Raw genomic sequence first — 57,671 nt, forward strand, 5'->3', positions numbered from 1 at the left:
CTGAAGTCATCTTCGGGCAGGGCCGGCAGCTCTTTGGCGCAGTAGTCACTGCCCATTTTGGTCAATGCGCCACACATGCCTTCCAGCCGCTCGTCGACAGCCTGCAGGTGGTCGAGCATCTGGCCGATGGCACGCGCCACCGGGTCAGGCATGTCGCCACTGACGCCGTAGGCATCGAAGCCGATCTTTTCGGCCATGGCCTTGCGCCTGGCCTCGACTTCGCTGTCTTCGCTCTTGACGATGATCCGCCCCGGAATGCCGACCGCCGTGGCACCTGCCGGCACCGCCTTGGTCACCACTGCATTGGAGCCGATCTTGGCCCCGGCACCGACGGTGAACGGGCCGAGCACTTTGGCCCCTGCCCCCACCACTACGCCGTTTTCCAGGGTCGGGTGACGCTTGCCCTTGTTCCAGCTGGTGCCACCCAGGGTCACGCCTTGGTAAAGAGTGACGTCGTCGCCGATCTCGGCGGTTTCGCCGATGACGATACCCATGCCGTGATCGATGAAGAAGCGCCTGCCGATGGTCGCACCGGGATGGATCTCGATACCGGTCATCCAGCGGCCAAAATTCGACACCAGGCGAGCCAGCCATTTGAAATCGCGCTTCCACAAGGCATTGCCCAGGCGATGCAGCCAGATGGCATGCATGCCCGGGTAGCAGGTCAGCACCTCGAAGGCATTGCGTGCCGCCGGGTCCCGATGGAAAACGCTCTGGATATCTTCACGCAGACGTTCGAACATCTGTCAGTCCTTCCTTTTATGCGGCTCGCCCCGTGCGACCTTCTGGGTCTCGGTGAGGATACCGCGCAAAATGCTCATTTCCGGACGTTCCACCGAGCTGCGCCCATACAGCCGGCGCAGGCGCGCCATCAGGTGCTTGGGCTTTTCGGGGTCAAGGAAGCCGATGTCCACCAGGGTTTTTTCCAGGTGTTCATAGAACAGCTCCATTTCGTCCATGGTCGCCAGCTCGCTGGCGTCGACCTTTTCGACTCTCTGCGCCGTGCCTTCAACCGCCAGCCAGGCCATGCGCACCTCATAGGCGAGCACCTGGACCGCAGCGGCCAGGTTCAACGAGCTGAATTCGGGGTTCGAGGGAATGTGCACGTGAAAGTGACATCGCTGCAGTTCTTCGTTGGTCAGGCCGGCGTGCTCACGCCCGAACACCAAGGCGATCTCCTCACCGCCGACGGCATGCTCCACGGCCTTGGCCCCGCATTCACGGGGGTCGATCAACGGCCAGGGAATACTGCGCTCACGGGCACTGGTGCCCATGACCAGGCTGCAGCCGACCAACGCTTGCTCGAGGCTGTCGACCACCTGGGCACCGACCAGCACATCGTCGGCACCGGAAGCACGCGCACTGGCGTCTGCGGCGGGGAACTCTTTTGGCTGCACCAGCACCAGACGCGACAAGCCCATGTTTTTCATGGCTCGCGCAGCGCCGCCGATGTTGCCGGGGTGGCTGGTATTGACCAGAACAACACGAATATTTTGCAGCAAGGTGTTGTGCTCACAGATGCGGGTTTTGGGGGTTCGATCTTACAGAACCGACCAGCGTAACGCCATGAAAGCAAATGTGACACTTCTGCCGCCAAACTTTTCTGCTAGAATGTTCGGCTTTCTTCTTTAACATCTCCAGGTGACCCGCCCATGCAGCCTATGCTGAATATCGCCCTGCGCGCCGCTCGCAGCGCCAGTGAACTGATTTTCCGCTCCATCGAACGCCTGGATAGCATCAAGGTGGACGAGAAAGAGGCTAAGGACTACGTTTCCGAGGTTGATCGCGCCGCCGAGCAGAAGATCGTCGACGCACTGCGCAAGGCCTACCCGAACCACTCCATTCAGGGTGAAGAGACGGGCATGCACGCGGGCACCGGCGAAGAAGGCAAGGACTACCTGTGGATCATCGACCCACTGGACGGTACCACCAACTTCCTGCGCGGCATCCCGCACTTCGCCGTCAGCATTGCCTGCAAATACCGTGGCCGCATTGAACACGCCGTCGTTCTCGACCCGGTACGCCAGGAAGAGTTCACCGCCAGCCGTGGCCGTGGCGCCCAGCTCAATGGCCGTCGCCTGCGCGTCAGCTCGCGCACCAGCCTGGACGGCGCCCTGCTGGGCACCGGCTTCCCGTTCCGTGACAGCCAGATGGCCGACCTGGACAACTACCTGGGCATGTTCCGCGCCCTGACTGGCCAGACTGCCGGCATCCGCCGCGCCGGCTCCGCCAGCCTGGACCTGGCCTACGTGGCCGCCGGCCGCTTCGACGCCTTCTGGGAGTCGGGCCTGTCCGAGTGGGACATGGCAGCCGGTGTGCTGCTGATCCAGGAAGCAGGCGGCCTGGTGAGCGACTTCAACGGTGGCCACGACTTCCTCGACAAAGGCCACATCGTTGCCGGCAACATCAAGTGCTTCAAGGCCGTGCTGACCGCTATCCAGCCGCACCTGCCAGAGCACATGAAGCGCTAAGCGCAGATTGCAGGCACAAAAAAAGCACCGGCGAGGTGCTTTTTTTGTGCCTGCAAGATTATTGCTGCCCGGCTTCACTCAGGATCAGCTTGCCGTTCTTGTCCAGCGGGATGGTCGAGCCCGGCTCGCGATCCATCTTCACCTTGCCGACCTGGTCACCGATCGAGTAGGTCACGTTGTAACCAACGACCTTCTCACTGACATCGTTGACCGTATTGCAACGGGTCTGCGTAGTGGTATAGGTATCACGCTCCTGCATGCCCTCCTGCACCTTGTTGCCGGCATAACCACCACCGACCGCACCGGCCACGGTGGCGATCTTCTTGCCAGTGCCACCACCGATCTGGTTACCCAGCAAGCCGCCCGCCAAAGCGCCAACAACGGTACCGGCAATCTGATGCTGGTCCTTGACCGGCGCCTGACGCGTCACGGCCACGTCCTTGCACACTTCGCGAGGGGTTTTCACCTGCTGCTTGATCGGCTGCACGTCGGTGACCTGGGCGTATTCGGGGCCTTTGTTCACCAAGCTGTAGGTCGCCACAGCACCTCCGGCAGTAACACCGACAGCACCCAGTACCGCACCCACCAGCATTGATTTATTCACTTGAACCTCCTGATTCATACCCGCGGGGTAAACCCGCCTGCTCCCAGCCTTGGAGCAAAAAAAAAGGCGCGAGTTCAACACTCGCGCCTTTTCGATCGCCGAACGGCTAGGGCTATGCCTTAAGGACGATCATCCACACCGTCGGTCTTGGCCGGTGGGATCAGGTCTTCGCTGTTCAGGTTCAGCCAGATCAGCACCACGTTGGCGATGTAGATCGAGGAGTAGGTACCCGCCATGACACCGATGAACAGGGCCAGGGAGAAGCCGAACAGGTTGTCACCGCCGAAGAACAGCAGTGCGCCGATTGCCAGCAAGGTCGAAACGGAAGTGGCTACGGTGCGCAGCAGGGTCTGCGTGGTGGAGATGTTGATGTTCTCGATCAGCGAGGCCTTGCGCATCACGCGGAAGTTCTCACGCACCCGGTCGAACACCACGATGGTGTCGTTGAGCGAGTAACCGATGATCGCCAGCACCGCCGCCAGCACCGTCAGGTCGAAGGTGATCTGGAAGAACGACAGGATACCCAGCGTCACCACCACGTCGTGGATCAGCGAGATGATCGCGCCCACAGCGAACTTCCACTGGAAGCGGAAGGCCAGGTAGATGAGGATGCCGCCCAGCGCCAGGAGCATGCCGAGGCCACCCTGGTCGCGCAGCTCTTCACCCACCTGCGGGCCGACGAACTCGACGCGCTTGACCGTCGCCGGGTTGTCGCCGCCAACCTTCTGCAGCGCTTCGGCCACCTTGTTGCCTAGCATCGGATCGTCGCCAGGCATGCGCACCAGCAGGTCGGTGGTAGCACCGAAGCTCTGTACCACGGCTTCGTTGAAGCCGGATTCGACCAGCTCGGCACGCACCGCCTTGAGGTCGGCCGGGCGCTCGTAGGACAGCTCGATCAGCGTACCGCCGGTGAAGTCCAGGCCGAAGTTCAGGCCCTTCTGCCACCAGCTGAACAGTGCCAGCACGGTAAGGAGCACGGTTACGGCGAACGCAACATTGCGCACGCCCATGAAATTGATGGTTTTCATCGTCGCTCCCTCAAACCCACAGCTTCTTGATGTCACGCCCGCCACAGGTCAGGTTGACCAGCGCACGGGTCATCATGATGGCGGTGAACATCGAGGTGAAAATCCCGAGGGACATGGTGACGGCAAAGCCCTTGACCGGCCCGGTACCCATCGCGAAGAGGATGCCGCCGACCAGCAGTGTGGTCAGGTTGGCATCGACGATCGCCGAATACGCGCGATTGAAGCCTTCATGAATCGCGCGCTGCACCGACATGCCGGCAGCGATCTCTTCACGGATACGCGAGAAGATCAGTACGTTGGCGTCGACCGCCATACCCATGGTCAGCACGATACCGGCGATACCCGGCAAAGTGAGGGTGGCACCCAGCAGCGACATCAATGCCAGCAGCAAGACCATGTTGCCCGCCAGGGCAATGGTGGCCAGCACACCGAACGCGCGGTAGATGGCGATGATGAACAGCGAGACGAACAGCATGCCCCACAGCGACGCATCGATACCCTTGGTGATGTTGTCGGCGCCCAGGCTCGGGCCGATGGTACGTTCCTCAGCGAAGTACATCGGCGCGGCCAGGCCACCGGCACGCAGCAGCAGGGCCAGTTCGGACGATTCACCCTGGCCGTCAAGGCCGGTGATGCGGAACTGGCTGCCCAGCGGCGACTGGATGGTCGCCAGGCTGATGATCTTCTTCTCTTCCAGGAAGCTCTGCACCGGCACGTCTTTCTCGACGCCGTTGACCGTCTGCTTGACGTAGCGGGTGACCGGCTTCTGCTCGATGAAGATCACCGCCATGCTGCGCCCGACGTTGCTGCGGGTCGCGCGGCTCATCAGCTCGCCACCGTGGCCGTCGAGGCGGATGTTCACCTGCGGACGACCATGCTCGTCGAAGCTGGCCTGGGCGTCGGTGACCTGGTCACCGGTGATGATCAGGCCACGCTCGACCTGGGCGGAACGGCCGCCCTCACGGAACTCGAAGACCTCGGTAGTGGCCCTGGACGCGCCTGGCTCGGCACCGAAGCGGAACTCCAGGTTGGCCGTCTTGCCGAGGATACGCTTGGCTTCGGCAGTGTCCTGCACGCCCGGCAGCTCGACCACGATGCGGTTGGCGCCCTGGCGCTGAACCAGCGGCTCGGCGACGCCCAGCTCGTTGACGCGGTTGCGCACGGTGGTGAGGTTCTGCTTGATCGAGTATTCGCGGATCTCGGCGACTTTCGCCTGAGTCAGCGCCAGACGCAGCACGGCGGTTTCATTACGCTCGCTGGTGGTCAGGTCGAAATCACTGAAATTCTTGCGGATCAGGGCACGTGCCTGTTCGCGGGTGGCATCGTCAGCGAAGCCCAGCATGATGCCGCCATCCTGCTGAGGCAGGCTGCGGTAGCGGACGCGCTCTTTGCGCAGCAAGGTCTTGACCTCGCCTTCGTAGACTTTCAGGCGGGCGCTCATGGCCTTGTCCATGTCCACTTCCAGCAGGAAGTGCACACCACCGGACAGGTCCAGGCCCAGCTTCATCGGGCTTGCACCCAGGTTACGCAGCCATTGTGGAGTGGTCTGGGCCAGGTTCAGGGCCACGACATAATCATCGCCCAGTGCCTTGCGCACTACATCCTTGGCTGGCAGTTGGTCTTCCTGATTGGTCAGGCGCACCAGCGCGCTGCCCTTCTCACCCAGGCTTGCACCCTTGACGGTGATACCGGCTTCGGTCAGCGCCTTGCTGACGCGGTCGAGGTCGGACTGGTTCACCTGCAGCGCCGAGCTGGCACCGCTGATCTGCACCGCCGGGTCATCCGGGTAGAGGTTGGGAGCGGAATAAATAAAACCGATCGCCAGTACCAACACGATCAGTGCGTATTTCCACAGAGGGTATTTGTTCAGCATCACGCCGCCCGTTCAAGACGCGGGGCGCGTTGCGCGCCCCGACTGGAAAAAAAACCGGTAACTCAGATAGCCTTGAGCGTACCTTTTGGCAGGGTCGCGGCAATGGCGCCCTTCTGGAACTTCAGCTCGACAGTGTCGGACACTTCCAGAACCACGAAATCATCGGAAACCTTGACGATCTTGCCAGCGATGCCGCCGTTGGTGACAACTTCATCACCTTTTTGCAAGTTGCTCAGCAGGTTCTTCTGCTCTTTGGCACGCTTGGCCTGCGGGCGCCAGATCATCAGGTAGAAGATGACCAGGAAACCGACCAGGAAAATCCACTCGAAGCCGGTGCCGGCTGGGCCAGCGGCGGGTGCAGCAGCGTCCGCATAGGCGGCGGGGATCAAGAAGCTCATTAGGCACTCCAGTTGCTTAAGTTTTAATTAGGATGGTGCGAACAATCAGTCCAAAGGCGGCACAGGCAGCCCGCGCTTGGCATAGAAGGCGTCGACGAAGGCGGCCAATTTACCCTGTTGAATAGCCTCGCGTAAACCGGCCATCAAGCGCTGGTAATGGCGCAAGTTGTGGATGGTATTCAGCATGCTGCTCAACATTTCGCCGCACTTGTCCAGGTGATGGAGATAAGCGCGGGAGAAGTTCGTGCAGGTGTAGCAATCACAGGTCGGATCCAGCGGCGAATCATCGTGGCGATGGAACGCGTTGCGGATCTTGATCACCCCTGTATCGACGAACAGATGGCCGTTGCGCGCGTTACGCGTCGGCATCACGCAGTCGAACATGTCGACGCCGCGGCGCACACCCTCAACGAGATCTTCGGGTTTGCCTACCCCCATAAGGTAACGAGGTTTGTCAGCAGGCATCTGGGCCGGCAGGTAATCCAGCACCTTGATCATTTCGTGCTTGGGCTCGCCCACCGACAGGCCACCGATGGCCAGGCCATCGAAGTCGATATTGACCAGCGCTTCCAGCGAGCGCATGCGCAGGTCCTGGTACATGCCGCCCTGGACGATGCCGAACAGCGCCGCGGTGTTGTCCCCGTGGGCGTTCTTCGAGCGTTGCGCCCAACGCAGCGACAGCTCCATGGAGGTGCGCGCCACGTCGTGCTCTGCCGGGTACGGTGTGCACTCGTCGAAGATCATCACGATGTCCGAACCCAGGTCGCGCTGCACCTGCATGGACTCTTCCGGGCCCATGAACACCTTGGAGCCATCGACCGGGGAGGCGAAGGTCACGCCCTCCTCCTTGATCTTGCGCATGGCGCCCAAGCTGAACACCTGGAAACCACCCGAATCAGTCAGGATCGGGCCTTTCCACTGCATGAAATCGTGCAGGCCGTTGTGCTTCTTGATCACCTCGGTACCTGGGCGCAGCCACAGGTGGAAGGTGTTGCCAAGGATGATCTCGGCACCAATGGCCTCGATGTCACGCGGCAGCATGCCCTTGACCGTGCCATAGGTACCCACCGGCATGAACGCCGGGGTTTCGACCGTGCCACGGGGGAAGGTCAGGCGGCCACGACGGGCCTTGCCGTCGGTGGCCAGCAGTTCGAAGGACATTCGACAGGTGCGACTCATGCTTGATCCTCTGGGCCGCGTGGCGCCGGATTGCGGGTGATGAACATGGCATCACCGTAACTGAAGAAGCGGTACCCCTGCTCGACCGCCGCCGCGTAGGCAGCCATGGTCTCGGGGTAACCGGCGAATGCCGAGACCAGCATCAGCAGCGTGGACTCCGGCAGGTGGAAGTTGGTGACCAGGGCATCGACCACATGGAACGGCCGGCCTGGGTAGATGAAGATGTCGGTATCGCCGCTGAAGGCCTTGAGCACGCCATCGCGCGCAGCGCTTTCCAGCGAGCGCACGCTGGTGGTGCCAACCGCGACCACACGGCCACCCCGGGCCCGGCAGGCCTCGATGGCATCGACCACATCCTGGCTCACTTCGAGCCACTCTTTATGCATGTGGTGGTCTTCGATCTTGTCGACCCGCACCGGCTGGAAGGTGCCAGCCCCCACATGCAGGGTGACGAAGGCGCGCTCCACGCCCTTGGCGGCGATCTTGTCCAGCAGCGCCTGGTCGAAGTGCAGGCCAGCGGTTGGCGCGGCTACGGCACCTGCGCGTTCGGCGTACACCGTCTGGTAACGCTCACGGTCGGCGCCCTCGTCCGGGCGGTCGATGTAGGGCGGCAGCGGCATGTGCCCGACACGCTCGAGCAGTGGCAGCACCTCTTCGGTGAAGCGCAGTTCGAACAGCGTGTCGTGGCGCGCAACCATTTCGGCCTCGCCACCGCCGTCGATAAGGATCACCGCGCCTTCTTTGGGCGCCTTGCTGGCACGCACATGGGCGAGCACGCGGTGGCTGTCGAGCACACGCTCGACCAGCACTTCCAGCTTGCCGCCGGAGGCTTTCTGGCCAAACAACCGCGCCGGGATCACCCGGGTGTTGTTGAACACCATCAGGTCGCCGGGGCGCAGGTAGTCGAGCAGATCGGTGAATTGCTTGTGCGCCAGCGCCCCGCTCGGCCCATCGAGGACCAGCAGTCGGCTGCCATGGCGCTCGGCCAGAGGGTGGCGGGCGATCAGGGAATCGGGGAGTTCGAAGGAAAAATCGGCGACGCGCATGATGATGTTCGGGTTCGGCAGGGCCGGGAAGTTTAGCCCAATGCGTGAAAATTGACCATGAAAGCCGATTGACCGACCTGAAGCACCTCTCTATACTGCGCGCCACACGCCCTGATGGCGGAATTGGTAGACGCGGCGGATTCAAAATCCGTTTTCGAAAGGAGTGGGAGTTCGAGTCTCCCTCGGGGCACCAAGATCCGGAAAAAACCGACCTTATGGTCGGTTTTTTTATGCCTGTGGTTTGACCAGAGGGCTCTCCCTACTATCTTGCAAAAACGGGGCGAGGGTTCAATAACCAGGCACGTGAAATCATGAGGGTCGCCCTGCCTTGATCCACTCCGTTACTTGCCTCATGGTCAGCCGATACCTGGCGCAGTTGTGCAGCGCCAGGATATCCAGTTCAGCCTGCAACAAAGGCTGAAACTGCCTTTTCTCGTTCTCTGAAAGAGGCAGCCCCGCTACCACTGAACCGGCTGTCAGCCTGTCACGTACGACGGCACCAATCGCCTCGTTCAACACCTCTCGATACTGCAGGCGAACAGGGTCCGGAACCCCCATTGCTTCAAGCATCACGCCATACTTGCTGATCGACCTGCGATAGACCCAGACAAACAGATCCGCCGCCATCGCCATGTCACGCTGCTCGTACACCCCCATCATCGCCAGAGCATAGTCCTGCGGGTTTACGTCAAGGAACGACAAAGGCGAGCAGTTGTAGAGCATCAGCGGTATGTTCGCCGCCAATCGACTTGTGCGTTCGTTACCATCTTCGAACGGTTGCAGGTAGGCCAGGTTTATCCACAAGAAGAATGCCGCCTCGATGGGATTCTTGATCTGACGCGCCTTGTCGAGTATCAACTCGAACATCTCTTCCAGCAGTGAGGGCACCTGGGTTGGGAAATAGGTCGTACCGCTGATGTTCACTACTGTCTGGCGAATACTGCCCAGGGCATTGCTGTCTGCCAGCAGATCCTGCATCAGCAAGCCATGCAAGTTGCGGATCACGGCTGAGTTGAGCCCGTATTCCGGCACTGCATCGACCATGAATTCGATGGCCGCCTTGTGATTGAGCAACATGACCGCATCCAGATCCCCCTGCGTCACACCACTTTCGAACAGCCTCTGGGTGTCGAGCAGCGTATAGCGGTTGCCTTCCAAGCGTGACGAGGACCATGACAGGTCAATCAACAAAGGTTCGAGTACTTTGCGCGCGTAGGTGCCGGCTGGCTGCTGCCCCCTCATCCGCCCTTCAGCCTCGAGTACAACCGTCAAGCTGGGTGACAGCCAGGCAGTCTGGTTCGGCTGGTAGCTGTCTACAAGGTCGCGGTGATAGGTGACGACTTCGCGCATTGCCAATGGACGAGTCAAAGACTTGCGCAGGGCGAGACTCGCAGGCGACCAAGGCAGCTCAGCAGAAAGAGGCTGCGCAGGCGCACTATCTGGTAATTGGGCAACTGCTGTGACCAGGCGATAACGCGTGATGCGTCCGTCCTTCTCCCGCTGAACCTGACCTGCCTCCAACAACGCATCGAGGTGACGCTTGACTGTGGACCAACTCGCATCGAGACGCTCGGCGATCTCGCGCGATCTTAGGCTCTGATCGTTCTGAAGCACTCTCAGAATCTTGTTTGGCAATGTCATGGCGTCTCCGGATATAGCTCAATGCAGCTCAATATAGCTCAATCCAGCTCAATGCAGCTCAATGCAGCTCAATGCAGCTCAATGCAGCTCAATGCAGCTCAATGAGCTGTGGCCAGTTCACCCATCAATGCAAGCCCTTTTCAGCCCGCAGATTTTGACGCCACCCCAATGGCCACAGGCCCTCCAGCCATGTCTGGAATCTATTGGCCAGCACCGTCACCCCCACCTAAGATGTCATTCGTCGGATATACACAGAAAGTATTGATAGCGTAATAGCACTTAGCCATAGTCGCGCTCCCATTTCTCAATACCCGTGCAAATCATGAAATCAACTGTGCCCTGCCTGGCAGCAATGATGCTGCTCAGTGGGTGCAATGGAGTGCCAACGTCCTACGTGTCAGACCCCGTCTACGATCAGGCTTTCGTGGTCACATCCGGTGCACCGCTGCCGATGCTGTTGATGGCCACCGCCATCCAGTGGAACGAAGACTACGCGGTAACCGCCAAGCACACCCCATTCCTGCGCAACGTGGTCCATGAAGGGCTGGGTGATGTGGTGTTCTTCAAGCACAAAGCTGCCCGGGTGCCGCTCTGGCGCCAGTATGTGCCGGGCGAGTCTGTGACAGCGGTCGGCTTCAACAGCCTGATGATGCCGGTGCAGGGCAAAGGCCACACCCTGGCTTCGCTGGTACGCCTGCAAGGCACGCCAGGCAGCGTGTTCTATTCGGTGCACGATGGCCCGATGGTCAAAGGCATGTCCGGTGGCCCAGTGTTCGCCGATGACGGCAAGGTCGTTGGGATCAATGTCGCCTTCATCGCCAAAAATGAAATCGATGCGCGCAACCGCCCGGACCTTGCCCACAAAGAGCGTGTCAGCGTGTTCATGTCGTTCAGCGAAATCGACAAGGAATGGCGCCGGTTCCAGTATCTGGCCAATAAAACGAAGCCCAAGGCCGCGCCTGCCGCGATCAAGGGGGATATCGTGGTCGCCGCCAAGCCTTGAATTGAACCTGGGCTCAAGCACAGCGCTGAGCCTGGCATATGATGAGGCCAGCACGACTCATGCAAAGGGACCTGCCATGGCAGGTGCCGGATAGCAAAAGGGTCGCGTTGGCGGCATCAAAACTTCTTGCAACATCCACCACCGAACCTTATTCGACCCTCGACGTCCGATCCTGCATCCCCCTGTCGAGGTTCCCCGCGTGAAAGAAATCATCGCCCGCAAGTATCGCCTGGTGGTGAAGACCTTCGGCTACATCGGCTGGTCGCTGTTCTGGCTGCTGATCTGGGACGTGCTGGTCACCATCGATTTCATGCTGTTCCTCAACAGCAAGTTCACCCTGCCGCTGATCCCGCTGACATTGCTGGGTTCGGCGCTGGTGGTGCTGGTGAGTTTTCGTAACAGCAGCGCCTACAACCGCTGGTGGGAGGCGCGCACCTTGTGGGGCGCGCTGGTGAACAGTTCACGCAGCTTCGCCCGGCAGACGCTGACGCTGATCGACGACCCGGATGACGGCTTGAACCCGGTCAAGGCCACCTTGTTGCGCCGGCATATCGCTTATGTGAATTGCCTGGCGGCGCACCTCAAAGGCCAAGCCTGCCCCGACGAACTGATGGCGTTCATCCCGCCCGGGGAGTTCGAGCGGCGCAACCGTTCGAACAATTTCGCCAACGATATCCTCAGCGGTTCGGCAGCCCTGCTCGCCCGCGAATACAAGGCCGGGCGGCTGGACAGCATTCGCCTGGCGCGGCTGGAGTCGACGCTGGTGGACCTGTCCAACGCCCAAGGCGGCATGGAACGTATCGCCAATACACCACTGCCCTACCCTTACGTGTACTTTCCGCGGCTGTTCATCTCGTTGTTCTGCCTGATCGTGCCCGTGGGCCTGGTCGAATCGCTGGGCTGGTTCACGCCACTGGCGTCTACCGTGGTCGGGTTCATGCTGCTAGCCATCGAGCGGATCGGCACCGACCTGCAGAGCCCGTTCCGCTTCAGTGAACACCAGATCCAGATGGATACCATTTGCGAGACCATCGAGCGCAACCTGGAGTCGATGCAGCGTGAAGCGCAGTGCGGGGAATTAGGGGCTGATGCATTCAGGCCCGCACATAACGCTGGCGCATGACATCACTGAACACGTCCACCAACAGCACCAGCACCAGCATGGCCAAGATCACCGTGCTGGCCTGGGCCTCCTGGAACAGGCTCAGGGTGGTATAGAGCATCTGCCCCAGCCCCCCTGCGCCAACGAGCCCAAGCACACTGGCCATCCGGATGTTGTTTTCCCAGCGGTACAAGCTGTAGGCCAGCAACTGCGGCCACAGGTTGGGCAAGGTGCCGAAGCAGAACGCCGCCAGTTGCCCGCCACCTTGCAGGCGGATCGCCGCCGCTGGCTCGGCCGGGGTATTTTCCAGCGCCTCGGCGTACAACCGGCCAAGCACACCTGCCGTATGCAGTGCCAACGCGAGCGTCCCGGCGTTGGGGCCAAGCCCTGCCGCCAGCACCATCAACGCGGCCCACACCAGCTCGGGAATGGCACGCAGGGCATTGAGCATTAGGCGCGCCGCAGCCTGCAGCGGCCAACCGAAACGCCCCGCTGCGGGTAATGCCAACAGCATGCCCAGCACCATTGCCAGCAGCGTACCCCACCCGGACATGGCCAGGGTTTCCAAGGCACCGCGCCCCACCGCTTGCAGGTGTTCGGCGGTAACGTCCGGATGCAGAAAACGCCCGGCATACTCGGCCATCTGCCCCAGCCCGCCGTTACCCACCAGCGCCTGCAGGTCCAGGTCCAGATAGCTGAACGAGGCGATTACAGCGGCAACCAGGGCAGCCATCACCAGCAGATTGATCACCCGGTTCATGCCAAGCGTCCCCGCAAGAAGCGGCTGAGCAGGTCCGCCAGCAGCACCAGGCCAAAGAAGGCGAGCAGCATGCTTGCTACCTCACCGCCTGCGAACATGCGCATCGACAGGTCGATCTGCTGCCCCAAGCCCCCGGCACCAACGAAACCCATCACCACCGAGGCGCGCACCGCGCACTCCCAGCGGTAGACGGTGTACGACACAAGCTCCGTCCCGGCACTGGGCAGGATGCCGTAGAAGAACGCCGTTAGCCGGCCACTGCCCGCTTGCAGCAGGGCATGCGCCGGGCGCTGGTCGACCGATTCGAAAATTTCGGCATAGACCTTGCCGAGCATGCCGCTGTAGGTGATGGCGATGGCCAGCACCCCCGCCGTCGGCCCCAGCCCTACCGCACGCACGAACAGCAACGCCCAGACGATCTCGGGCACACTGCGCAGGAAAATCAACAGCCCGCGCACCGGCATCCTTAGCAGGCGGGACCAGGCGCCGGAACGGCCACCACGAGAGGCCGCGCGCAACGACAAGGCACGGCTGGCCAGCAGGCTCGCCGGGACCGCCAGCAGCAGCGCCAGTACCATGCCGGCAGTGGCTACAGCCAATGTCTGCAGGGTCGCCTCGTACAGCAGTTCGAGAAATTCGCCATCATGCGCCGGCGGCCAGAAGGCGCTGGTGAAGCTGGCAATCTGCTGGCGGTTTTCCGCTTGCAGCAGCACGCCCGGGTTCAGCTCGCTCAACTGCGCCCCTGGCCACAGCAGGGCCAGCGCAACCAGGGCGACCAACAGGCGCGGCACAAACGCCGGATCGCGGGCGCTGGCCTTCAGCATCGCGGAATCTGCACAGCCAGGGTCGGGGCCTGGGGCAGTGGCGACCCCAGCTGCTCGTTGGCGTAGAGCGCATCGAGCATCTGCTCGGTCACAGCCTCGGCAGAGCAGTCGAACGCCACTCGGCCCTCACGAATGCCGATAACCCGCGGGAAATGTGCCAAGGCCAGGTCCACTGCATGCAGGCTGGCTACCAGCGTCACGCCGTAGGCTTGGGCATGGCGGTTGAGCAGGGCCAGGCTGTGTTCGGCCAGCACGGGGTCCATTGCTGAAACCGGTTCATCGGTCAGCAGTACCTCGGGCCGCTGATACAACGCGCGGGCGATGCCGACGCGCTGCAACTGGCCGCCGGAAAGCTGCCCGCACTGGACGAACAGCTTTTCCGCCAGGCCCAGCTCGGCCAGCACCTGGCGTGCGCCCTGCACATCGGTGGGGTACACCAGGTTGAGCAACGAACGCAGCGTACCCCACTGGCCCAGACGGCCGGCCAGTACAGCAGTCACCACCCGCTGGCGAGGCGGCAGGGGCGGTGCCTGATGTACCAGGCCGACCCTGGCGCGCAGACGCTGGCGAGCCTTTGCCGACAACGCCCAAGGCTGCTCACCCAACACGTCCAGGCGCCCTGCGCTGGGCTGTACGGCAGTGGCCATCAGGTGCAGGAGGCTGGATTTGCCAGCCCCCGAAGGGCCGATGATCGCGACCCGCTCACCTTGGGTGATACGCACAGAGACGGAGTCGAGCGCGCGAACCTGGCCGTGGCGCAGGCCCGCGTCGAGCAGCGTGATAGTCACTTGAGCAGGCCGGCCTCACGTGCCGCCTGCTCGGTGCCCTGATAGTTCTCAGGCTTGGTTTCGATGAAACGGCTGGCGGCCTGCAGGTCGAGGATCTTCTTGTGTTCCGGGTTCGAAGGGTCCAGGGCGAGGAAGGCTTGCTTGATCTTGTCTTTGAGCGCCGGGTCCATGTTGCCGCGCACGGTCCAGTTGTAGTCATAGTAGGTCGGGGTGGTGGCAAACACCTTGACCTTGCTGGTATCGACCTTGCCGGCGTCGACCAGCTTCTGCCAGACGCTGGCGTTGAGCACGCCACCATCGACCTTGCCGGCCTGGACCCAGGCCACCGTTGCGTCGTGGGCGCCGGAATAGGCCACGCGGCTGAAGTAGCCCTCAGGCTTGATGTTGTCTTCCTTGAGCATGAAGTAGCGCGGCATCAGGCTGCCAGAGGTGGACGAAATCGAACCGAAGGCGAAGGACTTGCCCTTGAGGTCGGCCAGGCTCTTTACATCCGGGTTGGCGGTGATGAACTTGGAGGTGAACTGGGCGTCCTGCTCACGCTGCACCAACGGTGTGGCGGTCGGGTCTTTGAGGTGTACCTGAACGAAGGTGAAACCACCCAGCCAGGCCAGATCCAGGCGGTCGCTGGCCAGCGATTCAACCACTGCCGGGTAGTCGGCCACCGGCACGAACTTCACCTGCATGCCCAGTTGCTGGGACAGGTATTTGCCCAGCGGCTCGAATTTGCGCAGCAGTTCGGTCGGCGCTTCGTCGGGGATGGCACTGACCCGCAAGGTATCAGCGGCCTGGGCGACAACGGCACAGCAGGACAGCACGAGGCCGGCGGCGAGCGCCAGAGGGCGTTTGAGCATGGGATTCTCCGGTTCAATAGCGGGGAAAGTGTCGGCGATAGGCAGACGGTGATGGATTATAAGTGGCACAGACGCAAAGGCCAGCTTTGCTACAATCGCGCATCACGAAAAATGAGGTGCGTAATGAGCGAGCCGATTCGCCTGACCCAGTACAGCCATGGTGCTGGCTGTGGCTGCAAGATCTCCCCCAAGGTGCTGGATGTGATCCTGGCCGAAAGTGGCGCCCAGGCCCCGGACCCGAACCTGTGGGTCGGCAACGCCTCGCGCGATGACGCCGCCGTGTACGCCCTGGACGATGAGCGCGGCGTGGTGTCCACCACCGACTTCTTCATGCCCATCGTCGATGACCCCTACGACTTCGGCCGCATCGCCGCCACCAACGCCATCAGCGACATCTACGCCATGGGCGGCGACCCGCTGATGGCCATCGCCATCCTAGGCTGGCCGGTCAACGTACTGCCGCCAGAAGTGGCCCGTGAAGTGATCCGCGGCGGCCGCGCCGTGTGCGCCGAAGCCGGCATCCCCCTGGCCGGCGGGCACTCGATCGATGCCCCCGAGCCGATCTTCGGCCTGGCCGTCACCGGCGTGGTCAGCAAGCGCCACCTCAAGCGCAATGACACCGCGACAGTGGGTTGCCGCCTGTACCTGACCAAGCCATTGGGCATCGGCATCCTCACCACCGCCGAGAAAAAGGCCAAGCTGCGTGAGCAGGACCAAGGCTTGGCCCGTGACTGGATGTGCACCCTCAACACCCCCGGCAGCCGCTTTGGCAAGCTCGACGGGGTCAAGGCGATGACCGACGTGACCGGTTTCGGCCTGCTCGGCCACCTGGTCGAGCTGGCCGAGGGCAGCGGGCTGACCGCGCACCTGGACTACGCGGCCGTCCCGCGGCTGCCGAGCATCGAGCACTACATGGCCGAGGGCTGCATCCCCGGCGGTACCCTGCGCAACTTCGACAGCTACGGGCACAAGATCGGCGCGCTGACCGACGATCAGAAGCACCTGCTGTGCGACCCGCAGACCAGCGGCGGCCTGCTGGTGGCGGTCACCCCCGAAGGTGAACAGGCGTTCCTTGCCGTTGCCGCCGACCTTGGCCTGGACCTTGCGCCGATCGGCCTGCTGGCCGAGCGACAGAGCCACGCAGTCGAGGTGAACTGATGCGCCACGACTGCACCGACTTTCGCCAGCTGTTCCTCGACGACGTGCCGATGATGGACATGCGTGCGCCCGTCGAATTTGCCAAGGGCGCCTTCCCTGGCGTCGTCAACCTGCCGCTGATGACCGACCAGGAGCGGCAAAAGGTCGGTACCTGCTACAAGCAGCAGGGCCAGGCCGCAGCCATCACCCTTGGCCACCAACTGGTCAGCGGCACCATCAAGCGCGAGCGCCTGCATGCCTGGGCCAGCTTTGCCAAGGCCCACCCTGATGGATACCTGTACTGCGCCCGCGGCGGCCTGCGCTCGCTGATCGTCCAGCAGTGGCTGCGCGACGAAGCGGGCATCGCCTACCCGCGTATCAAGGGTGGCTATAAAGCCCTGCGCACTTTCCTGCTCGATACAACCCAGCAGGCCGTGGAGCAATGCGATTTCGTTTTGGTCGGCGGCCTCACCGGCACCGGCAAGACCGATGTGCTGCACCAGCTGAACAATGTGATCGACCTTGAAGGCCATGCCAACCACCGCGGTTCAAGCTTCGGCAAACGCGCCACCGCACAGCCGGCGCAGATCGACTTCGAGAACAAGCTGGCCATCGACGTGCTGAAGAAACGCGCACGTGGTATCGAGCAGTTCGTGCTGGAGGACGAGGGCCGTATTGTCGGCAGCTGCACCGTGCCGCTGGAGCTGTACCAGGGCATGCAGCAATACCCGCTGGTGTGGCTGGAAGACAGCTTCGAAAACCGTGTCGAACGCATTCTGCGTGACTACGTGGTCAACCTGTGCGCCGAGTTCGTCGCGCTACATGGCGAAGAACTCGGGCGCCGGCTGTTCACTGAGCGCCTGCTGCAGAGTATGAGCAACATTCACAAGCGCCTGGGTGGCGAGCGCTACCAGCGCCTGTCCGAGATCATGCGCCTGGCGCTGGATGAGCAGCAGCGCAGCGGTGGCATCGATCTGCACCGGGGGTGGATCGAGGGCTTGCTGAAGGAATACTACGACCCGATGTATGCCTACCAGCGTGATGCCAAGGCGGACCGGGTGGAGTTTGCAGGGGATGCTGTGCAGGTGCGCGAGTACCTCAAGGCTCGCAAGCGCTAGGGGCGCTTTGCGGCCCATCGCCGGCAAGCCTACAGGGGCCGCGCAGTTCTTGAGTTCTGCGCTGTACCTGTGGGAGCTGGCTTGCCAGCGATGGCGCCCGCACAGGCAACATCACTGCCCAGGGCTGAGCACCCGCTCCAGCTCTGCCGCCCGCTCGCGGGTCATGTCCAGCCCACACATCCCGCCTTCGAGTTGGGCCATCGTCCCGCCGCTGGCTTGCACGTGGAACTTGCAGTTGCCATCACGGTAAGCGATCCACTGGCGCTGAACATCGCGCAAGCTCTTCTTCGGCTCCGCTTCGAGCTTGCCCATCAGTTGCTTGTAAACCCGGTTCAACCGCGCATCCTGCAGCTGGGTTTCGGCCTGGATGCAACTGCTCATGGCCAGCGTACTGGAAGCCTTGTCCATGCACTGGGTATAGCTCGGCGAGTTGTCCTCGGCCATTGCCACAGGCATGCAACATGCCAAGGCCAACCCCATCAGATACTGCTTGTTCATCACCATCTCCTGGTCAATATCAAAACGCCTGCGGCTGCTCAGGAGGCATCAGTACCTTGCCCGGCACAAAGCGCAGCGATGGCATTTGCGTGGCGGCATACAACGCCAGCGCCAGTGCCGCGATCAGCGCCACGTCGAGCCAGCGCCAGCCCGGCATGTCCTGTGCACTGCGCGCCTTCCAGACATGCCATGCCTGCCCTGCGCAGAACACCACGATAGACGCCAGCCAAAGGTAAAAACCGGCACCAAAGCCCGTACGGTCCTGAAACGCGTAGCTGATGTTATCCGGCAGCCGTTCGATGCCAAAGCTGCTGGCCGCCAGGTACAACGCAGCCAACCCGGCTAGCAGCGCCAGGCGGCGGAAACGCCGGTGGGCAAGGACTGCGATTGCCAGCAGCGGGTTGGCAAACCACTGAAACAGCCCGAACGGAACGCCCCATGGCCCGTACAGCAACATCTGCAAGGCCGGCATGTGCCTGCCGGCGCTCATCAGCGCGCCATCGAAACACAGGCCGAGCAAATACAGGGCAAGGCTGAAGGTGAGGTAAAAAGCCGTCATGCAACGGGTGGCTCGAGCAACAACCCGTAAATGCCCGAGTCGGACAACTCACCCGCCACGCACCAGCGTGCGCGCAAAGTGCCTTCAAGGACGAAGCCCTGGCGCTCCAGCGTACGTGCCGAGCCATTGTTGCGCGGGTCGATCTCGGCCTCCAGGCGGCGCATGTGCAGGGTATGGGCGAGGTAGTCGATGAAGCAGGTCAGTGCCTCGTCCATGTAGCCCCTGCCCTGCACTGCGCTGGCCAGGCAATAGCCGATCTCGCCACGGCGTGAGGTGTCATCGATGTTGAACAGCTGGACCATGCCGATCAGTTCGCCAGTGTCACGGCGGTACATGCCCAGCTTGAGCTGGTCACCATTGGCATAGGCCTCGCGGTCGGCAGCCAGTGCGCTTTGTGCCTCGGCCAGGTCTTGCCAGGGGGCATGGTGCCAATAGCGCATGACCTCGGGGTCGGCCATGATCGTCAGCCATTGCTGGGCATCGGCGTGGCGCATCGGGCGCAACTGCAGGCGCGGGCTGTCGAGGCAGAGGTCGGTGGGGAAACTTCGGGGTGGGGTCACGCCGCATCTCCTGTCCATTGCTGGGGAAATGACAGTTTAACGTCATGTGGGAGGGCTGGGGCATGCCTGGTGTTTCAGGGGGTATTGAAGACTGAGCGCCGCGCGGGCGGCGCTCGATCTCAAGTGCGCTGGGCGAACACGCTTCAGGCCCCGCGGTTCAAGCCCATTTCCATGTCATTGATCAGCGCCTTGGCCATGGCACTTAGAATGCGCGCGGCGCTGCCGGCAACGAGGTTGCCCTCCATCTCGGCTTCCTCACTCAAGTGCCGAATGCACCCAAGCAGAACGGACAGTTCGTCAAACGCGTGATCGAGCGGCACTCCCGGCTGGATGGCATACAGATCGAGAAACGTCTCTTGGCCAACCGTGGTTCGCGCTTTCAGGCCATCACTCATGCGCCCTCTCCAACGTGCTCATATGGCCGAAAAGGGCCCGCAGGAGCTCGGTGTGGATGCCCATGTTATCCAGCACCACCTTGCGTTGGTCTTCGCCCACGGTGCTGAGGTAGAGCTCGATGGTGCGCGAAAGGCTGTCCATGAGGGCGGCGGCATGGGCCTTGGCGTCTTCAAGGGAAAGGTCGGCGATTATCGAGATGTAGGGAATGGGGAAGCTGTCGGGTGGATCGGGTACGATTTTTTTCATGGTGAACTCCAATGACATTTCTAGGAGCAACCACCCTGGTCCTTCTCACAGATTGGGGTGGCAGCCGTGCGCGAGGTGAGAAGCCCGTGTTGGAGTCACCACGGTCAGGCCTAAGCCTGCACGCGCACAGCTGCCATAAAAACGGCCGACTACCAACAACGAGTTCTCACACTCGCTCGCCATATGGGCGAACCGTGAAGTTATCGCTGTAGTCCTTCCCCGCCTATCAGGCGGCATCCGACACGCATCGTAGGATAATTCGCCAAGCCCGTCTTTCTGAAGCATTTGGTTTCAGGTTCAGAAACTTCTTACACATGACTGGCGATGCGATTGTTGTAGGAGCGGCCTTGTGTCGCGAAAGGGGGCGAAGCGCCCTCAGGATTTTAGCGTCGCCACAGGTATCGCTGGGGCCGCTTTGCGGCCCTTTCGCGACACAAGGCCGCTCCTACGATGACCGTGTCGCCGGTGGTCAGGCCACCTCGGCCCCGTCATCCGGCCAATGCGGCTCGTTGGCCCCCGGTGGCGTCAGCGGCGGCAAACCATAAGCAGCACGTGCATCGTCGCAACTGGGGTTGTGTACGCCCCCCTCCCACGACGCTTCGAACTCACGGCAAGGGCTGGAACGGTTGGCGTAAATGGTGCACGCCACCTCGGTGCCGATCTCGCCCTTGAGGCTGACGCAGCGGCACGGCTTGGCATCGGTGCCGATCATGGCTACCCGGGTTGGGTTGATCTGCACCACCAGGTCATCGGGCACAACGCCACCGGCTGACTGGCATTCGCCCCAGAAGAAGGACACACGGAAGTACCCGCAGCAGGCGCCGCAGTCAAGGCAAGGGTTGTATTCGGACATGATGGCACGGAGGGGGAAGGTTATTGTTATCGGGGCTGGCCCGCGGCGCCATTTGTAATCGAAGCCAGGTCGGCTGAGAAGAGGGGCAACGAAAAATAGTTTGCCGTCGATCCGGCAAACATCAGGGGCCGCATGGCGGCCCCTGAAACTGCACTATTTGCGGCTCAGGCCATCAGCCCGGAACATCTGCCGGATGCCCCGTATCGCCTGGCGAATCCGGTCCTGGTTTTCGATCAGGGCGAAGCGCACGTGGTCATCACCGTAATCGCCAAAACCGATGCCCGGCGAGACACACACCTTGGCTTCAGCCAGCAGCTTCTTGGCAAATTCCAACGACCCCAGGTGGGCGTACTGCTCGGGTATCTTGGCCCAGACATACATCGACGCCTTGGGGTTTTCGACCATCCAGCCCAGCTCGTGCAGGCCTTTGACCAACAGGTTGCGGCGCTGGCGGTACTGCTCGGCGATGTCGCGCACACACTGCTGGTCACCTTCGAGCGCCGCGATCGCCGCGACCTGCAAGGGGGTGAACGTGCCGTAGTCGTGGTAGCTCTTGATTCGCGCCAGGGCGCTGACCAGCTCAGGGTTGCCGACCATGAAACCGATCCGCCAGCCGGCCATGTTGTAGCTCTTGGACAGCGTGAAAAACTCCACGGCAATGTCCTTGGCACCCGGTACCTGCATGATCGACGGTGCCTTCCAGCCGTCGTAGACGATATCGGCGTAGGCCAGGTCGTGCACCACCAGCACGTCATACTGCTTGGCCAAGGCCACCACGCGCTCGAAGAAGTCCAGCTCCACGCATTGGGCAGTGGGGTTGGACGGGAAGCCGAGGATCATCATCTTCGGCTTGGGGATGGACTCGCGGATCGCCCGCTCGAGTTCATTGAAGAAGTCGACACCGGGCACCAGCGGCACCGAACGCACCTGGGCACCGGCGATCACTGCGCCGTAGATGTGGATCGGGTAGCTCGGGTTGGGCACCAGCACGGTGTCACCATGGTCGAGGGTACCGAGCATCAGGTGCGCCAGGCCCTCTTTGGAGCCGATGGTGACGATGGCTTCGCTTTCCGGGTCGATGTCGACCTCATAGCGCTCCTTGTACCAGTTGGAAATGGCACGGCGCAGCCGCGGGATGCCGCGAGAGGTTGAGTAGCCATGGGTGTCATCACGCTGGGCGACTTGCACCAGCTTCTCGACGATGTGCGGCGGGGTAGCACCATCGGGGTTGCCCATGCTCAGGTCGATGATGTCCTCGCCACGGCGGCGGGCAGCCATCTTGAGCTCGGCAGTGATGTTGAAGACGTAGGGGGGGAGACGATCGATGCGCGCAAAGCGGCGCGGCGAACCTTGGTCGGCCATGGTTTCCTCTGAGTACGTAAGCGCCCGGAACCGTCCGAGCGACGCTGGCCGATGTGGCGGCCTGGATCAGAAGATAATGCCGAAGCAGCATGACTGTAAAGGACATAATCCTGTTTTGTTAGAACTTTTCAGATGTATTTTTTGAAAACCAGAGATTTATGTTTCCAAGCCGATGATAGGGCCAGAATCGAAAAAAAAACCCCGGCACATGGCCGGGGTTTTCGTGTAACAGGCGACTGTATCAGCGTGCGTAGGTCATCAGCACGTCCGCAGCGGTCTGGCTGTCCACACCCATCATCACGCTCAGGGCGGTAACGGTGAGGATGGAGAAGCCGAACACCTTGCGGGCCCACTTGCTGTCGTCCTCGGCCTTGTAACCACCCCAGGCCATGTACAGCCAGTACAGGCCCATGGCAGCTGCCACGGCCAGGTAGCCGAGGCCGGCGTAACCGCCGAGGGTGAGCATCAGGGTAGCGAGCACGAAGGCCAGCACGTACAGCACGATCTGCTTCTTGGCCGCGAGGATGCCACGTGCCACCGGCAGGACCGGAATGTTGGCAGCGCTGTAATCCTTGAAGCGGAAGATTGCGATCGCGAAGCTGTGCGGCATCTGCCACAGGCTGAACATCACCAGCAGGGTCACCGCCGCCAGGTCGAAGCTATTGCTCACGGCGCAGTAGCCGATCACCGGAGGCATGGCACCGGACAGGCTGCCAACCAAGGTGCCGTGCACCGATTTGCGCTTCAGCCAGAGGCTGTAGAAACCGACGTAGACGATGAACCCGATCAGCGCACAGAACGCCGCCAGCGGGTTGGCCTGGACATACAGCAGGCTGAAGCCCGCCACCCCGAGGAGGGTGGCGTAGACCAGCGCGAGGGTCAGCGACATGCCGCCCTGGACCATGACGCGGTTCTTGGTACGTTCCATCTTGATATCGATGTCGCGGTCGATGCAGTTGTTGAACACGCAACCGGACGCAACCACCAGGGACGTACCTATTACCACCGCCAGGAACAGGGCGAAGTCTACATGGCCCTTCGAGGCAAGGAAGAAACCGCCTGCCACGGAAAGCACGTTACCGAAAATGATCCCCGGTTTGGTGATTTGGATAAAGTGCTTAACGGACATGCAGTCTTACCTCACTTGGCCATCATTTCGTAGTGGATGCTGAACATGATCCACAGCGACAGGCCGACCAGCAGTGCAATCACCATGGTGGTGAACAGGAACGTCGACACGTTGGAACGCTGCTCTTTCGAGCGGTCCATGTGCAGGAAGTACACGAGGTGCACTACCACCTGGATGACGGCCATGGCCACCACGATCAGGACGGTCAGGTTCTTCGGCAGGCTCGGGTACATCACCAGGCCGAACGGGATCGCGGTCAGGATGATCGACAGTACAAAGCCGATCATGTAGGACTTCACGCTGCCGTGGTTACCTTCGTGATGAGTGTCGTGTGCGTTAGCCATTACAGAACCCCCAGCAGGTAAACGACGGTGAATACGCAGATCCAGACCACGTCCAGGAAGTGCCAGAACAGGCTCAGGCAGCTCATGCGGGTCTTGGCGGTCGGCGTGATGCCGTGCTTGTTGATCTGGTACATCATGATTGCCATCCAGATCAGGCCGGCGGTCACGTGCAGGCCGTGGGTGCCTACCAGGGCGAAGAAGCCCGACAGGAAGCCACTGCGCTGCGGGCCGTAGCCCTCAGCGATCAGGTGATGGAACTCGTAGATTTCCATCGCGATGAACGCAGCGCCGAACAGGAAGGTCACTGCCAACCAGCCCAGCACGCCTGCTTTCTTGCCGTCGAACATCTTCAGCATGGCGAAGCCGAAGGTGATCGAGGACAGCAGCAGGAACAGCGTTTCTACAGCTACGAAATCGAGCTGGAAGATGTCATGACCCGACGGGCCGCCGGCAAAACTGCCGGACAGCACCGCGTAGGTGGCGAAGAGCGACGCAAACAGGATGCAGTCGGTCATCAGGTACAGCCAGAAACCGAGTACGGTCATCTGGCCCGAGTCGTGGTGGTGATCGTCGTGCCCATGGTCGTGACCATGAGCAGCGCCGTGGATTACTTGACTGGACATTGATTACACCCGCTCAAACGATTCGACACGTGCGCCGGCAGGCAGAGCACCTGCTTTGGCCAGCGCTTTCATGCGCTCGCCTTCGATGCGCGCCACTTCTTCGGCCGGAACCATGTAGCCCTGGTCGTCACGCGCAGCGTGGCGAACGAAGACAGCGATGGTCGCAACCAGGCTCGCGCCCACCAGCCACCAGATGTGCCAGATGAAGGCGAAGCCGAAGACGGTCAGGAACAGGCCCATGAACAAGCCGGTAGCAGTGTTGCTCGGCATGTGGATCGGCTCGTACTTGCTCGGTGCCTTGTAGGCAACACCGGCTTCCTTGGCTTCGTGCCAGCAGTCCAGGCCAACTTTCTCAGGCATGTGGGCGAAGTTGTAGAACGGAGGTGGCGACGAAGTCGACCATTCCAGGGTACGGCCGCCCCATGGGTCGCCGGTCACGTCCAGGTTCTGGTTGCGGTCGCGGACCGAAACGTAGATCTGGATCAGCTGGCAAGCGATACCGAACAGGATCAGCACGGCGCCGACGACGGCAACGTACAGGTAGGGTTCCCACAGCGGGTTGTCGGAGTGGTTCAGACGACGGGTCATGCCCATGAAGCCCAGGGCATACAGCGGCATGAACGCAACGTAGAAGCCCGAGATCCAGAACCAGAAGGCAGCTTTGCCCCACTTCTCGTTCAGGGTGAAGCCGAAGGCTTTCGGGAACCAGAAGGCGAAGCCGGCAATGTAGCCGAATACCGCACCACCGATGATCACGTTGTGGAAGTGAGCGATAACGAACAGGCTGTTGTGCAGCACGAAGTCAGCACCTGGAACAGCCAGCAGAACGCCGGTCATGCCACCAATGGAGAAGGTGATCATGAAGCCCAGGGTCCACATCATCGGTGCGGTGAAGCGCACACGGCCCTGGTACATGGTGAACAGCCAGTTGAACAGCTTCACACCCGTCGGAATGGAGATCAGCATCGTCGCCAGGCCGAAGAAGGTGTTGACGCTGGCGCCGGCACCCATGGTGAAGAAGTGGTGCAGCCATACGGCAAAGCCCAGGATGGCGATCGCGCCCGATGCGTAGATCATCGAGTGGTGGCCGAACAGACGCTTGCCGGAGAAGGTCGAAGTCACTTCCGAGAACACGCCGAAGGCCGGCAGGATCAGGATGTAAACCTCAGGGTGACCCCACGCCCAGAACAGGTTGACGTACATCATCGGGTTCCCACCAAGCTCGTTGGTGAAAATGTGGAAGTCCAGATAACGGTCAACAGTCAGCAGTGCGAGTGCAGCGGTCAGGATCGGGAAGGAAGCGACGATCAGCACGTTGGCCCAGGTGCAGGTCCAGGTGAAGATCGGCATGTCCATCAGTTTCATGCCTGGTGCGCGCATCTTCATCACGGTGACGAGGAAGTTCACACCGGTTAGCGTCGTACCCAATCCGGATAGCTGTAGCGCCCAGATGTAGTAGTCGACACCCACCCCAGGGCTGTACTGAATGCCCGCGAGCGGCGGATAGGCAACCCAGCCGGTCTTGGCGAATTCACCAACGCCCAGCGAGATGTTGACCAGCAGCACGCCTGCCAGCAGCAGGTAGAAGCTCAGGGAGTTCAGGAACGGGAAGGCAACGTCACGTGCACCGATCTGCAGAGGAACCGCAAGGTTCATCAGGCCGGTGAAGAACGGCATCGCCATGAAGATGATCATGATCACACCGTGAGCGGTGAAGATCTGGTCATAGTGTTCAGGCGGCAGGTAGCCTTCGGAGCCGCCGGTAGCAGCAGCCAGCTGGGTACGCATCATGATGGCGTCGGCAAAGCCGCGCAGCAGCATGACCATCGCGACGATGATGTACATCACCCCGATTTTCTTGTGGTCGACCGTGGTCAGCCACTCGGTCCACAAGTAGGTCCACTTGCGGAAATAGGTGATAAGGCCGACGACAGCGATACCGCCGAGCGCGATCATGGCAAGCGTCACCATGACTATCGGCTCGTGATAGGGTATCGCCTCCAGGCTTAATTTACCGAACATCTCTTACTCCTCTGCACCGGCAGCTGGTTGCGTACTCGATTCCACACCCGTGGTGGTGGCCAGATCTTTGCTGCCTGCTTCTTCGTGGACCGGCTTGCCGCGGTTCATGCCTTCGTACTTGTCGACGATGGTCTGGAACAGCTCCGCTGGCGCCTCGCTGTACAGCGCGACTGGGTTGTATTCGCTAGGTTTGGCCAGTGCTTCGTACTCGGCCTTGCCCAGTTTCAGAGGCGACTGCTTCACTTCGGCGACCCACTTGTCGAAGTCTTCCTGGGAAGTGGCAGTAGCCTTGAATTTCATGCCGGTGAAGCCAGCACCGCTGTAGTTGGCGCTGATACCGTCAAACACGCCGTTTTCGTTGGCGATCAGGTGCAACTTGGTGGTCATGCCGGCCATGGCGTAGATCTGGCCGCCCAGGCCCGGGATGAAGAACGAGTTCATCACGGCGTCGGAGGTGACGCGGAAGTTGACCGGGGTGTTAGCCGGGAAGTTGATCTTGTTGACCGTTGCGATGCCCTGCTCCGGGTAGATGAACAGCCACTTCCAGTCCAGTGCGACCACGTCGATCTGGATCGGCTTCACGTCCGAATCCAGCGGACGGTATGGGTCCAGCTTGTGGGTGGACTTGTAGGTGACATAACCCAGGGCAATGATGATCAGGATCGGGATGATCCACACCGCAGCCTCGATCTTGGTCGAGTGCGACCAGTCCGGGGTGTAGGTGGCAGCCTTGTTGGAAGCACGGTACTTCCAGGCGAAGGCCACGGTCATGATGATGACCGGGATCACCACCAGCAACATCAGGCCGGTAGCGATGAGGATGAGGTTCTTTTGCTCAATGCCGACCTGACCTTTCGGGTCGAGCAGGGTCCAGTTGCACCCGCTGAGTAAAAGCATGCCTAAAAAGGGCAATATGCCAAACAGTCTGGGGTAACGCTTTTTACTCATCTCACGACCTCTAGATCAGCTTGCTTCAATGCAATTTGTGTTTTGGTAGCCAACACTTCGTCCTGCCAAGTGAGGCATTTCGCGCCCGAATACGCTCCTGCCTGGGGTCCGACTGCAGGACCTTGGCTCAAGCGTGTTAGCGGTGCTTATGGTTTCGTAGGCAACAGGCCTGTACTTCAGACCAAGTCCATTTGGTGCGGGAAAACGCGGAGGGGTATCCGCCCGGTATCGCCGCTGGGCGAAACTTGACGAAGTCAGCAAAAGAAAGCGCTGGGGCTTCCTTCAATCCTGCGACTCGCAAGCAGTGCCGAACGGAAATTGGGGGCGATTGTAGTGAGGTCGCCAACCCTTGACTATGACTTATTGAGCAACAGTCTTTTACAGAATACGTAACAATACTGGTCAAAAATTCAACTTCGCGACAGTTTGTCGCACCCCGCTTGATAGGCCTCAAACCCGCATTGCGCAAGGCTTTGTGGTTGATCTGGATCAAGCGGGAGGCGACTTTTCCCTCTTCTCTGTGGGTGCAAAAGACCACAGCAAATTCGGGACTTATGTCTAAGGCTGGCGCCGATTGCGGTAGATGCCCAGCGGAACCAGGATGGCCGTCAGCACGAACGCCATCAGTGCCCATTGCGCCAGGGACAAACCGAGGATCGGCGGGTATGGCGTGCTGCAGAAACCGTCGACCTGGAATGCGAGCGGCCAGAGCTTGGCCAGCGGCAGGTCGTCGACGATCGGCTGCAGGGTATCGATACCGCAACTGACCATGGGGTTGGCGAGTATATACACATGGTTGCCGGCCGCAACGATTCCGCCAATTGCGCTCAGCACCACCAGCCCTTCGAACAACGTCAGGCTGCGCCGCCCGGGCATCGCGGCGGCGATGAAGGCAAACACGGCGATGAACAGCAGGGCATAGCGTTGCAGGATGCACAGTGGGCAGGGAGCTTCGCCGAGCACCACCTGCATGTACAAAGCGCCACCGATCAGGGCGAGACAGATCACCCCCAGCAGCACCAGAAAGCGCCGTTCCCGATTCAGGCGCGATGTTTGTTCGTTCATTGCCGGTTCCTTCGATGGATAGGGGCAGCGTGGTCCACCTGCCTGGCGCAAGTCTACACGCAGGTCTGACCGTTAGCGTGTCGAGGAAGCGGCAAGACAGCACTGCGAGGGCTATCCGGAGTGGGCTTGAGACCGGCTGGTGTGACATCGGTTCAACGTCGGCCGGTAAAAAAGCGGCTACCCGGGCGCCGCGCAGGGGCGAGCCCCTCGACACCCGGGAGTGAAGGATACAGTGATTAAAGGACGATTAACGATGAAAGATGGCTGGCGCGGTTCATCTTTCCTTTATATGCAAAGCAGCCCAGAAACCACAGGTACGCCAGCGTACCTGTGGGGGCCGACCTGCCGGCGATGGGGTCCGAACAGTCAGCACATCACTCCAGAGCTGCCGCCGGCCCGAAGAACTCGTAGCGGCTCTGCTGCTGGGGCACCCCCAGCTCTTTAAGGTGACGCTTGATCACCGCCATGAAGCTCTTGGGCCCGAGGAAGTACGCATCCACGTCACGCTCACCCGGCATCCATTCAGCCAAAAGCTCCTGGCTCAACAGCCCCACCGCATTGGCGTCGTGCGAACCATTATCCTCGGCATAGCAATAAAAGCGCTTGAGCTGCGGGTGACGCTCGGCCAGCCCATCGACCCAGTCACGGAACGCATGCACCCCTGCATTGCGCGCACAGTGGATGAAATGCACCGGTCGCTTGGTTTCAAGGGCCGCCTCGAGCATGGCCAGGGTCGGTGTGATACCGACACCACCGCTGATCAGCACCAGCGGCCTGTCACTGGCGGCAAGGGTGAAGTCACCAGACGGCGGGAACAGTTGCACGGTACTGCCGACCATCATTTCATGATGCAGGTAGTTGGACACCTTGCCGCCCGCCTCACGCTTGACGCTGATGCGGTATTGCTTGCCATCGCACAAGGCCGACAGCGAATAATTGCGACGCTGCTCGGCGCCGTCGATGAACAGCTGCAAGCCGATGTACTGGCCCGGTTCAGCCTTGAGCACCGGTTTGCCGTCGACAGGAGCGAAGTAGAACGAAACGATCTCGCTGCTTTCCTGCTCGCGGCGTACCAGGCGGAATTCGCGGGTACCGCGCCAGCCACCGGCAGCCTCTTCCTTCTGTTTGTAGAGGCCTTCCTCGGCGCCAATGAGGATCTCGGCCAACTGCCCATAGGCCGCGCCCCAGGCAGCGATCACCTCTGCAGTGGCGATCTCCTTGCCGAGCACCTCCTCGATGGCACGCAGCAGGCAGCTGCCGACGATCGGATAATGCTCCGGCAGGATCTGCAAGGCGACATGCTTGTTGATGATCTGGCCGACCAGGCCGCCGAGCTGTTCCAGCTGGTCGATGTGCCGGGCGTACATCAGCACGCCGTTGGCCAGGGCGCGCGGCTGGTCGCCACTGGCCTGATGCGCCTGGTTGAACAGTGGGCGCACTTGCGGATACTCGCTGAGCATCAATTTGTAGAAGTGGGTGGTCAGCGCCTCCCCACCGGTTTCCAGCAGCGGGACAGTGGCTTTGATGATTGCACGTTGTTCGGCATTGAGCATTGCAACAACTCCTGAGCCAGAGGCTTCGAATGGTTGCATGTGCAGTATCAGTATTCGTGCCAACCTTAAATATCAATAAAATCATGATGTTGGCTAAGTGCATGTCAAAACGACCAGGCTCGGCGTATAGTCATTTGGACCAACAGGAGTCCTTATGACTGCAAAGCCGCTGCTCACCGCCCTGCTCCCCTTGGTCAGCGACCTGTCCCGTGACCTGCCCGAAGAGGAACGCTACCGCCGCCTGCTACAAGCCATGCGCGGCTTGCTGCCCTGCGATGCCGCTGCACTGCTGCGGCTCGATGGCGAATGGCTGGTGCCACTGGCTGTCGACGGTTTGTCTGCCGATACCCTGGGCCGGCGCTTCAAAGTCAGCGAGCATCCGCGCTTCCAGGTTTTGCTCAGCCGCGCCGAGCCCACCCGCTTTCCCAGCGACTCCCAGTTGCCCGACCCCTATGACGGCCTGGTCAATGCCCACGACGTCGACCTTCACGTGCATGACTGCATGGGCTGCCCGCTGATGGTCGACGAGCGCCCATGGGGCCTGGTAACCCTCGATGCCCTCACCCCGGGCCAGTTCCAAAGCCTGGAGCTCGATGCCCTGCAGGCCTTCGCCAGCCTGGCAGCCGCCACGGTCACGGTGGCCGAACGCATCGAGCACCTGGCACTGCGCGCCGAGGATGAGCACCAGCGCGCCGAAATCTATCGCCAGGCCAGCGGCCAGGACAAAGAGCTGATTGGCCAAAGCCCGGCGCACAAGCGCCTGCTGGATGAAATACGCCTGGTTGGCGGTAGCGACCTGACCGTGCTGATCACCGGCGAAACTGGCGTGGGCAAGGAACTGGTGGCCCAGGCCCTGCACCAGGCCAGCCACCGCGCAAACAAGCCCCTGATCAGCCTCAACTGCGCCGCGCTGCCCGACACGCTGGTGGAAAGCGAACTGTTCGGCCATGTGCGCGGGGCCTTTACCGGCGCCCACGGTGAGCGTCGCGGCAAGTTCGAACTGGCCAACGGCGGCACGCTGTTTCTCGACGAAGTGGGCGAACTGCCGCTGGCGGTGCAGGCAAAGCTGCTGCGGGTATTGCAAAGCGGGCAACTGCAGCGCCTGGGCTCAGACCGCGAACACACAGTGGATGTGCGCCTGATCGCAGCAACCAACCGCGACCTTGCCGCTGAGGTGCGCAACGGCAACTACCGCGCCGACTTCTATCACCGCCTGAGCGTGTACCCGCTGCAGGTGCCGCCGCTACGCGAGCGTGGGCGCGATGTGCTGCTATTGGCAGGCTACTTCCTCGAACAGAATCGATCACGACTGGGCCTGAACAGCCTGCGCCTGAGCAATGAAGCGCAAGCGGCGCTACTGGCCTACGACTGGCCAGGCAACGTGCGCGAACTGGAACACCTCATTGGCCGCTCGGCCCTCAAGGCCATGGGCCAGCACCCGGACCGGCCACGCATCCTTACCCTGCAAGCCAGTGACCTGGACCTGCGTACCGTGGCGAGCGTGGCACAGGCCCCCTCCCCTGCCCCCCTGCCGGCGCCGTCGCTGGCCGAAGGTGGCTTGCGCGAAGCGGTCGACGGCTACCAACGCCAGATCATCGATGCCTGCCTGCAGCGCCATCAGGACAACTGGGCCGCCGCAGCACGCGAACTGGGCCTGGATCGCGCCAATCTAAACCGCTTGGCTCGGCGCCTGGGCCTGCGCTAGACGCGTTTCCTACCAAAGGATTAACCCAGAAAGCCTCTGGTTGCTTTCCGCTGCGCTGCTATATCTCCCTTACCACCGGTAACAGGGCCGTTCATACGGCCGGGCTGCGTGCTCCTGCACAAGCGGTTGCGCCAGCAGGATCGCCCACGCCGACCCTGTGTACCGCACACCAGCAGGGAGCATCCATGGACAACATCGTCGTCGCCGACAAACAAACCACCGTCGCCACCCAGAATGCCTGGGGCAATATCACGCTCAACAGCCCAGGCGTGGTGCAGATGCCCGTTGCGCCTGACCAGGTGGCAACCGTGACCCGACGGGGTCAGGACCTGATCGTCACACTCAAGTCAGGGGAAAAGGTCACCGTCGGCAACTTCTTTGCCGTGGACCAGGCGGGTGTCGGCAGTGACATGGTCTTCGTCGGCGAAGACGGCACCCTGTGGCACGCCAACTACGATGCCGAGGCCTTCACCGGTTTCACCTTCGAGGAAGTCGCCTCGCTCGATGAACTGGTCGCAGGCATCGGCGTCGCTGGCAGCGAAACCCCGACCTGGGCGATTGCCGGCCTGAGCCTGCTGGGCGTTGGCGGCGCTGCCGCCGCCGCAGGTAGCGGTGGTGGTGGCGGCAGCAGCGGCGGCTCCGCGCCAGGCGACACCACGCCACCCGCCACGCCTATCGACCTGCTGGTTTCGCCCGATGGTCTGCGCCTGACCGGCCGCGGCGAGGCAGGTGCCACGGTGAATGTACGCGATGGCGCCGGCAACCTGATCGGCAGCGGCACGGTGGGCGCCGACGGTACGTTCGACATCACCTTGAACTCGCCCCAGGTCAATGGCGAAAGCCTCAATGTCACCCTGACCGGTCCGTCGGGCAACACATCGCAGGCCGGCAGCGTGGTCGCGCCAGACACCACCGTGCCGCAGGCCGCTACGGAATTGGCGATCAATGCGCAAGGCACGGTCGTGACCGGTCGTGGCGAAGCCGGCAGCACTGTGCAAGTCCGGGATGGCGCAGGCAATGTGATTGGCACCGGCACCGTAGGCGCCGACGGCACCTTCAATATCCCCCTCAGCCGGCCCCAGATCAACGGCGAAAACCTGGGGGTCACACTCACCGATGCTGCGGGCAATGCCTCGCAGCCCGCAGCGCTGACCGCGCCGGACGCGACGGCGCCTGCATCCCCCTCCGAATTGGCCATCAACGCGCAAGGCACTACCGTTACCGGCCGCGCCGAGCCAGGGGCCACCGTGCAGGTGCGAGCCCCCGACGGTACCGTGCTTGGCACCGCGGTAGCAGGTGCCGACGGGCTGTTCAGCATTGCCCTGCAACCCCCGCAAACCGATGGCCAGGCGCTGCAAGTCAGCGCCCGGGACGCCGCCGGCAATACCTCGCCAGCCACCGCCATCAACGCACCGGATGATGGTGTTGGCAACCCGCCCGACACCACTGCCCCCAATGCCCCCACCAACCTGGTGATCGGCTTGGCGGGTCGGCAACTCAGCGGCCGCGGCGAAGCCGGCACAACCGTGCAGGTGCGCGATGTACAAGGCAACATTCTGGCCACCGGCACGGTCGGCGCAGACGGCACCTTCCAGCTCACCCTGACACCACCGGTGAACGACGGCAGCCCCCTGCAAGTAGTGCTTACCGATGCAGCCGGCAACGTGTCCCAGCCGGGCACTGTGACCTCGGCGGACCTGCAGCCACCCGCACAACCTTCCGACCTGGCCTTGGCTGACGGCGTGACCCTGACCGGCCGTGGCGAGCCTGGCGCAACCGTGCAGGTCCGCGACGCCAACGGCGCGGTGATCGGCACCGGCCAGGTTGGCCCTGACGGCAATTTCAGTCTCACCCTCTCACCCGCCCAGGCCAACGGCCAGGCGCTGGACGTACGCCTGGTCGATGCGGCGGGCAACAGCTCCGCACCGCTTCAATTCGATGCACCGGACGTTACCCCACCTGCCGAAGTCAGCACGATCGTCGTAGGCAATGGTGGCCTGACCCTGAGCGGCCGTGGTGAAGCCGGCGCCACCGTAGAGGTGCGCGATGCCAATGGCACTTTGATCGGTACCGGCGTGGTCGGCACCAACGGCACCTTCCTGATCGACCTTGACCCGGCCGCACAACCCGGCGCGCAACTGAGCCTGGTGCAGACCGACCCTAGTGGCAACGCGTCCGAAGCGCTGCCGTTCGAAGTGCCGCTGACACCGGTACCGGACAGCCCCAGCGACCTGGTGATCGCCGCCGATGGCACCACCCTCACCGGCAATGCCCCGGCCGGCAGCCGTGTCGAAGTGCGCGACGCCAACGGCGCGCTGGTCGGCAGCGTCGTGGTCGGCGCCGAAGGCACCTTCACCGTTGTACTCGCCCCGGCACAAGCCAACGGCGGGCTGCTTGACGTGAGTGCCATCGATGGCAGCGGGGCGTCCTCCTTGCCTGCGCAGGTCACGGCGCCCGATATCACAGCGCCAGCGATCCCGAGCGAACTGGCTGTCAGCCCTGACGGCAGCGTCGTTACCGGGCGCGCCGAACCGGGCAGCACCGTGCGTGTACTCGCCGCCGATGGCATCACGGTACTGGGCAGCGCCGTGGTCGGTGCGACCGGCGCCTTCAGCATCACCCTCGACCCGCCCCAGGTGGATGGCGAGCAGCTGCAAGTCACCGCCACCGATGCCACAGGCAACGCCTCGACAGCAGGCAACGTCACAGCGCCGGACATCGACACCGGTGGCGGCGATACCACGCCACCGGCGCCGGCCAGCAACCTGGCCATCAGCGCCGATGGCCGTACGGTCTCAGGCCGCGGCGAAGCTGGCGCAACGGTAGAGGTACGGGATGATCAGGGCCAGGTGATCGGTACCGCTACTGTGCTGCCAGACGGCACCTTCACCCTGCAACTGAGCTCGCCAGTGATTGACGGCTCGTCGCTGCAGGTGACCCTGACCGATGCTGCGGGCAATGCCTCGCCCCCAAGCCCACTGACAGCCCCAGACCTGGTGGCTCCGGAACAACCCACCGGTCTGACCCTGAGCGCTGGGGAAACCCTGGCCGGCAGCGCCGAACCCGGCGCCCGTATAGAAGTGCGCGACGCTGACGGCATCCTCATCGGCAGCGCTATCGCCGGGCCGGACGGCAGTTTCAGCCTCACCCTCGACCCGTTGCAAGCCAATGGCGAAGCCTTGGCCATCAGCGTCATCGATGCCGCAGGCAACAGCTCTGCCCCCCTGGGCTTCACCGCCCCGGACATCACTGCCCCGGCAATCATCACCGGCGTAGTGGTGGGGGCTGGCAGCCAAGTGATAGCAGGTCGGGGTGAAGCCGGCGCCACGGTGCAAGTGCGCGACGCCGACGGTAATGTGATCGGCACCGGTACAGTGGCCTCCAATGGCACCTTCCTGGTCGAGCTGGACGCCCCGCTGAACGCGGGCGAAACCATCGTGCTGCAGCAGAGCGATGCAGCCGGTAACCCATCGGCCGACCTGAACGTCATCGTGCCGCAGACGCCGGTACCAGAAAGGCCGGCCGGGCTGGTAGTGGCCGCCGATGGTTCCTCCGTCAGCGGCACCGCTCCGGCTGGCAGCCTGGTGGAGGTGCGCGATGCCCAAGGCAATGTGCTGGGCAGCGTGCAAGTGGGCAATGACGGCAACTTCACCGTCGCCCTTGATCCCGCTCAGGCTAATGGTGAGCTGCTCGATGTGGTGGCCTTGGACGCCGACGGCAACAGCTCACTGCCGACCCAGGTCGGCGCACCGGACATCACCCCGCCCAACCCGGCCAGTGATCTGCAACTGAGCGCCGATGGCGCTACCCTCACTGGCCGTGGTGAACCCGGGGCCAGCGTGCAGGTGAGCGATGCCCAGGGCACGGTGCTGGGCACTGCAGTGGTCGGCGCGAACGGCGTCTTCACCCTCACACTGACACCGGCCCAGTCCGATGGCCAGATGCTCGACGTGGTATTGCGTGATGCTGCGGGCAACACCTCGACCGCAACCCTGACCGCGCCCGACCTGGACGGGCCTTTGCAGCCTTCCGGGCTGGCCGTCGACAGCGCTGGTCTGCACCTCACCGGCCAGGGCCAGAGCGGCTCGATCGTCACGGTACGTGCGGCGGACGGTACCGTGCTGGGCACCGCGACAGTCGGCGCCGACGGGCGCTTCGATGTCACCCTCGACCCGCCACAGCGCAACGGCGAAAGCCTCACCGTGGAGGCCACCGACAATCTCGGCAACAGTGCCGGCCCGGTCGACTTCACCGCCCCCGACAGCACCCCACCGCAAGTTGTCGGCAACCCGAGCATCGACGACAGCGGCACCACCGTTACCGGCACTGGCGAACCAGGTGCCACGGTGATCGTGCGCAGCCCCGACGGCGCGGTGCTGGGCAGCGTCGAGGTGGCCGGCGACGGCACCTTCGAACTCACCCTGGCCCCTCCACAGACCAATGGCCAGGCCTTGACCGTTGAACAACGCGACCCGACCGGTAACGTGTCAGCAGCGGTCGACCTGCCTGCTCCGGACAACGAGGCGCCCGACACCCCCACCGGCCTGGCCCTTGCCGCAGATGGCACCGTGGTTACCGGTAGCGGCGAACCCGGCGCGCAAGTGCGCGTCACCGGCACTGGCGGCGCAGTATTGGGCACCGCCGTGGTGGAGGCCGACGGTAGCTTCCGGGTAACCATCGACCCACCGCAACTCAACGGTCAGACGCTGTCCGTCACCCAGGCGGACGCTGCGGGCAACACTTCCGCTGCCGACACTGTCACTGCCAACGACCTCGAAGCACCGCAACCAGCACAAGGCCTGGGGCTGAACGCAGATGGCAGTGTGCTGAGCGGGCAAGGTGAGCCAGGCGCCACCGTAGAAGTGCGCGATGCCGGCGGGCAACTGCTGGGCGATGCCCAAGTGCAGCCTGACGGCAGCTTCACCGTGACCCTCGCCCCACCCCAGACCAACGGCGAAGTACTGTCGGTGGTGCTTGTCGACGGCGAGGGCAATACATCGCCATCGGCCACCTTCACCGCTGACGATACAACCGGCCCCGCCGCCCCCACAGGCCTGCAAGTCAGTGCCGATGGCACAGCGCTGCAAGGCAACGGCGAGGTGGGCTCCACCGTTGAAGTGCGCAATGCCAACGGCGACCTGCTGGGCACGGTCGTGGTCCCGGTGGGTGGCAACTTCAGCGTGCCGCTGTCACCGGCCCAACTGGATGGCCAGAGCCTCGACGTCACCCTCAGCGATGCTGCCGGCAACACCTCCACCGCAGCCCAGGCCACTGCGCCGGACCTTACACCCCCTGCACTGCCGACCGATGTCAGCGTCAGCCCGGATGGCACCACTGTGACCGGCAACGCCCCCGGGGCCAGCTCGGTCACGGTGACCGACCCCAATGGCACTGTCGTCACCGTTGCAGTGAACGGCGATGGCAGCTTCAGCGTGCCGCTGGATACCCCGCTCACCAATGGCGAGACCCTGACCGTGGTGGTCAGCGACGCAGCCGGCAACGACTCTGGCGCATCGAGCGTCACCGCGCCGGATACCACCCCGCCCGCTGCGGCGACCGACATAACGGTCAGCCCGGATGGCGGCTTCATCGGCGGTATGGCCGAACCCGGCACCACCATCATCGTCCGCGACGGCACCACCGACCTGGGCACCGCAACCGCCGGGCCAGACGGCACCTTCGTGGTCGAAGTCGACCCACCCCTGGTTTCCGGCGATACCGTGCAGGTAGTGGTACGAGATGACGGTGGCAACGAGACCCCGGTCGACGTGGCCGGGCCAGACGGCACCGAAGTCGCTACACCAACCGCCCTGACCATCAGTGCCGACGGCTTCCTTTTGACTGGCCAAGGCACCGTGGGCTCGCTGATCACCGTGACCTCCGGCGGCACCACACTGGGCACCGCGACGGTCGGCAGCGACGGCATCTTCCGAGTGTTCTTCAGCGACGCCCAACTCAATGCCCAGACCCTGCAGGTCAGCGCACGCCTTACAGCGGGGGGTAAACCCTCGGTACCAGCCACCATCGTTGCAGAGGACAGCACCGCGCCGGATGCCCCCACCCAGCTTGCCCTCGACCGCAGCGGCAGCACCCTCATCGGCCAAGGCGAGGTGGGTGCGACCGTGCGCGTGGTCGATGCCCAAGGCACTGAACTGGGCACAGCCACCGTCGGCAGCAACGGGTTATTCAGCGTAAGCCTGACACCCCAGCAAGCCAACGGCCAGAACCTCACCGTTACCCAGAGCGACGCCGCGGGCAATACCTCGCTCGCCGCCACCTTGCAGGCGCCCGACCTGCAAGCGCCTGATGCTGCCACCGGCCTGAGCCTGAACAGCGCGGCAACCGTAGTCAGCGGCCAAGGTGAGGCGGGCGCGACGGTGACCGTACGCGATGCCAGTGGCGCGGTACTGGCCACAGGTACCGTCAACCAGAGCGGCCAGTTCCAGGTCACTCTGCCAAATGCACAAACCACCGGCAGCGCCTTGCAGGTCACCCTCAGCGATGCCGCTGGCAATGTGTCTGGCCCGGCGAGCCTGGCAACACCGGACCGCACGCCACCGGCTGCGGTCGACAACCCGGTGCTCAGCGCCGATGGCAAACAGCTGTCAGGCAGTGGCGAAGCCGGCGCCACCGTGCAGGTGCGCAACGCCGCCGGCACCGTGGTCGGCACCGCGACCGTGGGCGCCGATGGCCGGTTTACGGTCACCTTCGATACCCCACAGGCAACCGGCCAGGCCCTCGGTGTGAGCCAGGTGGATGCAGCGGGCAACACTTCGCCTGCTGTCACCCTCAGTACAGCCGACCTCACCCCACCAGCCCCACTGACCAATGTGGTGCTCAACAACAATGGCCTGACCCTCACCGGCCTGGGTGAAGCGGGTGCCAGCGTGACCGTGCGCGGCCCCGATGGCACCATCATTGGCACAGGCGTGGTGGCCGCCAACGGCAGCTTCACCCTCACCCTGACCAGTGCGCAACTTGACGCCCAGAACTTGAGCGTGACCCAGACCGACGCGGGCAACAACACCTCGCCTCCTGTTGCAGTGACAGCGCCGGACCTCACCCCACCAGCGGCGCCAGCCGACCTCGCCCTGGCCAGTACCGGCCTGCAGTTGAGCGGCAGCGCCGAAGCAGGCAGCACGGTCACTGTGCGTGATGCCGCAGGCAATATCCTGGGCACCGCCGTGGCCAGCAGCAATGGCACCTTCCAGGTCACCCTGAGCAGCGCCCAGACCAACGGCCAGACTTTGCAGGTTACCGCCACAGATGCCGCAGGCAACGTGTCGCCTGCCGCGCCTTACACCGCTGCCGATACCACACCGCCCACCGCCGTCGCCAACCTGGCCGTCGCCGCCGACGGCGCCAGCCTTACAGGTACTGGCGAAGCCGGCGCCACGGTCACCGTGCGTGCGCCCGACGGCACCTCGCTGGGGACCGCCACGGTCGGCAGCGATGGCCGTTTCACCGTAGCGCTCAGCCCTGCAGCCACAGCCGGCGAAAGCCTCAGCGTGACCCAGGCCGATGCCGCGCAGAATGCCTCGCCGGCGCAGACCGTGACCGCGCCGGGCAACCTGGCACCGGACATTCCGGACAACCTGACGCTCTCAGCCGATGGCCTGGTGGTTACCGGCAATGCATCCCCCGGCAGTACCGTCAATGTGTATGGGCCTGACGGCGTGCTGTTGGGCACTGCGCCAGTCGGCAATGACGGCAGTTTCACGGTCAACCTCGACAGCGCACAGGCCAACGGCGAAGTCTTGCAGGTCAGTGCCGTGGGCACCGACGGCAGTGCTTCGCTGCCTGCGACCCTGCAGGCACCGGACACCACCGCCCCGCAACCGCTGACCAACCTGGTGCTGAGCAGCGACGGCCTGACGCTCACCGGCCGCGGTGAACCGGGCGCCACAGTGGCCGTGATCGGCGAAGGCGGTGTCGACCTGGGCACTGCCGTGGTCGATGCCAGTGGCAACTTCAGCATTGACCTGAGCACCGCACAGATCAATGGCGAACAACTCAGTGCACAGCAGACCGACGCCGCGGGCAACGAGTCCGACAGTGTCAGCCTGACTGCGCCCGACCGTGTGGCACCTGATGCTGCCGGCAACCTGGCATTTGCCGGCGGCGGCAGCTTGCTCAACGGTACCGGCGAGGCCGGTAGCACCGTCAAAGTGCTGGCTGCCGATGGCAGCACACTGGGCAGCGCTGTGGTCCGCGCCGACGGTACCTTCCAGGTCACCCTCAGCGCACCACAGGCCAACGGCCAGCAGGTGCAAGTGATACTGACCGATGCCGCCGGCAACCAGTCCGACCCCAGCGCCATCATTGCAGCCGATACCACCCCACCGGCCGCCCCCACCGAGCTTGCGATTTCCAGCGACGGGGTTACCCTCACCGGCCGCGGCGAGCCCGGCGCGCAGGTCAGCGTCAGCAACGCGCAGGGCGACGAAATCGGTACGGCAGTGGTCGATGCCAGCGGTAACTTCACCGTCACCCTCAACCCGGCGCTGGGCAACGCCGAACTGCTCAGCCTCAGCCAGGCCGACGCAGCCGGTAACGTGTCGGCAGTCGCCACGTTGCAAACGCCTGATTTCACGCCGCCGGCCATCCTCACCGAGGTGGCCATCAATGCCGATGGCAGTGTGGTCACCGGCCTTGGCGAACCGGGCGCTACCGTCACGGTGACCAATGCCGCAGGCGTACTGCTCGGTACGGCCATTGTGCTCGCCGATGGCAGCTTCTCGGTGGAACTGGCGCCCGCCCAGATCAACCAGCAAGTGCTGGCGGTACAGCAGGCCGACCCACCCGGCAACATCAGCGCGCCGGTCACGATCGATGCACCCGACCTCACGCCACCGGCACCGGCAACCGAACTGCGCCTCAATGCTGCCGGCGATCAGTTGAGCGGCGTCGGCGAAGCAGGCACCACGGTAAGGGTATACCTGGGCACCACTGAAATCGGCACCGCCACGGTGGGTGCCGACGGCACCTTCGTGGTCGACCTCAGCTCGCCGCAGCTCAATGGCCAAAGCCTTCAGGTAACCCTGACAGACGAAAGCGAAAACGTATCGCCCATAAGCTCCGTCACCGCGGTCGATACCACGCCGCCGGCTGCGGTTGTTGCGTTGCTCAACGACAGCGGCACCCAACTCACCGGTAGCGGCGAAGCAGGGGCGCGCATCACCGTGATGAACGACCGTGGCGACATGGTCGGCCAGGGCGTGATCGACCCTGACGGCACCTTCGTGCTTGACCTGACAACCCCACAGATCGACGGCCAGGTACTGACCGTCGTCGCTCAGGACGTCACCGGCAACCCCTCCGCGCCATTCGAAGTGACCGCACCGGACTTGGTGCCACCAGCGCAACCTGCCGACTTGGCGCTGGACCCGACGGGCACGCTGCTGATCGGTAGTGCCGAACCCGGCAGTACCATCACCGTGCGTGGCCCGGACAACACCATTGTCGGCACCGTCCAGGCCACCGTAGACGGCACCTTCAGCGTGACGTTGAGCCCGGCGCAGACCAACGGTCAACTGCTGACCGTGGTCTCTACCGATGACGCCGGCAATGCTTCGCTGCCAGCCACCTACCAGGCTACCGACACGTCGCCACCTGCTCTGGTCACCAACCTGGCAATCAATACCGACTACGACGTGCTCACCGGGCGCGGTGAGCCCAACGCTACAGTGACCGTCAGCCTGGCAGGCAATCCCATCGGCACCGGCGTGGTCGATGCCAGCGGCAATTTCTCCATTGAACTGGACCCCGCCCCCGGGCCTGCCGCCATCTTGACCGTCACCCAGAACGACGGCGCGAACACCTCGGAGGAAGAAACTTACCTGACTCCCCTGGTTCCACCTCCAGCCCCCCCCACCGATGTGGTGCTCGGCAGTGACGGCCTGACGCTGACCGGCAATGCCACCAGTGGCGCGTCGATACGCGTCTACGACGAAGACGGCGACTTGATCGGCAGCGGCGTAGCCGACCTCAACGGCGACTTCAGCCTTCAACTCGATACCGCACAACTCAATGGGCAGTCACTGTCGGTCACTGCCGTGGACCTGGTAGGCGGCGAATCGCAGCCAGTATTCGTGCAGGCGGACGACACCACTGCGCCGGCCAACCCGGTGGTCACTGCGCTGTCCGCCAATGGCCTGGTGCTTACCGGTACCGGCGAAGCCAATGCCACGGTCACCGTGCGTGATGCCAGTGGCAATGTGCTCGGCACCGGCGTGGTCAACGCTGGCGGCGTGTTCAGCATCAACCTGGCCAGCGCGCAGCTCAACGGCCAGGTACTCGGTGTGACGCAGGTCGATGTTGCACAGAATGCCTCGGGCAGCACCAGCTATACCGCGCCGGACACACAGGCGCCAGCTGCACCGACCAGCCTTGCCGTGACCGGCGCAGGCACCGTACTGACCGGCGTCGGCGAGCCCGGCGCGACAGTCACCGTCACCGGCCCGGGCGGACCGTTGGGCAGCGCCGTGGTACAACCCGACGGCAGCTTCACCGTCAACCTCAGCAGCACGCAGAACGACGGGCAGTTGCTTACCGTGCGCCAGTCCGATGCCGCCGGCAACCAGTCCGGCAGCGCCAGCATCACTGCACCGGACACCACGCCACCCGCCGCGCCAGTGGCCGCCATCAACGCCAACGGCACCACGGTAAGCGGCTCTGGCCAGATCGGCAGCACCGTCACCGTGCGCGACACTGCAGGCACCGTGCTGGGCACCGCCACAGTGGGCAGCAACGGCCTGTTCGTGGTCAGCCTGGCGGCGGCGCAAATCGACAACCAGGCCCTGACAGTCACCTTGACCGATGCCACCGGCAACACCTCGACCGGCACCGCACTGACCGCTCCAGACCTCACCCCGCCAGCGCTGGCCAGCAACCTGGTGATCAGCGCCGACGGCAGCACCCTGACCGGCAGCGGCGAGCCTGGCGCCACGGTCACGGTGCGCAGCTCCACCGGCACCGTCCTGCAAACCGGCACGGTGCAGCCCGACGGCACCTTCTCCGTAACCCTGACCCCTGCCCAGGACAACGGCCAGACACTGTCGGTATCGCTGACCGACCCACGCAACAACGCCTCCGGCAGCGTTGCCATCACCGCACCGGACGTGGACGCCAACGCACCGGTGACCGCCAGCGACAATCTGGCCACCGCCACCGTGAACCTGGCACCGGTTGTCGCCACGCAGACCTACACCGACAGTTTCACCACACTGCTGGCGGGCTTCAGCAAGACCTACACCTGGACCGTCGACGCCGGCACCACGGTGGACCCGACCCTGACGCTGACCACCAGCAGTGCCCTGGCCCTGCTCGACAATGCCACCTTCACCCTGCAGGTGAAAGACGCGTCCGGGGCCTGGGTGACACTGGCTACCGGTAACAGCCTGGGCCTGCTCGACCTGATTCTGCTCCCCTTGGGCGAGGGGGTGCAGGTCGACATCGGCGAACTGCAGGCCGGTGAATACCGCCTGACCGTAGGCAGCGGCGGCATCGGCCTGGTGACCAACGTCACCACCACGCTGGACATCGAAACCTCCAGCCTGACCGAGCTCACCGGCACCGGTACCCCCACTACCGGCAACGTCATCACCGACCCCGGTGTCGACGGCACCACCGATGCCCGTGGCCCGGACAGCAGCGCCGTGCTGCAGGTGCTCAAGAACGGCAGCTACGTCACCGCCGGCAGCGCCACCGAGGTGCAGGGCCTGTATGGCACCCTGGTGATCCGCGCCGATGGCAGCTACACCTACACCCCGAACGGCACCCCGTCCAGCGTCGGTAAGGTGGACGTGTTCAGCTACCAACTGGTGCACGGCAACGGCCTGACCGATGTCGCCAACCTCTACGTGCGGATCGACAGCCCGCAAGCCACGGAGGTCTGGAGCGACAGCAACCTTGGCGCGCCCGCCACGGTGGTCGATGCCGTCAACGACATCGACAGCAGCGACATCAGCCTGGCAAACCGGGTGGACACCGACAGCGCCACACTCGGAACGCTGCCCCTGCCGCTGATCGGCTCGCGGCAGGCGATCTACGAGACCACCGTTGCCGCCGATACCACCGCCAACCTGCAAGTGGTGCTCAACTCCGCCAACCTGCTGGGCCTGCTCAACGGCACCACCATCGCCCTTTACAAACTCAACACGGCTACCGGCCAGTACGTACTTGTGCAGTCTGTGCCCGGCAGTTCGCTGATCAGCCTGCTCGGCGGCGGCTCGGCCTACACCTTCCAGAACCAGGGCCCAGGTGCCTACGAGATCCGTGTCAGCGCAGGTGGCATCGGCCTGCTCAGTTCGATCACTACCAGCCTCAACACCACCACCACGTACACCAACGAGTTCGTGGTCAGCGGCTACACCCCAGTGACCGGCAACCTGTTGACCGACACCGCCGGCGGCGGTGCCGACAACCTCGGTTCGACGCTGACCGTGCTCAGCGTGCTGGTAGCGGCCAACACCTACGCCATCCCCGGTTACAACGGCGTCAGCGTGACCGGCACCTACGGCACGCTTCTGGTGAACGCTGACGGCAGCTACACCTATACCCTCAAGGAGGGCCTGACCTCGGCAGTGGTCGGCCAACAGGACACTTTCACCTACGAACTGACGCACCCCAACGGCACCACCGATACCGCAACGCTGACCATCAACCTGGACAACGCTGCCGGGCTCACCGCGACCACCTCGCTGCTGGCTGACGGCGGCGACGAGGGGGCGGCCCTGGCCAGTGTCGCCGCGGCGGCCTCCGCCGAGGTGATTGCCGGCACCGATGGCAATGACCAACTCGATGGCAGCCAGGGTGGGCAGATCAGCCTGCAAGGCGGCGCCGGCGACGACACCCTCGTGGTTGTGGACCAGGCCTTTGCCGGCGTCGAGGGCGGCAGTGGTACCGACACCCTGCTGTGGGGTGGCGGCGATGCCAGCATCGACCTGGGCTCCCTGGCCGGGCGTGTCCACGATATCGAGATCATCGACCTCAACGACACCAGCGGGGTGACCCTGACGCTGAACCTGGCGGATGTGGTGGCCGTCACCGAAAGCGGCAGCAGCACGCTGCTGATCAACGGCGACGACAAGGATTCGGTGCACATGACCGATAACTGGAACCTCACCGGCAGCCAGAGCGCCGACGGCATCGACTATAACCAATACACGGCCCAGGAGGACCCGAGCCACCACCTGTGGGTGCAAAACGGCATTCATGTCGTCTGAGGCCGCAGTAACCCGCCGGGCGCCATGCCCGGCGGCAAGGACGATCAGCAGTAAGGGAATTATGTGAAGCGAAGCAGTGCGCTGTCACCGCTGTTGCCGGGAGCCGTCGCGCTACTGGTACTGATTTCAAACCCGGTTGCCCAGGCAGCCGATGACATAGACCCTACGCTGCGTACCATCGGGCCGTCACTGCTACGCGATGCCCCCGATGCCATCCCTGCCCGCCCACCGGCAGGCCAGGCCGCCAACAATGGCGATCGCCTCGGCCTGGCCGAGGCGGTGCTGGCCGCTGCGCAGTGGCACCCCAGCATCGCTGAAGCCATCGGCAACCTGTACAAGCAAGGCGAAGGCATCAACGTGGCCCGCGCCGGTTACTACCCACAGGTTTCCGGCGGTATCCGCACCGGCTATGACAGCGGTTATGGCGGCGACCGCAGCAGCCAGGCGCTGAACCTGTCGCTCAAGCAGATGCTCTACGATTTCGGCAAGGTCGACAGCGCTGTCGACGCGGCCCACGCTGCTGCCGCCCGCGCCCAGGCCAACATCCTGCTGGTGGTCGACGACCTGGCCCGCGATACCGCCTACGCCTGGATCGAAACCCGCCGTTACGAGCAGCTCATGGTGATTGCCCGCGAGCAGATCAAAGGCGTTGGCGATATAGCCGGCATGGCGCGCCAGCGCAGCGACATGGGCGCCAGCACGCGCTCCGACGTGGTCCAGGCCGAGTCCCGGGTGGAAGGCGCCCGCGCCACCCTGGAGGAGTATCAGGCCCAGTACGAACGGTGGCGCTCGACCCTCGCCGCCCTGCTCGGCCGCGTCGCACCGCCGGCCCTGGCCGAAGAAACGCCCCCCGAACTCAACCAGGCCTGCAAGCGCCCACCGCAAGCCGACGACCGCCTGCCTGCAGTGCTCATGGCCCTGGCCCTGCGCGCGCAATCCAAAGCCGAACTGGCACAAGCCAAGGCCGAGGCCTACCCGACACTGTCGCTGCAGCCGCAGGTCAACCACTACCTGGACAACGACTACGACCGCGACAACAACCGCCTCGACCGCACCCAGGCGGGCATCTACCTGAACCTGGAAGTGCCGATCTACCAAGGCGGCGCCATCAGCGCCCGCAGCCGCGCGGCCGGGCATGCCCTGACCGCCGCTGACTCCGCCGAAGACGCCGCACGCCTGCAGGCCCGCCGAGGGCTGGCCGAAGCCATGGCGCAAACCTCGGGGCTGGGCCGCCGGCTGAGTTCGCTCAAGGCCCGCCAGGCCAGCATCAAAGAGGCACGCATGCTCTACGGCCGGCAATACCTGGACCTGGGCACGCGCCCGCTGCTCGACCTGCTCAATGCCGAGCAGGAAATCTACCAGTCGCGCTTTGAACTTGCCGGCACCCGTTCCGACCTGCTGCGCCTGGATGTCGACTGCCTGTACAACACCGGCGCCCTGCGCATGGCCTTGGGCCTTGAAGGGCGCAACCTGCAAGGGGTGGAGATCGAGCCATGAACGATACCGTCAACCTGAGCCAAGCCACGCAGCAGCAAAACCCGGAGCAGGCTATCGTCCATCGGCCGGACCTTGGCCCGTGGCTTGAAGTCATGCTGCAGGTCGCCCACCACTACCGGCTGGATGTATCACCCCAGCGCATTCGCCTGGCGGCCGTGGAAGATGCCCGGCCGCTGGATGAAATCCTGCGCCACATGGCGCGCCAGGCCGGCCTGTCGCTGCGCTTCGTGCGTTTCGATGCCAAAGCCCTGCGGCAATGGCGTACACCACTGGTGCTGGAGCTCGATGATGGCCAACTGGCGGTGGTCGAAGCCGTGACCGAGGACAACGAGCTGGCCGTGGTGTTCGCCGGCGACCAGAGCCTGACCTCGCGCCTGCCCCGCGAAGCGCTCGAAGGGCGCATCAACCGCGTGGCACTGATGCGCCCGGCACGGCCGTTGCGCGATGTGCGTACCGACGACTACACCGCCCCATACGACCGCCACTGGTTCGCCCGCATCGTCCTGCGCGACCTGCGCCCGTATGGGCAGGTGATGGTCGCCTCGCTGGTGGCCAACGTGTTGGCCCTGGCTGGCGTGCTGTTCTCGATGCAGGTGTATGACCGGGTGATCCCCGCCGAATCCCTGCCCACGCTGTACGTGCTGTTCGGCGGTGTGGTGCTGGCGCTGGTGTTCGACTTCAGCATGCGCCTGCTGCGCCTTAAGGTTACCGACCTGCTCGGCAAGCGCGCCGACCTGCGCGTGTCGGACCTGGTCTACGGCCATGCCCTGCGCCTGCGCAACTCGGCACGGCCGAAGTCCACCGGCTCGTTCATTTCGCAGTTGCGCGAGCTGGAGTCGATCCGCGACCTGATCACCTCCAGCACCGCCACCGCGCTGGCCGACCTGCCGTTCTTCCTGTTGTTCCTGTTCGTGCTCTGGCTGATCGGCGGCGTGCTGGTGTTCATCCCGCTGGTGGCTCTGCTGGCCATGCTCCTGCCTGGCTTGCTGGCGCAGCGCCGGCTGGCACGCCTGGCCAATGCCTCGATGCGCGAGTCGTCACTGCGCAACGCCATGCTGGTGGAAAGCGTCCAGGGCCTGGACGAAATCAAGGCACTGCAGGCCGAAGCGCGCTTCGAGCGCCAGTGGAACCAGTACAACGCAGCCTGCGCCCATACCAACCTGCGCTTGCGTACCCTGACCAACGGCCTGGTGACCTGGACCCAGAACGTGCAAGGCGCGGTGTTTGCCGTGGTCATCGTCATCGGCGCGCCGATGGTGATTGCCGGCGACCTGACCACCGGTAGCCTGGTGGCCGCCTCGATGCTGTCCTCGCGGATGATGGCGCCGCTGGCGCAGCTCACCCATGTGCTGACCCGCTGGCAGCAAGCCAAGGTGGCACTACAGGGCCTGGACAAACTGATGCAGTCACCGGTCGACCACCCCGAAGGCGAAGCCCGTGTGCACCTGCCGGCCATCCGCGGCGAGTACCGGCTGCGCCAGGCCAACTTCCGCTACGACCCCGAGGCACCGCCGGTGCTCAACATCGGCCAACTGGACATCCGGCCGGGCGAGCGCATCGCCGTGCTGGGGCGCAACGGCGCCGGCAAGTCGACCCTGCTGCAGGCGCTGGGCGGTGCCATGGACCTGGTGCAAGGCGAGGTCACGCTCGACGGCATTGCCCTGGCCCACCTGGACCCGGCCGACCTGCGCCGTGACGTCGGCTTGCTGGCGCAGTATGCGCGGCTGTTCCACGGCACCCTGCGCGAAAACCTCACCCTCGGTGCCGGCCAGGCCAGTGACCAGGAACTGGTGGCCGCGCTGGCCGCCACGGGCGCACTGGACTTCGTGCGCCGGCTGCCCAAAGGCATGGACCACCTGATTCTGGAAGGTGGCCTGGGCCTGTCCGGCGGGCAACGCCAGGCACTGGTGCTGGCACGCCTGCTGGTGCGCCAGCCGCAGGTACTGCTGCTGGATGAACCCACCGCCTCGCTGGACGACACGACCGAGCGCAAGCTGCTCGATAACCTCGACCGCTTCTGCCAAGGCCGTACCCTGGTGATCGCCACTCACCGTTTGAGCGTGCTGCAACGGGTCGAGCGGATCATCGTGCTCGACGGCGGGCGCATCGTCATCGACGACAGCCGTGACGCCGCCCTGGCCAAACTGCAAGGAGCGCAGGCATGAGCAACCATGAACTCCCCGCGTCCTACCTGGATGGCCAGGACGATCAGGCCGTGCTGCGCGCAGGCCGTGTCATCACCGTGTGCGCGCTGATGCTCGCCGCGTTCCTGGCCTGGGCCGCCTGGTTCGAGGTCACCGAAGTCTCCACCGGCACCGGCAAAGTGATCCCAAGCTCCCGCGAGCAAGTGATCCAGTCGTTCGAAGGCGGCATCGTCGCCGAGATGAACGTGGCCGAAGGTGACCTGGTCGAGCGCGGCCAGGTGCTGGCCCAGCTCGACCCGACCAAGACTGCCTCCAGCGTCGGTGAAAGCGAGGCCAAGTACCGTGCTGCCACGGCCAGCGTTGCGCGCTTGCGCGCCGAGGTCACCGGCAAGCCGCTGGCCTTCCCCGACAGCCTGCGCGACTCGCCGGACCTGATCGACGCCGAAACCGCGCTATACCAGACCCGCCGCCGCGGCCTGGAACAGACCCTGGCGGGCATCGAGGACTCGCTGCGGCTGGTGCGCAGCGAACTGCAGATCACCGAAAACCTGGCCAAGATGGGCGCCTCCAGCCGGGTCGAGGTGATCCGCCTCAACCGCCAGCGCTCGGAGCTCGAGCTCAAGGCCAACGAAGCGCGCTCCGATTACCTGGTACGCGCCCGCGAAGAGCTGGCCAAGGCCAGCGCCGAAGCCGACAGCCTCTCGGAAGTGGTCCGCGGGCGCAGCGATTCACTGTCACGCCTGACCTTGCGCTCGCCGGTGCGCGGCATCGTCAAGGACATCGAGGTCAACACCCTGGGCGGGGTGGTACAGCCCGGTGGGCAGGTGATGAAGATCGTGCCGATGGATGAACGCTTGCTGATCGAGACGCGCATCGCCCCCCGGGACATCGCCTTCATCCACCCCGACCAGGCGGCCAAGGTGAAGATCAGTGCCTATGACTATTCGGTGTATGGCGGGCTGGAGGGCAAGGTGGTGGGCATCTCGCCGGATACCCTGCAGGATGAGGTGAAACCGGAAATCTATTACTACCGGGTGTTTATCCGTACCGAGCAGGACAGCCTGCAGAACAAAGCCGGCAAGCGCTTTGCGATCGTGCCGGGGATGATTGCCACGGTGGATATCCGCACGGGCGAAAAAACCATTCTCGATTACCTGATCAAGCCGCTTAACCGGGCCAAGGAGGCCTTGCGCGAGCGCTGAGGGCCGCTGCGCGGCCATCGCCGGCAAGCCGGCACGACCTTGTAGGAGCCGGCTTGCCGGCGATAGGGCCAGCAAAGGCTGCCGCCAAGTTAAAGCCCAGCCCGAACAGGCCGATAACCGGTTATCCCCTGTCTTCCATGAAGGTCACCATGGCCACGCAAAATGCCCGCGCGGACGCGTTGTCCCTGCTGCTGTTCACCCTGCGCAGCGGCAAACTGATGGCAATCAACCTGCTCAAGGTCAGCGAGATCATCCCTTGCCCACCGCTGACCAGGTTGCCCGAATCGCACCCCCACGTGAAAGGCGTGGCGACCCTGCGCGGCAACCCGCTGTCGGTGATCGACCTGTCGCGGGCCATCGGTGAACGCCCGCTGGCCGACCCGGACGGTGGCTGCCTGATCGTCACCGAGATCAGCCGCTCGCGCCAGGGCCTGCATGTGCAGGCAGTGAGCCGCATCATCCACTGCCTGAGCACCGACATCAGGCCGCCGCCCTATGGCTCCGGCACCCGCTCGTTCATCACCGGTGTGACCCGTGTCGACAATACCTTGGTGCAGGTGCTGGACATCGAAAAGGTGATCCATGCCATCGCCCCGCCGGAGCCGGAGCCCGCGCCGGGCAAGCTGAACGAAGAAGACGCCAGCCTGTTGGCCGCCGCCAACATCCTGGTGGTGGACGATAGCCAGGTGGCGCTGCAACAGTCGGTGCACACCCTGCGTAACCTGGGCATCGACTGCCACACCGCACGCAGCGCCAAGGATGCAATCAACGTGCTGCTGGAGCTGCAGGGCACTGCGCAGGAGATCAACATCATCGTCTCCGACATCGAGATGTCAGAGATGGACGGCTATGCCTTCACCCGTACCCTGCGCGAAACCCCGGACTTCCAGCACCTCTACGTGCTGCTGCACACCTCGCTGGACAGCGCGATGAGTGCCGAGAAGGCCAGGTTGGCGGGGGCCAATGCCATCCTGACCAAGTTCTCCTCACCGGAGCTGACCGATTGCCTGGTGGTGGCGGCGCGCACGGTAGTGTTTGCAGAGCGATGAAGGCCGTGCTGTCATATTCAGCGACAAACTCCCTGGCCTGTTGCCGGGGATGCCTCGGTCATACTTCGCCCCCCTCGAACGTTTCACGGTATTGCGTATGAAGTTTTTCAGCTCTCTTCTGATCGCCTGCGCCCTTTTCAGCGGTGTTGCCCAGGCCTCCAGCAGCCAGGCCTGGAACGAACAACGCCAGCAGATGCTCAAGGCCTGCCTGGCCGCCAGCCAGTTCAAGGACGCCCATGCCCGCGGCAAACCTGCGGAGTTCGATGACCAGGTCGGCTTCAGCGCCCTGGTCATCGAAGGGGTGTATCCACAAAAGCACATGCAGCAACGCACCGGCTCCGAGCTGTGCCTGTACGACCGCCAGCACCAGCGGGCCTTCGTCAGCGAATGGAACCCAGACGCCACGTGAACGACTCTCTGCGTTTTGCCTGTACCGGCTGCGGCAAGTGCTGCACCGGCCACCATGTACCACTGACCCTGGCCGAGTCGCGCCAGTGGGCGGCATCCGGCGGCCAGGTGGTGGTGCTGATCGAAGCCTTTGTGGAGGATGGCCCGGGGATGCCGGCAGACCAGCGTGAGCATGTGCTGCGCCGCTCGCACCCGGTGCCTTGCGGTGACAGCGAGGTACGGGTTTCGGTGACCTTTGCCGCGTTCAACCCCGGGCGCTGCCGCAACCTGGACGAAAACGACCTGTGCACCATCTACGAGAGCCGGCCGCTGGTCTGCCGCATCTACCCGGTGGAAATCAACCCGCACATTCCACTGAGGCCAGAGAACAAGGACTGCCCGCCCGAGGCTTGGGAGCAAGGGCCTGAGCTGATTCATGGCTCGTTACCGGTGGACCCGGCGCTGCTGGCACTGGTGCAGGCGTCCCGGCAGGCAGATCGTGATGACATCGCGGCCAAGGTTGCCGTGTGCCAGGCCCTGGGCATGACCATCAGCGCGCTCAAGGGCAATGGCTTCACGGCCTACCTTCCAGACATGGGCGCCTTGGCGGCGGCGCTGGCGGATGTACCGCCACCGCACCATGCGCCGTGGGCGCTGCACGTGCAGGACGCGGCCCTGCTGGCCAGCCTGCAGGCGCAGGGCTTGCAGGCTGGCGACACGCCTTCGCAGTACTACGCCTTCATCGGTTTCTAGCAAAGCCAGCACCAAATCCCGGCGATCTCCCTGTGGGAGCCGGGCTTGCCGGCGATGGGCCGCAAAGCGGCCCCACAACCGCTCAAGCGCTGCGGTTCATGCCCATTTCCATGTCGTTGATCAGTGCTTTGGCCATGGCACTGAGAATGCGTGCCGCACTGCCTGCGATCATGTTGCCTTCCATCTCGGCTTCCTCGCTCAAATGCCGGATACAACCGAGCAAGACCGACAGCTCGTCGAAAGCATGATCGAGCGGTATGCCCGGCTGGATGGCGTACAACTCGAGGAATGTTTCCTTGCCGGCTGTGCTGCGCGATTTCAGTTCATCACTCATGGATGATCTCCTTGCATCGCCATATGGGCGACAAGGACACGCAGCAGTTCAGTGAGAATGCCGAGGTTTTCCAGCAGCGCGTAGCGATGGTCTTCGGCTTCGGTGTCGAGGTAGAGCTGGCTGGTTTTGCAGAGGCAGTCCATCAGCGCAGCAGCGTGAGACCTGGCGTCTTCGGGGGAGAGGTCGGCGATGATTGTGATGTAAGGGATCGGGAATGAGTCCGGTGGATCGGGAACGATTTTTTTCATGATGACTTTCCTGAAGATGCTATTGGAAAGCGACCACCTTGTTCTTCTCACGGATTGGGTGGCAGCCGTACGCGAGGTGAGAAGACCGCGTCCAGGAACCGCGGCCCGGACCGAAGCCCGCACACGCACGGCTGCCATGAAAAATGGCATCCTGGATACAGCTGCGGCTTCTCACGGCCGCTCGCCGTTGTGGCGAACCGTGAAGTTATCGCTGAAACAGTTCCCCGCCTATCAGACGCCATCCGACAGAGGGCGTAGGATAATTCGTCATGGCTTCGCTCTTGAAGCATCTGGTTTCAGATTCAGAATCTTCTTACGAATCAAGGGGAGCAGAGGTATGAATCGGTCAGGGTCGCGGTAGGGCTACCAACTGCCCCCAACCTGTCAGCGCTGTCAGCCAGCTGTCACGCTGCCGACCCGGTCACAGCGCTATAAGCTTCAATAACCGCCCCCTCCTCTTGGCCAAGGTGCCCGCGCCGATGCGACGTCCTACCCGCCCTCTCCTGCTGGCCGCCACCGCCCTGCTCGCCCTTGCAGCACTGGGCATCTGGTATGGCCAGCGCCAGGAGGCGCCGGTTGCGCGCGCCCAAAGCGCCGTTCCGGTGCGCGTGGTCAGCGTTGCCCAGCAGGACGTGCCGCGCTACGCCAGCGCCATCGGCTCCGTGCTGTCGCTGCACAGCGTCGAAATAAAACCGCAGGTCGAAGGGGTGCTGACCCGGGTACTGGTCAAAGAGGGCCAGTGGGTCAAGCAAGGCGACCTGCTGGCCACCCTGGACGATCGCAGCATCCGCGCCAGCCTCGACCAGGCCCGCGCCCAGCTCGGCCAGAGCCAGGCTCAAATCCAGGTGGCCGGCGTCGACCTCAAGCGCTACCGCCTGCTCAGCAGCGATGACGGCGTGTCCAAGCAGACCCTCGACCAGCAACAGGCGCTGGTCAATCAGCTGCAAGCCACCGTAAAAGGCAACCAGGCCGCCATCGCCAATGCCGAAGTCCAGCTCTCCTACACGCAGATTCGCTCCCCCGTCACCGGGCGTGTCGGCATCCGCAACATCGACCCCGGCAACCTGGTGCGCGCCAGCGATACCCAGGGCCTGTTCAGCGTGACCCAGATCGACCCCATCGCGGTCGAGTTCTCCCTGCCGCAACAGATGCTGCCAACCCTGCAGGGCCTGCTGAAGGCGCCCACGCCCGCATTGGTGCAGGCCTACATGGACGCCGATGGCGAAAGCAACCTGCTGGGTGAAGGCCACCTGGCCCTGATCGACAACCAGATTTCGGCCAACACCGGCACGGTGCGGGTCAAGGCCGAGTTCGACAACAAGGACGGCCGGCTGTGGCCGGGGCAACTGGTGACCATCCGCTTGCGCACGGCCGTCCAGGAGAATGCCCTGGTGGTGCCGCCGCCAGTGGTGCAGCGCGGCGTCGACGGCCACTTCGTCTATCGCCTGGACGGTGACCAGGTCACCAGTGTGCCGGTCAAGGTGCTGTACCAGGACAGTGGGCTGAACATCATTGCCGGGGTCAAACCGGGCGAGCGTCTGGTGCTCGATGGCCAGTCGCGGCTCAAGCCCGGCTCGCGCGTGGAGGTCACCCCCAACGCACCGCCGCCGTCGGAAATGGCCGGCCGCCGGAGCCAGCCATGAATAGCCGCAACAGTGTGTCGGCCTGGTGCATCGACCACCCCATCGCCACGCTGCTGCTGGCTTTCGCGCTGGTGCTGTTGGGTGTCATCGCCTTTACCCGCTTGCCCGTGGCGCCCTTGCCGGAAGCTGACTTCCCGACCATCCAGGTCTCCGCGCAACTGCCTGGGGCCAGCCCGGAAACCATGGCCTCTTCGGTGGCCACGCCGCTGGAGGTGCAGTTCAGCGCCATCCCCGGCATGGCCCAGATGACCAGCAGCAGCGCACTGGGCTCGACCACCCTGATCCTGCAGTTCACCCTGGACAAGAACATCGACACCGCCGCCCAGGAGGTCCAGGCGGCCATCAACACGGCTACCTCACGCCTGCCCCAGGACCTGCCCAACCCGCCGACCTGGCGCAAGGTCAACCCGGCAGACAGCCCGGTACTGGTGCTCACCGTCAGCTCCGCACAGATGCCCGGCAACGACCTCAGCGACTATGCCGAAACCTTGCTGGCGCGCCAGTTGAGCCAGATCGAAGGGGTCGGCCTGATCAACATCACCGGCCAGTTGCGCCCGGCCATCCGTGTGCAGGCGCAGCCGGAAAAGCTCGCCGCCATGGGCCTTACGCTCGCCGACCTGCGCCAGGCCATCCAGCAGACCAGCCTGAACCTGGCAAAGGGCGCCCTGTATGGCGAGCACAGCGTGTCGACCATCGCCGCCAACGACCAACTGTTCCACCCCGAGGACTACGCCAGGCTGATTGTCTCTTACCGCGACGGCGCCCCCGTGCACCTGCAGGACGTGGCCAAGGTGATCAACGGCGCCGAGAATGCCTACGTCAAAGCCTGGTCCGGCAACCAGCCGGGCCTGAACCTTGTGGTGTTCCGCCAGCCTGGCGCCAACATCGTCGACACCGTGGACCGCGTGCTCGGTGCCCTGCCCAAGCTGCAGGAGATGCTGCCGGCCTCGGTCGAGGTGTCGGTGCTGCAGGACCGTACCCAGACCATCCGCGCGTCGCTGCATGAGGTGGAACTGACCCTGATCATCGCCGTGGCCCTGGTGATCGGGGTGATGGCGCTGTTCCTGCGCCAATGGTCGGCCACCCTGGTGGTGTCCAGTGTGCTGGGCGTATCGCTGATCGCCACCTGCGCGCTGATGTACGTCTTCGGTTTCAGCCTCAATAACCTGACCCTGGTGGCCATCGTCATTGCTGTCGGCTTTGTGGTGGACGACGCGATCGTGGTGGTGGAAAACATCCACCGCCATCTGGAAGCCGGCGAAGACAGCCGCACGGCGGCGCTCAAAGGGGCAGGCGAAATCGGCTTCACCGTGGTGTCGATCAGCTTCTCGCTGGTTGCCGCGTTCATTCCGCTGCTGTTCATGGGCGGCGTGGTGGGCCGGCTGTTCAAGGAGTTCGCCCTGACCGCGACAGCGACCATTCTGATTTCGGTGGTGGTGTCGCTGACCCTGGCGCCGACCCTGTGCGCGCTGTTCATGCGTCGCCCGCCCACGGAACATCACGGCGGCTTCGGGGACCGGCTGCTGAAGTGGTACGAAAAGGGCCTGGACCGGGCGCTGGCCCATCAGCGCCTGACCCTCGGCGTGTTCGGCCTGACCCTGGCCCTGGCGGTGGTCGGCTACGTGGCCATCCCCAAGGGTTTCTTCCCCCTGCAGGACACCGGTTTCATTCTCGGCACCACTGAAGCAGCAGCGGATGTGTCATACCCGTCGATGATCGACAAGCACCTGGCACTGGCGAAAATCATCGAAGCCGACCCCGCCGTGAGGGCCTTCTCCCATTCGGTAGGGGTTACCGGCAGCAACCAGACCATCGCCAACGGCCGTTTCTGGATCGCCCTCAAGCCCCGCGGCGAGCGCGATGTTTCAGCCAGCGAGCTGATCGACCGGCTGCGCCCGCAACTCGCGCAGGTGCCAGGCGTGGTGCTGTACATGCGGGCCGGCCAGGACATCAACCTCAGCTCCGGCCCGTCACGTACCCAGTACCAGTACGTGCTCAAGAGCAACGACGGCGTCGCCCTCAACCTGTGGACCCAACGCCTGACCGAGCGCCTGCGCGAAAACCCGGCGTTGCGCGACCTGTCCAACGACCTGCAACTGGGCGCCAGCGTTACCCGCATCGACATCGACCGCCAGGCTGCGGCCCGTTTCGGCCTGACCACCACCGACGTCGACCAGGCGCTGTACGATGCGTTCGGCCAGCGGCAGATCAGCGAATTCCAGACCGAGACCAACCAGTACAAGGTGATCCTGGAACTGGACGCGCAACAGCGCGGCAAGGCCGAAAGCCTGAATTTCTTCTACCTGCGCTCGCCCCTGAGCAACGAAATGGTGCCGCTGTCAGCCTTGGCGCATGTCGCCGCGCCCAGCACCGGGCCGCTGTCGATCAGCCATGATGGCCTGTTCCCGGCCGCCAACCTGTCGTTCAACCTGGCCCCCGGCGTGGCCTTGGGCGATGCGGTGGCGATCCTGGAACGCACCCAGCGCGAACTGGGCATGCCCGACTCGATCAGCGGCAACTTCCAGGGCGCGGCGCAGGCCTTCCAGAGTTCGCTGTCGAGCCAGCCGTGGCTGATCCTCGCCGCACTGGTGGCGGTGTACATCATCCTTGGGGTGCTCTACGAGAGCCTGGTGCACCCGCTGACCATCATCTCGACCCTGCCTTCGGCGGGCCTGGGCGCGTTGCTACTGCTGTGGGCCATGGGCAAGGACTTCAGCATCATGGGCCTGATCGGCGTGGTGCTGCTGATCGGCATCGTCAAGAAGAACGGCATCCTGCTCATCGATTTCGCCCTGGAAGCCCAGCGCCGCCATGGCCTGACGCCCGAGCAGGCGATTCACCAGGCCTGCCTGACGCGCTTTCGGCCGATCATCATGACCACCCTGGCCGCCCTGCTCGGCGCGGTGCCGCTGATGTTCGGCTTTGGCGCCGGTGCCGAGTTGCGCCAGCCGCTGGGTATCGCTGTGGTCGGCGGCCTGCTGGTCAGCCAGGCCCTGACGCTGTTCACCACCCCGGTCATATACTTGGCCCTGGAGCGCTTGTTCCATCGCCGCCAGGCCGCCAGTGCGGTCGTGCCGAGTACCCACTGAGACAAGACCATGCGTGTGCTGATCATCGAAGACGAAGAGAAAACCGCTGACTACCTGCATCGCGGCCTGAGCGAGCAAGGCTTTACTGTCGACCTGGCACGGGACGGCATCGACGGCCTGCACCTGGCGCTTGAAGGTGACTATGCGGTGATCGTGCTCGATGTGATGCTGCCGGGCCTGGATGGCTATGGCGTGCTGCGTGCCTTGCGTGCGCGCAAGCAGACGCCGGTGATCATGCTCACCGCCCGCGAGCGTGTCGAGGACCGCATCCACGGCCTGCGCGAAGGTGCCGACGATTACCTTGGCAAGCCGTTCTCCTTCCTTGAACTGGTCGCCCGCCTGCAGGCCCTGACCCGGCGCAGCGGCAGCCACGAGCCGCTGCAGGTGCAGGTCGGCGACCTGTGGATCGACCT

45 protein-coding genes and 1 tRNA gene (2 of these 46 cut by a window edge) are annotated in these 57,671 nt (G+C 63.7%); 17 read left to right on the forward strand and 29 right to left on the reverse strand.

Going from position 1 to position 57,671, the window contains the following annotated elements:
- Both cysE and trmJ read right to left on the reverse strand, forming a co-directional pair.
- Positions 1-743, reverse strand: the 5' portion of a protein-coding gene (gene cysE, locus ACEWE8_RS01340; protein WP_046784485.1) for a serine O-acetyltransferase. Its footprint begins 43 nt before the window's first position; only the first 743 of its 786 coding nucleotides appear in the window; the start codon lies at positions 741-743; the stop codon falls past the left edge of the window.
- A gap of 3 nt (positions 744-746) precedes the next feature.
- The gene (gene trmJ / locus ACEWE8_RS01345; protein WP_046784486.1) at positions 747-1,502 is read right to left on the reverse strand and encodes a tRNA (cytosine(32)/uridine(32)-2'-O)-methyltransferase TrmJ; all 756 of its coding nucleotides are present in this window, start codon (positions 1,500-1,502) and stop codon (positions 747-749) included.
- Positions 1,503-1,652: 150 nt separating this feature from the next.
- Between trmJ and suhB the strand changes: the two genes are divergently transcribed.
- On the forward strand, positions 1,653-2,471 hold the full coding sequence (gene suhB / locus ACEWE8_RS01350) for an inositol-phosphate phosphatase (protein ID WP_012316148.1): 819 nt from the start codon (positions 1,653-1,655) through the stop codon (positions 2,469-2,471).
- A gap of 58 nt (positions 2,472-2,529) precedes the next feature.
- On the opposite strand, the gene ACEWE8_RS01355 is transcribed toward suhB, so the two are convergent.
- The 6 genes from ACEWE8_RS01355 to queA all read right to left on the reverse strand — a co-directional run bounded on the left by ACEWE8_RS01355 (position 2,530) and on the right by queA (position 8,599).
- The gene (locus ACEWE8_RS01355) at positions 2,530-3,075 is read right to left on the reverse strand and encodes a glycine zipper 2TM domain-containing protein (protein WP_046784487.1); all 546 of its coding nucleotides are present in this window, start codon (positions 3,073-3,075) and stop codon (positions 2,530-2,532) included.
- Between the two features lie 119 nt (positions 3,076-3,194).
- Positions 3,195-4,103, reverse strand: coding sequence for a protein translocase subunit SecF (gene secF / locus ACEWE8_RS01360; protein ID WP_046784488.1), 909 nt, complete (start codon positions 4,101-4,103; stop codon positions 3,195-3,197).
- Positions 4,104-4,113: 10 nt separating this feature from the next.
- Positions 4,114-5,976: a protein translocase subunit SecD gene (gene secD, locus ACEWE8_RS01365; protein ID WP_046784489.1), complete on the reverse strand. Its 1,863-nt coding sequence runs from the start codon at positions 5,974-5,976 to the stop codon at positions 4,114-4,116.
- Positions 5,977-6,038: 62 nt separating this feature from the next.
- Positions 6,039-6,374, reverse strand: a complete 336-nt coding sequence (gene yajC / locus ACEWE8_RS01370; protein ID WP_008092587.1) for a preprotein translocase subunit YajC — start codon at positions 6,372-6,374, stop codon at positions 6,039-6,041.
- Between the two features lie 45 nt (positions 6,375-6,419).
- Entirely contained in the window at positions 6,420-7,535 is a 1,116-nt protein-coding gene (gene tgt, locus ACEWE8_RS01375) for a tRNA guanosine(34) transglycosylase Tgt (protein WP_162144435.1), read from the reverse strand.
- Positions 7,536-7,549: 14 nt separating this feature from the next.
- Positions 7,550-8,599 carry a tRNA preQ1(34) S-adenosylmethionine ribosyltransferase-isomerase QueA gene (queA, locus tag ACEWE8_RS01380; RefSeq protein WP_039602792.1) on the reverse strand — a complete coding sequence of 350 codons (1,050 nt, stop codon included), beginning with the start codon at positions 8,597-8,599 and terminating at the stop codon, positions 7,550-7,552.
- 108 nt (positions 8,600-8,707) lie between these two features.
- On the opposite strand from queA, the gene ACEWE8_RS01385 reads away from it, so the two are divergent.
- Positions 8,708-8,792: transfer RNA gene (locus tag ACEWE8_RS01385), tRNA-Leu, on the forward strand.
- A 116-nt stretch (positions 8,793-8,908) separates the two neighbouring features.
- On the opposite strand, the gene ACEWE8_RS01390 is transcribed toward ACEWE8_RS01385, so the two are convergent.
- Positions 8,909-10,240, reverse strand: a complete 1,332-nt coding sequence (locus ACEWE8_RS01390; protein WP_046784490.1) for a Fic family protein — start codon at positions 10,238-10,240, stop codon at positions 8,909-8,911.
- 355 nt (positions 10,241-10,595) lie between these two features.
- Here ACEWE8_RS01390 and ACEWE8_RS01395 point away from each other — a divergent pair, with 355 nt between their 5' ends.
- Together ACEWE8_RS01395 and ACEWE8_RS01400 are read left to right on the forward strand one after the other, a co-directional pair.
- Complete coding sequence (locus tag ACEWE8_RS01395) at positions 10,596-11,243, forward strand: trypsin-like peptidase domain-containing protein (RefSeq protein ID WP_046784676.1); 648 nt, start codon at positions 10,596-10,598, stop codon at positions 11,241-11,243.
- Between the two features lie 199 nt (positions 11,244-11,442).
- Positions 11,443-12,366: a bestrophin family protein gene (locus ACEWE8_RS01400; RefSeq protein ID WP_046784491.1), complete on the forward strand. Its 924-nt coding sequence runs from the start codon at positions 11,443-11,445 to the stop codon at positions 12,364-12,366.
- On the opposite strand, the gene phnE is transcribed toward ACEWE8_RS01400, so the two are convergent.
- From phnE to ACEWE8_RS01420, 4 genes are read right to left on the reverse strand one after another with little or no spacing between them, the layout of a single operon-like run.
- Positions 12,338-13,105 (reverse strand): phosphonate ABC transporter, permease protein PhnE, encoded by a 768-nt coding sequence (gene phnE, locus ACEWE8_RS01405; RefSeq protein ID WP_046784492.1) that lies wholly within the window; start codon positions 13,103-13,105, stop codon positions 12,338-12,340. The two genes, ACEWE8_RS01400 and phnE, sit on opposite strands and share 29 nt — an antisense overlap.
- Positions 13,102-13,929, reverse strand: coding sequence for an ABC transporter permease (locus tag ACEWE8_RS01410; protein WP_012316167.1), 828 nt, complete (start codon positions 13,927-13,929; stop codon positions 13,102-13,104). The genes phnE and ACEWE8_RS01410 overlap by 4 nt, the downstream gene beginning before the upstream one ends.
- Positions 13,923-14,717 (reverse strand): phosphonate ABC transporter ATP-binding protein, encoded by a 795-nt coding sequence (locus ACEWE8_RS01415; protein WP_046784493.1) that lies wholly within the window; start codon positions 14,715-14,717, stop codon positions 13,923-13,925. The genes ACEWE8_RS01410 and ACEWE8_RS01415 overlap by 7 nt, the downstream gene beginning before the upstream one ends.
- Complete coding sequence (locus ACEWE8_RS01420; protein WP_012316169.1) at positions 14,714-15,568, reverse strand: putative selenate ABC transporter substrate-binding protein; 855 nt, start codon at positions 15,566-15,568, stop codon at positions 14,714-14,716. The genes ACEWE8_RS01415 and ACEWE8_RS01420 overlap by 4 nt, the downstream gene beginning before the upstream one ends.
- A 123-nt stretch (positions 15,569-15,691) precedes the next feature.
- Between ACEWE8_RS01420 and selD the strand changes: the two genes are divergently transcribed.
- Positions 15,692-16,726 (forward strand): selenide, water dikinase SelD, encoded by a 1,035-nt coding sequence (gene selD / locus ACEWE8_RS01425; protein WP_046784494.1) that lies wholly within the window; start codon positions 15,692-15,694, stop codon positions 16,724-16,726.
- Positions 16,726-17,823: a tRNA 2-selenouridine(34) synthase MnmH gene (gene mnmH, locus ACEWE8_RS01430; protein WP_046784495.1), complete on the forward strand. Its 1,098-nt coding sequence runs from the start codon at positions 16,726-16,728 to the stop codon at positions 17,821-17,823. Before selD ends, mnmH begins: the two co-directional genes overlap by 1 nt.
- A gap of 111 nt (positions 17,824-17,934) precedes the next feature.
- Here the strand turns inward: mnmH and ACEWE8_RS01435 are convergent, their stop codons facing one another.
- The 14 genes from ACEWE8_RS01435 to hmpA form a co-directional block, all read right to left on the reverse strand.
- Entirely contained in the window at positions 17,935-18,321 is a 387-nt protein-coding gene (locus ACEWE8_RS01435) for a lysozyme inhibitor LprI family protein (RefSeq protein WP_046784496.1), read from the reverse strand.
- A 19-nt stretch (positions 18,322-18,340) separates the two neighbouring features.
- On the reverse strand, positions 18,341-18,880 hold the full coding sequence (locus ACEWE8_RS01440) for a hypothetical protein (protein ID WP_046784497.1): 540 nt from the start codon (positions 18,878-18,880) through the stop codon (positions 18,341-18,343).
- Positions 18,877-19,440 carry a GNAT family N-acetyltransferase gene (locus ACEWE8_RS01445; RefSeq protein ID WP_012316174.1) on the reverse strand — a complete coding sequence of 188 codons (564 nt, stop codon included), beginning with the start codon at positions 19,438-19,440 and terminating at the stop codon, positions 18,877-18,879. Before ACEWE8_RS01445 ends, ACEWE8_RS01440 begins: the two co-directional genes overlap by 4 nt.
- 143 nt (positions 19,441-19,583) lie before the next feature.
- Positions 19,584-19,835 carry a DUF3077 domain-containing protein gene (locus tag ACEWE8_RS01450; protein ID WP_046784498.1) on the reverse strand — a complete coding sequence of 84 codons (252 nt, stop codon included), beginning with the start codon at positions 19,833-19,835 and terminating at the stop codon, positions 19,584-19,586.
- The gene (locus ACEWE8_RS01455) at positions 19,828-20,082 is read right to left on the reverse strand and encodes a hypothetical protein (RefSeq protein ID WP_125923423.1); all 255 of its coding nucleotides are present in this window, start codon (positions 20,080-20,082) and stop codon (positions 19,828-19,830) included. Before ACEWE8_RS01455 ends, ACEWE8_RS01450 begins: the two co-directional genes overlap by 8 nt.
- A 469-nt stretch (positions 20,083-20,551) precedes the next feature.
- Positions 20,552-20,935 (reverse strand): YkgJ family cysteine cluster protein, encoded by a 384-nt coding sequence (locus tag ACEWE8_RS01460; protein ID WP_012316177.1) that lies wholly within the window; start codon positions 20,933-20,935, stop codon positions 20,552-20,554.
- A 153-nt stretch (positions 20,936-21,088) separates the two neighbouring features.
- Entirely contained in the window at positions 21,089-22,297 is a 1,209-nt protein-coding gene (gene alaC / locus ACEWE8_RS01465) for an alanine transaminase (protein ID WP_046784500.1), read from the reverse strand.
- Positions 22,298-22,538: 241 nt separating this feature from the next.
- Positions 22,539-23,426 (reverse strand): heme o synthase, encoded by an 888-nt coding sequence (gene cyoE / locus ACEWE8_RS01470; protein ID WP_046784501.1) that lies wholly within the window; start codon positions 23,424-23,426, stop codon positions 22,539-22,541.
- Between the two features lie 11 nt (positions 23,427-23,437).
- The gene (cyoD, locus tag ACEWE8_RS01475; RefSeq protein WP_012316180.1) at positions 23,438-23,770 is read right to left on the reverse strand and encodes a cytochrome o ubiquinol oxidase subunit IV; all 333 of its coding nucleotides are present in this window, start codon (positions 23,768-23,770) and stop codon (positions 23,438-23,440) included.
- Complete coding sequence (gene cyoC / locus ACEWE8_RS01480) at positions 23,770-24,393, reverse strand: cytochrome o ubiquinol oxidase subunit III (RefSeq protein WP_012316181.1); 624 nt, start codon at positions 24,391-24,393, stop codon at positions 23,770-23,772. The genes cyoD and cyoC overlap by 1 nt, the downstream gene beginning before the upstream one ends.
- Before the next feature lie 3 nt (positions 24,394-24,396).
- A complete protein-coding gene (gene cyoB, locus ACEWE8_RS01485) occupies positions 24,397-26,415 on the reverse strand; it encodes a cytochrome o ubiquinol oxidase subunit I (protein WP_012316182.1) in 2,019 nt (672 codons plus the stop codon).
- Positions 26,416-26,418: 3 nt separating this feature from the next.
- On the reverse strand, positions 26,419-27,363 hold the full coding sequence (cyoA, locus tag ACEWE8_RS01490) for a ubiquinol oxidase subunit II (protein WP_012316183.1): 945 nt from the start codon (positions 27,361-27,363) through the stop codon (positions 26,419-26,421).
- Between the two features lie 558 nt (positions 27,364-27,921).
- Positions 27,922-28,428, reverse strand: a complete 507-nt coding sequence (locus ACEWE8_RS01495) for a disulfide bond formation protein B (protein WP_039601973.1) — start codon at positions 28,426-28,428, stop codon at positions 27,922-27,924.
- Positions 28,429-28,802: 374 nt separating this feature from the next.
- Positions 28,803-29,981 carry an NO-inducible flavohemoprotein gene (hmpA, locus tag ACEWE8_RS01500; protein WP_046784502.1) on the reverse strand — a complete coding sequence of 393 codons (1,179 nt, stop codon included), beginning with the start codon at positions 29,979-29,981 and terminating at the stop codon, positions 28,803-28,805.
- A gap of 154 nt (positions 29,982-30,135) precedes the next feature.
- On the opposite strand from hmpA, the gene norR reads away from it, so the two are divergent.
- The 8 genes from norR to ACEWE8_RS01540 all read left to right on the forward strand — a co-directional run bounded on the left by norR (position 30,136) and on the right by ACEWE8_RS01540 (position 51,944).
- A complete protein-coding gene (gene norR, locus ACEWE8_RS01505; RefSeq protein ID WP_046784503.1) occupies positions 30,136-31,686 on the forward strand; it encodes a nitric oxide reductase transcriptional regulator NorR in 1,551 nt (516 codons plus the stop codon).
- Between the two features lie 185 nt (positions 31,687-31,871).
- Entirely contained in the window at positions 31,872-44,912 is a 13,041-nt protein-coding gene (locus ACEWE8_RS01510; protein ID WP_046784504.1) for a BapA/Bap/LapF family large adhesin, read from the forward strand.
- Positions 44,913-44,975: 63 nt separating this feature from the next.
- Entirely contained in the window at positions 44,976-46,409 is a 1,434-nt protein-coding gene (locus ACEWE8_RS01515) for a TolC family outer membrane protein (RefSeq protein ID WP_046784505.1), read from the forward strand.
- The gene (locus ACEWE8_RS01520; RefSeq protein ID WP_046784506.1) at positions 46,406-48,574 is read left to right on the forward strand and encodes a type I secretion system permease/ATPase; all 2,169 of its coding nucleotides are present in this window, start codon (positions 46,406-46,408) and stop codon (positions 48,572-48,574) included. The genes ACEWE8_RS01515 and ACEWE8_RS01520 overlap by 4 nt, the downstream gene beginning before the upstream one ends.
- Positions 48,571-49,755, forward strand: a complete 1,185-nt coding sequence (locus tag ACEWE8_RS01525; protein ID WP_046784507.1) for an HlyD family type I secretion periplasmic adaptor subunit — start codon at positions 48,571-48,573, stop codon at positions 49,753-49,755. The genes ACEWE8_RS01520 and ACEWE8_RS01525 overlap by 4 nt, the downstream gene beginning before the upstream one ends.
- A 149-nt stretch (positions 49,756-49,904) precedes the next feature.
- Entirely contained in the window at positions 49,905-50,804 is a 900-nt protein-coding gene (locus ACEWE8_RS01530) for a chemotaxis protein (protein ID WP_046784508.1), read from the forward strand.
- Positions 50,805-50,901: 97 nt separating this feature from the next.
- On the forward strand, positions 50,902-51,213 hold the full coding sequence (locus ACEWE8_RS01535; protein WP_046784509.1) for a hypothetical protein: 312 nt from the start codon (positions 50,902-50,904) through the stop codon (positions 51,211-51,213).
- Entirely contained in the window at positions 51,210-51,944 is a 735-nt protein-coding gene (locus ACEWE8_RS01540) for a YkgJ family cysteine cluster protein (RefSeq protein ID WP_046784510.1), read from the forward strand. Before ACEWE8_RS01535 ends, ACEWE8_RS01540 begins: the two co-directional genes overlap by 4 nt.
- Before the next feature lie 82 nt (positions 51,945-52,026).
- Here the strand turns inward: ACEWE8_RS01540 and ACEWE8_RS01545 are convergent, their stop codons facing one another.
- Together ACEWE8_RS01545 and ACEWE8_RS01550 are read right to left on the reverse strand one after the other, a co-directional pair.
- Positions 52,027-52,278 (reverse strand): DUF3077 domain-containing protein, encoded by a 252-nt coding sequence (locus tag ACEWE8_RS01545; protein ID WP_012316194.1) that lies wholly within the window; start codon positions 52,276-52,278, stop codon positions 52,027-52,029.
- Positions 52,275-52,526 (reverse strand): hypothetical protein, encoded by a 252-nt coding sequence (locus ACEWE8_RS01550; protein ID WP_042111742.1) that lies wholly within the window; start codon positions 52,524-52,526, stop codon positions 52,275-52,277. The genes ACEWE8_RS01545 and ACEWE8_RS01550 overlap by 4 nt, the downstream gene beginning before the upstream one ends.
- A 479-nt stretch (positions 52,527-53,005) precedes the next feature.
- On the opposite strand from ACEWE8_RS01550, the gene ACEWE8_RS01555 reads away from it, so the two are divergent.
- The 3 genes in view from ACEWE8_RS01555 to ACEWE8_RS01565 are tightly spaced (at most 9 nt apart) and all read left to right on the forward strand, a layout consistent with a single transcriptional unit that may run on beyond the window.
- The gene (locus ACEWE8_RS01555; RefSeq protein WP_046784511.1) at positions 53,006-54,169 is read left to right on the forward strand and encodes an efflux RND transporter periplasmic adaptor subunit; all 1,164 of its coding nucleotides are present in this window, start codon (positions 53,006-53,008) and stop codon (positions 54,167-54,169) included.
- On the forward strand, positions 54,166-57,258 hold the full coding sequence (locus ACEWE8_RS01560; protein WP_046784512.1) for a multidrug efflux RND transporter permease subunit: 3,093 nt from the start codon (positions 54,166-54,168) through the stop codon (positions 57,256-57,258). Before ACEWE8_RS01555 ends, ACEWE8_RS01560 begins: the two co-directional genes overlap by 4 nt.
- Positions 57,259-57,267: 9 nt before the next feature.
- On the forward strand, positions 57,268-57,671 hold the 5' portion of the coding sequence (locus ACEWE8_RS01565) for a heavy metal response regulator transcription factor (RefSeq protein WP_012316198.1). The gene runs 271 nt beyond the window's last position; only the first 404 of its 675 coding nucleotides appear in the window; its start codon is at positions 57,268-57,270; its stop codon lies off the right edge, out of view.

It is taken from the genome of Pseudomonas sp. TR47 (assembly GCF_044143025.1).
Classification (GTDB): Bacteria; Pseudomonadota; Gammaproteobacteria; order Pseudomonadales; family Pseudomonadaceae; genus Aquipseudomonas; species Aquipseudomonas putida_E.

Excerpts from the sequence above, each read along its gene's own strand:
- suhB (WP_012316148.1), top strand. The coding sequence starts at position 1,653 with ATGCAGCCTATGCTGAATATCGCCCTGCGCGCCGCTCGCAGCGCCAGT.
- secF (WP_046784488.1), bottom strand. The coding sequence starts at position 4,103 with ATGAAAACCATCAATTTCATGGGCGTGCGCAATGTTGCGTTCGCCGTA.
- secD (WP_046784489.1), bottom strand. The coding sequence starts at position 5,976 with ATGCTGAACAAATACCCTCTGTGGAAATACGCACTGATCGTGTTGGTA.
- yajC (WP_008092587.1), bottom strand. The coding sequence starts at position 6,374 with ATGAGCTTCTTGATCCCCGCCGCCTATGCGGACGCTGCTGCACCCGCC.
- tgt (WP_162144435.1), bottom strand. The coding sequence starts at position 7,535 with ATGTCCTTCGAACTGCTGGCCACCGACGGCAAGGCCCGTCGTGGCCGC.
- queA (WP_039602792.1), bottom strand. The coding sequence starts at position 8,599 with ATGCGCGTCGCCGATTTTTCCTTCGAACTCCCCGATTCCCTGATCGCC.
- ACEWE8_RS01390 (WP_046784490.1), bottom strand. The coding sequence starts at position 10,240 with ATGACATTGCCAAACAAGATTCTGAGAGTGCTTCAGAACGATCAGAGC.
- ACEWE8_RS01395 (WP_046784676.1), top strand. The coding sequence starts at position 10,596 with ATGCTGCTCAGTGGGTGCAATGGAGTGCCAACGTCCTACGTGTCAGAC.
- phnE (WP_046784492.1), bottom strand. The coding sequence starts at position 13,105 with ATGAACCGGGTGATCAATCTGCTGGTGATGGCTGCCCTGGTTGCCGCT.
- ACEWE8_RS01410 (WP_012316167.1), bottom strand. The coding sequence starts at position 13,929 with ATGCTGAAGGCCAGCGCCCGCGATCCGGCGTTTGTGCCGCGCCTGTTG.
- ACEWE8_RS01420 (WP_012316169.1), bottom strand. The coding sequence starts at position 15,568 with ATGCTCAAACGCCCTCTGGCGCTCGCCGCCGGCCTCGTGCTGTCCTGC.
- selD (WP_046784494.1), top strand. The coding sequence starts at position 15,692 with ATGAGCGAGCCGATTCGCCTGACCCAGTACAGCCATGGTGCTGGCTGT.
- mnmH (WP_046784495.1), top strand. The coding sequence starts at position 16,726 with ATGCGCCACGACTGCACCGACTTTCGCCAGCTGTTCCTCGACGACGTG.
- ACEWE8_RS01435 (WP_046784496.1), bottom strand. The coding sequence starts at position 18,321 with ATGAACAAGCAGTATCTGATGGGGTTGGCCTTGGCATGTTGCATGCCT.
- ACEWE8_RS01440 (WP_046784497.1), bottom strand. The coding sequence starts at position 18,880 with ATGACGGCTTTTTACCTCACCTTCAGCCTTGCCCTGTATTTGCTCGGC.
- ACEWE8_RS01450 (WP_046784498.1), bottom strand. The coding sequence starts at position 19,835 with ATGAGTGATGGCCTGAAAGCGCGAACCACGGTTGGCCAAGAGACGTTT.
- ACEWE8_RS01455 (WP_125923423.1), bottom strand. The coding sequence starts at position 20,082 with ATGAAAAAAATCGTACCCGATCCACCCGACAGCTTCCCCATTCCCTAC.
- ACEWE8_RS01460 (WP_012316177.1), bottom strand. The coding sequence starts at position 20,935 with ATGTCCGAATACAACCCTTGCCTTGACTGCGGCGCCTGCTGCGGGTAC.
- alaC (WP_046784500.1), bottom strand. The coding sequence starts at position 22,297 with ATGGCCGACCAAGGTTCGCCGCGCCGCTTTGCGCGCATCGATCGTCTC.
- cyoE (WP_046784501.1), bottom strand. The coding sequence starts at position 23,426 with ATGTCCGTTAAGCACTTTATCCAAATCACCAAACCGGGGATCATTTTC.
- cyoD (WP_012316180.1), bottom strand. The coding sequence starts at position 23,770 with ATGGCTAACGCACACGACACTCATCACGAAGGTAACCACGGCAGCGTG.
- cyoC (WP_012316181.1), bottom strand. The coding sequence starts at position 24,393 with ATGTCCAGTCAAGTAATCCACGGCGCTGCTCATGGTCACGACCATGGG.
- cyoB (WP_012316182.1), bottom strand. The coding sequence starts at position 26,415 with ATGTTCGGTAAATTAAGCCTGGAGGCGATACCCTATCACGAGCCGATA.
- cyoA (WP_012316183.1), bottom strand. The coding sequence starts at position 27,363 with ATGAGTAAAAAGCGTTACCCCAGACTGTTTGGCATATTGCCCTTTTTA.
- ACEWE8_RS01495 (WP_039601973.1), bottom strand. The coding sequence starts at position 28,428 with ATGAACGAACAAACATCGCGCCTGAATCGGGAACGGCGCTTTCTGGTG.
- hmpA (WP_046784502.1), bottom strand. The coding sequence starts at position 29,981 with ATGCTCAATGCCGAACAACGTGCAATCATCAAAGCCACTGTCCCGCTG.
- norR (WP_046784503.1), top strand. The coding sequence starts at position 30,136 with ATGACTGCAAAGCCGCTGCTCACCGCCCTGCTCCCCTTGGTCAGCGAC.
- ACEWE8_RS01510 (WP_046784504.1), top strand. The coding sequence starts at position 31,872 with ATGGACAACATCGTCGTCGCCGACAAACAAACCACCGTCGCCACCCAG.
- ACEWE8_RS01520 (WP_046784506.1), top strand. The coding sequence starts at position 46,406 with ATGAACGATACCGTCAACCTGAGCCAAGCCACGCAGCAGCAAAACCCG.
- ACEWE8_RS01525 (WP_046784507.1), top strand. The coding sequence starts at position 48,571 with ATGAGCAACCATGAACTCCCCGCGTCCTACCTGGATGGCCAGGACGAT.
- ACEWE8_RS01530 (WP_046784508.1), top strand. The coding sequence starts at position 49,905 with ATGGCCACGCAAAATGCCCGCGCGGACGCGTTGTCCCTGCTGCTGTTC.
- ACEWE8_RS01535 (WP_046784509.1), top strand. The coding sequence starts at position 50,902 with ATGAAGTTTTTCAGCTCTCTTCTGATCGCCTGCGCCCTTTTCAGCGGT.
- ACEWE8_RS01545 (WP_012316194.1), bottom strand. The coding sequence starts at position 52,278 with ATGAGTGATGAACTGAAATCGCGCAGCACAGCCGGCAAGGAAACATTC.
- ACEWE8_RS01550 (WP_042111742.1), bottom strand. The coding sequence starts at position 52,526 with ATGAAAAAAATCGTTCCCGATCCACCGGACTCATTCCCGATCCCTTAC.
- ACEWE8_RS01555 (WP_046784511.1), top strand. The coding sequence starts at position 53,006 with ATGCGACGTCCTACCCGCCCTCTCCTGCTGGCCGCCACCGCCCTGCTC.
- ACEWE8_RS01560 (WP_046784512.1), top strand. The coding sequence starts at position 54,166 with ATGAATAGCCGCAACAGTGTGTCGGCCTGGTGCATCGACCACCCCATC.